Annotated in this window: 48 protein-coding genes and 1 tRNA gene (2 of these 49 cut by a window edge); 26 read left to right on the top strand and 23 right to left on the bottom strand. The window is 43.1% G+C overall.

Annotation, left to right across the window (positions count from 1 at the left end; all coding sequences use genetic code 11):
- Together ACTXGF_RS14115 and rnr are read left to right on the top strand one after the other, a co-directional pair.
- Positions 1-853: the 3' portion of a toxic anion resistance protein gene (locus ACTXGF_RS14115; RefSeq protein ID WP_443532968.1), read on the top strand. Its footprint begins 392 nt before the window's first position; the window shows 853 of its 1,245 coding nt (coding positions 393-1,245); its start codon lies off the left edge, out of view; its stop codon occupies positions 851-853.
- A 139-nt stretch (positions 854-992) separates the two neighbouring features.
- A complete protein-coding gene (gene rnr / locus ACTXGF_RS14110) occupies positions 993-3,269 on the top strand; it encodes a ribonuclease R (RefSeq protein ID WP_443532969.1) in 2,277 nt (758 codons plus the stop codon).
- Between the two features lie 123 nt (positions 3,270-3,392).
- Here rnr and ACTXGF_RS14105 read toward each other — a convergent pair whose 3' ends face one another.
- The 3 genes from ACTXGF_RS14105 to hisA all read right to left on the bottom strand — a co-directional run bounded on the left by ACTXGF_RS14105 (position 3,393) and on the right by hisA (position 6,236).
- The gene (locus ACTXGF_RS14105; protein ID WP_443532971.1) at positions 3,393-3,674 is read right to left on the bottom strand and encodes a hypothetical protein; all 282 of its coding nucleotides are present in this window, start codon (positions 3,672-3,674) and stop codon (positions 3,393-3,395) included.
- 81 nt (positions 3,675-3,755) lie between these two features.
- The gene (locus tag ACTXGF_RS14100) at positions 3,756-5,429 is read right to left on the bottom strand and encodes a mechanosensitive ion channel domain-containing protein (RefSeq protein WP_443532973.1); all 1,674 of its coding nucleotides are present in this window, start codon (positions 5,427-5,429) and stop codon (positions 3,756-3,758) included.
- 69 nt (positions 5,430-5,498) lie between these two features.
- Positions 5,499-6,236: a 1-(5-phosphoribosyl)-5-[(5-phosphoribosylamino)methylideneamino]imidazole-4-carboxamide isomerase gene (hisA, locus tag ACTXGF_RS14095; RefSeq protein WP_102094878.1), complete on the bottom strand. Its 738-nt coding sequence runs from the start codon at positions 6,234-6,236 to the stop codon at positions 5,499-5,501.
- 1,095 nt (positions 6,237-7,331) lie between these two features.
- Between hisA and ACTXGF_RS14090 the strand changes: the two genes are divergently transcribed.
- The 13 genes from ACTXGF_RS14090 (at position 7,332) to ACTXGF_RS14030 (ending at position 22,326) form a co-directional block, all read left to right on the top strand.
- Positions 7,332-8,684 carry a Na(+)-translocating NADH-quinone reductase subunit A gene (locus ACTXGF_RS14090; RefSeq protein WP_443532976.1) on the top strand — a complete coding sequence of 451 codons (1,353 nt, stop codon included), beginning with the start codon at positions 7,332-7,334 and terminating at the stop codon, positions 8,682-8,684.
- Between the two features lie 5 nt (positions 8,685-8,689).
- Positions 8,690-9,925: an NADH:ubiquinone reductase (Na(+)-transporting) subunit B gene (locus ACTXGF_RS14085; protein ID WP_057762164.1), complete on the top strand. Its 1,236-nt coding sequence runs from the start codon at positions 8,690-8,692 to the stop codon at positions 9,923-9,925.
- Positions 9,906-10,808 carry a Na(+)-translocating NADH-quinone reductase subunit C gene (locus tag ACTXGF_RS14080; RefSeq protein WP_165598635.1) on the top strand — a complete coding sequence of 301 codons (903 nt, stop codon included), beginning with the start codon at positions 9,906-9,908 and terminating at the stop codon, positions 10,806-10,808. Before ACTXGF_RS14085 ends, ACTXGF_RS14080 begins: the two co-directional genes overlap by 20 nt.
- 1 nt (position 10,809) lies before the next feature.
- Positions 10,810-11,481: an NADH:ubiquinone reductase (Na(+)-transporting) subunit D gene (locus tag ACTXGF_RS14075; protein ID WP_101204727.1), complete on the top strand. Its 672-nt coding sequence runs from the start codon at positions 10,810-10,812 to the stop codon at positions 11,479-11,481.
- Entirely contained in the window at positions 11,481-12,089 is a 609-nt protein-coding gene (gene nqrE / locus ACTXGF_RS14070; protein WP_011281361.1) for an NADH:ubiquinone reductase (Na(+)-transporting) subunit E, read from the top strand. Before ACTXGF_RS14075 ends, nqrE begins: the two co-directional genes overlap by 1 nt.
- 122 nt (positions 12,090-12,211) lie before the next feature.
- A complete protein-coding gene (nqrF, locus tag ACTXGF_RS14065) occupies positions 12,212-13,447 on the top strand; it encodes an NADH:ubiquinone reductase (Na(+)-transporting) subunit F (protein WP_102078341.1) in 1,236 nt (411 codons plus the stop codon).
- Positions 13,448-13,622: 175 nt separating this feature from the next.
- Positions 13,623-14,423 (top strand): SDR family oxidoreductase, encoded by an 801-nt coding sequence (locus tag ACTXGF_RS14060; RefSeq protein ID WP_443532979.1) that lies wholly within the window; start codon positions 13,623-13,625, stop codon positions 14,421-14,423.
- 123 nt (positions 14,424-14,546) lie between these two features.
- Complete coding sequence (locus tag ACTXGF_RS14055) at positions 14,547-15,701, top strand: FAD:protein FMN transferase (RefSeq protein ID WP_443532980.1); 1,155 nt, start codon at positions 14,547-14,549, stop codon at positions 15,699-15,701.
- Positions 15,702-15,901: 200 nt separating this feature from the next.
- Complete coding sequence (gene nqrM / locus ACTXGF_RS14050) at positions 15,902-16,147, top strand: (Na+)-NQR maturation NqrM (protein WP_057762175.1); 246 nt, start codon at positions 15,902-15,904, stop codon at positions 16,145-16,147.
- 395 nt (positions 16,148-16,542) lie between these two features.
- A complete protein-coding gene (locus tag ACTXGF_RS14045) occupies positions 16,543-17,775 on the top strand; it encodes an MFS transporter (protein ID WP_443532982.1) in 1,233 nt (410 codons plus the stop codon).
- 311 nt (positions 17,776-18,086) lie between these two features.
- On the top strand, positions 18,087-18,932 hold the full coding sequence (locus ACTXGF_RS14040; RefSeq protein WP_443532984.1) for an arylesterase: 846 nt from the start codon (positions 18,087-18,089) through the stop codon (positions 18,930-18,932).
- 12 nt (positions 18,933-18,944) lie between these two features.
- Positions 18,945-19,664 (top strand): ABC transporter ATP-binding protein, encoded by a 720-nt coding sequence (locus tag ACTXGF_RS14035; RefSeq protein ID WP_443532986.1) that lies wholly within the window; start codon positions 18,945-18,947, stop codon positions 19,662-19,664.
- 19 nt (positions 19,665-19,683) lie between these two features.
- Positions 19,684-22,326: an ABC transporter permease gene (locus ACTXGF_RS14030; RefSeq protein WP_443532988.1), complete on the top strand. Its 2,643-nt coding sequence runs from the start codon at positions 19,684-19,686 to the stop codon at positions 22,324-22,326.
- 159 nt (positions 22,327-22,485) lie between these two features.
- Here the strand turns inward: ACTXGF_RS14030 and ACTXGF_RS14025 are convergent, their stop codons facing one another.
- Positions 22,486-23,934 (bottom strand): protein kinase domain-containing protein, encoded by a 1,449-nt coding sequence (locus ACTXGF_RS14025; RefSeq protein ID WP_443532990.1) that lies wholly within the window; start codon positions 23,932-23,934, stop codon positions 22,486-22,488.
- A gap of 397 nt (positions 23,935-24,331) precedes the next feature.
- Here ACTXGF_RS14025 and ACTXGF_RS14020 point away from each other — a divergent pair, with 397 nt between their 5' ends.
- Together ACTXGF_RS14020 and ACTXGF_RS14015 are read left to right on the top strand one after the other, a co-directional pair.
- Positions 24,332-25,654 (top strand): valine--pyruvate transaminase, encoded by a 1,323-nt coding sequence (locus ACTXGF_RS14020; RefSeq protein WP_443532992.1) that lies wholly within the window; start codon positions 24,332-24,334, stop codon positions 25,652-25,654.
- Positions 25,655-25,686: 32 nt separating this feature from the next.
- Positions 25,687-26,154, top strand: a complete 468-nt coding sequence (locus tag ACTXGF_RS14015) for a hypothetical protein (protein ID WP_443532994.1) — start codon at positions 25,687-25,689, stop codon at positions 26,152-26,154.
- Positions 26,155-26,176: 22 nt separating this feature from the next.
- On the opposite strand, the gene ACTXGF_RS14010 is transcribed toward ACTXGF_RS14015, so the two are convergent.
- From ACTXGF_RS14010 to hisB, 3 genes are all read right to left on the bottom strand, one after another.
- Positions 26,177-26,545 (bottom strand): hypothetical protein, encoded by a 369-nt coding sequence (locus ACTXGF_RS14010; protein WP_347162803.1) that lies wholly within the window; start codon positions 26,543-26,545, stop codon positions 26,177-26,179.
- A 204-nt stretch (positions 26,546-26,749) separates the two neighbouring features.
- Positions 26,750-27,394 carry an imidazole glycerol phosphate synthase subunit HisH gene (gene hisH / locus ACTXGF_RS14005; RefSeq protein ID WP_443532996.1) on the bottom strand — a complete coding sequence of 215 codons (645 nt, stop codon included), beginning with the start codon at positions 27,392-27,394 and terminating at the stop codon, positions 26,750-26,752.
- Positions 27,394-28,059, bottom strand: a complete 666-nt coding sequence (gene hisB, locus ACTXGF_RS14000) for an imidazoleglycerol-phosphate dehydratase HisB (RefSeq protein ID WP_443532998.1) — start codon at positions 28,057-28,059, stop codon at positions 27,394-27,396. The genes hisH and hisB overlap by 1 nt, the downstream gene beginning before the upstream one ends.
- A 387-nt stretch (positions 28,060-28,446) precedes the next feature.
- On the opposite strand from hisB, the gene ACTXGF_RS13995 reads away from it, so the two are divergent.
- Both ACTXGF_RS13995 and ACTXGF_RS13990 read left to right on the top strand, forming a co-directional pair.
- Positions 28,447-28,869, top strand: coding sequence for a hypothetical protein (locus tag ACTXGF_RS13995; RefSeq protein WP_102091078.1), 423 nt, complete (start codon positions 28,447-28,449; stop codon positions 28,867-28,869).
- A 123-nt stretch (positions 28,870-28,992) separates the two neighbouring features.
- Positions 28,993-29,068 (top strand) — tRNA-Phe (locus tag ACTXGF_RS13990).
- Positions 29,069-29,191: 123 nt separating this feature from the next.
- Here ACTXGF_RS13990 and ACTXGF_RS13985 read toward each other — a convergent pair.
- Positions 29,192-29,632 carry a hypothetical protein gene (locus tag ACTXGF_RS13985; protein WP_443532999.1) on the bottom strand — a complete coding sequence of 147 codons (441 nt, stop codon included), beginning with the start codon at positions 29,630-29,632 and terminating at the stop codon, positions 29,192-29,194.
- Positions 29,633-29,754: 122 nt separating this feature from the next.
- On the opposite strand from ACTXGF_RS13985, the gene ACTXGF_RS13980 reads away from it, so the two are divergent.
- On the top strand, positions 29,755-30,255 hold the full coding sequence (locus ACTXGF_RS13980) for a DUF4385 domain-containing protein (protein ID WP_443533001.1): 501 nt from the start codon (positions 29,755-29,757) through the stop codon (positions 30,253-30,255).
- Between the two features lie 117 nt (positions 30,256-30,372).
- Positions 30,373-31,056, top strand: a complete 684-nt coding sequence (locus tag ACTXGF_RS13975) for a phosphoglycolate phosphatase (protein ID WP_443533002.1) — start codon at positions 30,373-30,375, stop codon at positions 31,054-31,056.
- A 50-nt stretch (positions 31,057-31,106) separates the two neighbouring features.
- On the opposite strand, the gene ACTXGF_RS13970 is transcribed toward ACTXGF_RS13975, so the two are convergent.
- Positions 31,107-32,690 (bottom strand): YifB family Mg chelatase-like AAA ATPase, encoded by a 1,584-nt coding sequence (locus tag ACTXGF_RS13970; protein WP_443533004.1) that lies wholly within the window; start codon positions 32,688-32,690, stop codon positions 31,107-31,109.
- Between the two features lie 431 nt (positions 32,691-33,121).
- Here ACTXGF_RS13970 and hemN point away from each other — a divergent pair, with 431 nt between their 5' ends.
- Positions 33,122-34,615 carry an oxygen-independent coproporphyrinogen III oxidase gene (hemN, locus tag ACTXGF_RS13965; RefSeq protein ID WP_443533593.1) on the top strand — a complete coding sequence of 498 codons (1,494 nt, stop codon included), beginning with the start codon at positions 33,122-33,124 and terminating at the stop codon, positions 34,613-34,615.
- Between the two features lie 77 nt (positions 34,616-34,692).
- Here hemN and ACTXGF_RS13960 read toward each other — a convergent pair whose 3' ends face one another.
- The 3 genes from ACTXGF_RS13960 to ACTXGF_RS13950 form a co-directional block, all read right to left on the bottom strand.
- A complete protein-coding gene (locus ACTXGF_RS13960; RefSeq protein WP_057762202.1) occupies positions 34,693-35,553 on the bottom strand; it encodes an SPFH domain-containing protein in 861 nt (286 codons plus the stop codon).
- Between the two features lie 16 nt (positions 35,554-35,569).
- A complete protein-coding gene (locus tag ACTXGF_RS13955) occupies positions 35,570-36,049 on the bottom strand; it encodes an NfeD family protein (RefSeq protein ID WP_057762204.1) in 480 nt (159 codons plus the stop codon).
- A 230-nt stretch (positions 36,050-36,279) separates the two neighbouring features.
- Positions 36,280-36,819, bottom strand: coding sequence for a porin family protein (locus ACTXGF_RS13950; RefSeq protein ID WP_201547565.1), 540 nt, complete (start codon positions 36,817-36,819; stop codon positions 36,280-36,282).
- A gap of 300 nt (positions 36,820-37,119) precedes the next feature.
- On the opposite strand from ACTXGF_RS13950, the gene ACTXGF_RS13945 reads away from it, so the two are divergent.
- Together ACTXGF_RS13945 and ACTXGF_RS13940 are read left to right on the top strand one after the other, a co-directional pair.
- Positions 37,120-38,352, top strand: a complete 1,233-nt coding sequence (locus ACTXGF_RS13945; RefSeq protein ID WP_443533009.1) for an 8-amino-7-oxononanoate synthase — start codon at positions 37,120-37,122, stop codon at positions 38,350-38,352.
- A gap of 71 nt (positions 38,353-38,423) precedes the next feature.
- Positions 38,424-39,233, top strand: a complete 810-nt coding sequence (locus ACTXGF_RS13940) for a methyltransferase domain-containing protein (protein WP_443533011.1) — start codon at positions 38,424-38,426, stop codon at positions 39,231-39,233.
- Positions 39,234-39,477: 244 nt separating this feature from the next.
- Here the strand turns inward: ACTXGF_RS13940 and dnaK are convergent, their stop codons facing one another.
- Together dnaK and grpE are read right to left on the bottom strand one after the other, a co-directional pair.
- On the bottom strand, positions 39,478-41,418 hold the full coding sequence (gene dnaK / locus ACTXGF_RS13935) for a molecular chaperone DnaK (protein WP_057762214.1): 1,941 nt from the start codon (positions 41,416-41,418) through the stop codon (positions 39,478-39,480).
- A 183-nt stretch (positions 41,419-41,601) separates the two neighbouring features.
- Positions 41,602-42,201 (bottom strand): nucleotide exchange factor GrpE, encoded by a 600-nt coding sequence (gene grpE / locus ACTXGF_RS13930; RefSeq protein ID WP_057762215.1) that lies wholly within the window; start codon positions 42,199-42,201, stop codon positions 41,602-41,604.
- A gap of 433 nt (positions 42,202-42,634) precedes the next feature.
- Here grpE and ACTXGF_RS13925 point away from each other — a divergent pair, with 433 nt between their 5' ends.
- On the top strand, positions 42,635-44,047 hold the full coding sequence (locus ACTXGF_RS13925) for an alpha/beta hydrolase (protein WP_443533014.1): 1,413 nt from the start codon (positions 42,635-42,637) through the stop codon (positions 44,045-44,047).
- Positions 44,048-44,083: 36 nt separating this feature from the next.
- Here the strand turns inward: ACTXGF_RS13925 and ACTXGF_RS13920 are convergent, their stop codons facing one another.
- From ACTXGF_RS13920 to fmt, 8 genes are all read right to left on the bottom strand, one after another.
- A complete protein-coding gene (locus ACTXGF_RS13920; RefSeq protein ID WP_443533015.1) occupies positions 44,084-45,217 on the bottom strand; it encodes a metallophosphoesterase in 1,134 nt (377 codons plus the stop codon).
- Between the two features lie 86 nt (positions 45,218-45,303).
- Positions 45,304-46,314: a TIGR01777 family oxidoreductase gene (locus ACTXGF_RS13915; RefSeq protein WP_443533017.1), complete on the bottom strand. Its 1,011-nt coding sequence runs from the start codon at positions 46,312-46,314 to the stop codon at positions 45,304-45,306.
- Between the two features lie 290 nt (positions 46,315-46,604).
- Complete coding sequence (locus tag ACTXGF_RS13910; protein ID WP_443533019.1) at positions 46,605-47,234, bottom strand: L-threonylcarbamoyladenylate synthase; 630 nt, start codon at positions 47,232-47,234, stop codon at positions 46,605-46,607.
- A 117-nt stretch (positions 47,235-47,351) separates the two neighbouring features.
- Positions 47,352-48,602, bottom strand: coding sequence for a DNA-processing protein DprA (dprA, locus tag ACTXGF_RS13905; protein WP_443533595.1), 1,251 nt, complete (start codon positions 48,600-48,602; stop codon positions 47,352-47,354).
- Positions 48,603-48,677: 75 nt separating this feature from the next.
- Entirely contained in the window at positions 48,678-49,775 is a 1,098-nt protein-coding gene (locus ACTXGF_RS13900) for a LysM peptidoglycan-binding domain-containing protein (RefSeq protein WP_416383470.1), read from the bottom strand.
- A 326-nt stretch (positions 49,776-50,101) separates the two neighbouring features.
- On the bottom strand, positions 50,102-51,523 hold the full coding sequence (gene thrC / locus ACTXGF_RS13895; RefSeq protein ID WP_443533021.1) for a threonine synthase: 1,422 nt from the start codon (positions 51,521-51,523) through the stop codon (positions 50,102-50,104).
- Positions 51,524-51,569: 46 nt separating this feature from the next.
- Positions 51,570-53,147, bottom strand: coding sequence for a transcription antitermination factor NusB (locus ACTXGF_RS13890; protein WP_443533023.1), 1,578 nt, complete (start codon positions 53,145-53,147; stop codon positions 51,570-51,572).
- A gap of 75 nt (positions 53,148-53,222) precedes the next feature.
- Positions 53,223-54,293 carry a methionyl-tRNA formyltransferase gene (gene fmt / locus ACTXGF_RS13885; protein WP_443533024.1) on the bottom strand — a complete coding sequence of 357 codons (1,071 nt, stop codon included), beginning with the start codon at positions 54,291-54,293 and terminating at the stop codon, positions 53,223-53,225.
- A gap of 327 nt (positions 54,294-54,620) precedes the next feature.
- Between fmt and ACTXGF_RS13880 the strand changes: the two genes are divergently transcribed.
- Positions 54,621-57,386, top strand: a complete 2,766-nt coding sequence (locus ACTXGF_RS13880; protein ID WP_443533026.1) for a response regulator — start codon at positions 54,621-54,623, stop codon at positions 57,384-57,386.
- A 105-nt stretch (positions 57,387-57,491) separates the two neighbouring features.
- Here ACTXGF_RS13880 and ACTXGF_RS13875 read toward each other — a convergent pair whose 3' ends face one another.
- Positions 57,492-57,671: the 3' portion of a riboflavin synthase gene (locus tag ACTXGF_RS13875; RefSeq protein WP_379543430.1), read on the bottom strand. Its footprint extends 495 nt past the window's final position; 180 of the gene's 675 nt are visible here — the last part of the coding sequence; the start codon falls outside the window, past its right edge; it ends in the stop codon at positions 57,492-57,494.

Genomic DNA, 57,671 nt, shown 5'->3' with positions numbered 1-57,671 from the left:
CAGCTCGCGCAAGTTGTTCGGTCTCATTCCGTTCGGCAACAAAGTACAAGATTATTTTCGCCAATATGAATCAGCGCAATCACATATCAATGCGGTCGTTACCAGTCTCTATAATGGTAAAGATGAATTGCTCAAAGACAATGCGATGATTGAGCAAGAAAAAGTCAATATGTGGGAGCTGATGCAGTCTATTCGTCAATATGTCTACGTTGGCAAAAAGATTGATGAGCAACTTGAGCAAAAGGTCTATGCGATAGAAGCAACAGATCCAGAAAAAGTCCGCATCATTAAAGAAGAGATGTTGTTTTATGTCCGTCAAAAAAACACTGATTTTTTAACTCAGTTAGCAGTGAATGTACAAGGCTATTTGGCGCTTGATACTATTCGCCGTAATAACTTAGAGCTGATCAAAGGGGTCGATCGCGCAACCACGACTACTGTGTCTGCATTACGCACGGCTGTTGTCGTCGCACAAGCAATGACCAATCAAAAATTGGTACTAGATCAAATCACTGCATTGAATAAAACCACCAGCAGTTTGATTGAATCAACGTCAGCGATGCTTAAACGTCAGTCAGGTGAGATTCATGAGCAGGCGACTAGCAGTAGCATTGAGCTTGATAAACTGCAAAATGCCTTCAATAATGTCTATGACACTATGGATATGATTAGTAATTACAAAATTGAAGCGCTAGAGAATATGAAGCAAACGGTCAATACACTGACCACTGAAGTAGATAAAGCACAAAAATACTTGGATAAATCAAATCAGACTACGGTATTAGAAGTCTCAAAAGAGTTGGATAGTAAAAAAATCACTAACCAATCTAGCAATGTCGATATTGATATTTGATTTATCCCTATAGCGGTCGCTAGAAAACTGACCGCTTCCTGCTACCGAATACACATAAGACAATTGACGCAAGATATTGCGACGTCGTTCGTGTTAAGATAGCCACTATTAATAATTTTAAAAATAGATACGGTAATTTATGAGTTGGAATGATCCAAACGCCTCAAGTGAGGCAAAAAAATATGACAACCCGATTCCTAGTCGTGAGCTGATACTCAGCACGATTAACGAGCATGGGGAAGTCACGCATCAACAATTGGCAAAAGCCTTTAACATTGATGACCCTGATCAGTTTGATGCTTTGGGCAATCGCCTAAAAGCAATGGCGCGTGATGGCCAAGTAAATCGTGATGGTCGTCCTTATCGCTATCGCACAGTGACCAAGCAAGATATCGTCTCAGGTACAGTTTCTGCACATCCAAAAGGTTTTGGATTTGTGGTGCTAAGTGATATGCCAGATTTGTTTTTGCATGAAAAACAAATGCGCTGGGTATTCAATGGCGATACGGTAGCAGCCGTCGGCACTTCGACAGACAATCGTGGACGTACCGAAGGGCGTATCGTCGATGTTGTCGAACGTCGTCAAAACAACTTTATCGGTACACTTGCTCGTGATGAAGACGGCTATTGTGTTGAGCTTGGTAGCCCAAACAATCATCAACCGATTACGGTTACTGATGACAATGTTCAGTCGCTAAATATCAAACAAGGCGCTCCTGTTAAAGTCGATATCATTGACTGGCCAAACCAGCATGAATTTGCCACTGGTAAAATCACTGAAGTTCTGTCTGACGATAATGATCGTGAATTGATTATTGAGACTACCCTGCTCAACTATGATATTCCATCAGATTTTAGCGAAGCTGCGCTTAAACAAGCTGATGACTATCAAGAGCCAACTGAGAAAGACATAAAAGGTCGCACAGACTTACGTCATCTACCGCTTGTCACTATCGATGGTGAAGATGCTCGTGACTTTGATGATGCTGTATTTGCTGAAAAGCGCTCTGGTGGTAACTACCGTGTTGTGGTTGCGATTGCGGATGTCAGCTATTATGTGACACCGAATTCACCACTTGACCAAGATGCCTATGAGCGTGGTACTTCAGTATACTTCCCGCATCGCGTGATTCCGATGTTGCCTGAAGTGTTATCTAACGGTCTGTGTTCACTGAACCCTAATCTAGATCGCTTATGTATGGTTGCTGATATCAAGATATCACGCGCTGGTAAAGTGACTGGATATGAGTTCTATCCATCAGTGATGCACTCACAAGCCCGTCTCACCTATAATCAAGTAAATGATTATCTTGTGAACCCGAATGATAAGAGATTACCTAAATCATTAACAGGTAATAAAGACGTTAAAAAATCTGTTGATACGTTACATCAATTGTATGAGCTACTGCTTAAAAAGCGTGAAGAACGTCATGCAATGGAGTTTGAAACGGTTGAGACGTATATCAAGTTCAATGAGAAAGGCGGAATCGAAGCGATTTTACCACGCACTCGTGGCGACTCTCAGAAGCTAATCGAAGAATGTATGTTGCTTGCCAATACTTGTGCGGCAAACTTTGCGCTTAAGCATGAGTTACCAGTTTTATATCGTAACCATGATAAGCCTGATAATGAGAAGTCGATGCGTATTCATGAATATGCGAAAAACTTTGGCTTACCATTCCCAGAAGAGAATCCAACGCAAGCGGATTATCAACGCATTATCGAAGCGACTAAAGATAGACCAGATGCCATCAGTATTCATAGCATGCTGCTGCGTTCAATGATGCAAGCAAACTATGCACCTGACAATATTGGTCACTTTGGCTTAGCATATGACGAATATAGCCACTTTACCTCGCCAATTCGCCGTTATCCAGATTTGATGCTGCATCGTGCGATTAAAGCGAAAGTCACTAACAGCCAACAACCTGTTATGGACTTTTCTCTTGAAGGTGCTGGTACACAAACATCAGATACAGAGCGCCGTGCAGAAAAAGCATCACGTTATGTAGAGTCTTGGCTCAAGTGTCATTATATGACCGATCATGTCGGTGAAGAGTTCGAAGGCGTTGTGACTACAGTTACTAGCTTTGGTCTATTCGTCACATTAACTGACTTATATATCGATGGTTTGGTTCATATCTCAAACGTTGGTGATGACTTCTTTGTCTACGATGAGCAGCAACAGCAGCTTATCGGTAAAGATAAAGGCACGCTATTTGGGCTGGGCGATTCAGTTAAAGTGAAGGTTGCAGGTGTCAACATGGATCTGCTACAAATTGATTTTGATTTGAAGGCTAAATTGCAATCTAGTGCAATGAACCAAAGCAAAAAAGGTCAACCGAAGAAAGAGCAGCCTAAGAAAACTCCAGCAAAAAGAAGCAGCAACCGCAGAGGCGCTGCCAAAAAAAGCTAAGCTTAGACTGATACTTGGATACTAATGTTGTAATACAATAAAAAAGGCTAACGTAATCGTTAGCCTTTTTTATGCTGTGTACTTTTCAATCATCAATGATATAGCTATTTATTGTGATTGTGCCTATTGCGCATCGTCCAATTGCTCTATACGGTCTTGCTCGGCTTGCTGTGCTTGGTCAATTTTACTGGTAGCACTATCTACGATAGCTTTCGGCTGTTGACTAAGTGGCTGGCTAGTAATATCTGTATCAGAGGTAGCTACTGTAGAATCAGGCTGTTCATCCGCTACACTACTGGTTGCAATCTCTCTATTTTGTTCACGACTATTGCCATTGATAATGTTAAAGCCAAGCAATGCCACAATACCAATTACTGCAAAGATAATAACGTGTTTCATTTCCATAAAAAGCCCCGTATTTGAATAACCACCAAATATAGATTCTGTTGCACTTTTTATGCCTAAACCTTATTTAACGCCTAATACCTATTCTTGCGGGCTATTATTATTCAATAAATCAGTCTCATCTGAGCTTTGAGCAATCTCTTGCTCAACCTTTTCCATCAGCTTGTCGTCAGGACGGGCGTCGAGAACCTCATTAGCACTGCGACCTTGCAAAATGGTTTTGGCTCGAGCCTTGGCTTGTTTTTTATCTTGGTCATCCGTATGGCTCTCGCTGACCTGATTTGTTTCAGCAGGTTCAGGGATAGTCGGCGTAATCGTTATATCAGATTGAACATTATTAGCATTGTTGGCACTGCTTTGCATGTGTTCAAAGGCTTTTTCTAACTTGTTGTTAAAGCGCAGACGATAGATAGGCTCAGGTAAGCTAAAGCCTTTGTCTTCTAGTGCGTGCTTGGTCTCACGAATGGCGATACTGCGTGCTTTGGCAAAGTCAGTCTCTGATTGATCTACCCAAACCTGAAATTCCAAAACAATATTAGAATCACCCACATTGGTAATGACCGCAATTGCCTTTGGTTCATTCAAGACAAACGCCAGCGTATGTATCGCATCTAACCCGACTTTGATTGCTGCTAAAGGATCATCATTGGCATCAACGCCTAGCTCAAAGGTGAATCGGCGCTCAGGATTTTTGGTGTAATTTAGAATGGTACCTTTAAAGACCTCAGCATTAGGAATGCGCAGCTGATTACCATCCAGTGTCATCAGTATCGTCGCGCGCGAGGTCAAACGAACCACGATGCCCTCTTGTCCATTAATTACGATATGGTCACGGGCCCGAAAAGGTTGGCGAATGCTCAGCATTAGTGAAGCGATATAATTTTCAATGGTATCTTTGACTGCGAAACCAACCGCAATACCAATGACACCTGCACCACCAAGCAATGTACCTAAAATAGTCTCTGCACCTATCAGACTTAGTCCTAGAATCAGACCAAAGATAATAAAGATGACTTTGACCGTTTGTGACAGCAGCTCAGCGACAAATGGATTGGGCGTTAGACGTTGCCACATCTTTTTGCGATTAGATAACCAACTGCCAAACCATGCTACCAAGGCAAATATAACGATGCCGACCAATAGTAGTGGTAGCGCCTTCACAAGATTCGTCACCTGCGCTTTTAAACCTTGATAGACCGTTGAGACATTCTCTTGAACATCTAGCGTGCGGTTAATTCTGTCTTCTACAGTGACGACATCTGTTAGACGATTGGTTAAATTAATCGCTTGCTGTGCTTTTTTTTCGTTGGCTGTTTCTCCCGTTAGGGTAACGACCCCTTGGGTGACACTAACATTGACGGCTTGTAAGCCTTCGATTTCAGAGAAAATACCGCTGATACGTTGACGAATGTCGTTGTCTTTTTGCGGTGTTGGTGTGGTCTCGATTTGAGCATTATTAGTGCTTTCGCCACTGATTACTGGCGGTGGAGCAGGCGTTGGCAATGAGCTGTCAAGTTCTGTGGTTTCAACTTTTGATGTCTCATTTTCTGATGTGGCAGAATTATCGTTAGATACGCTTTCCTCTATCGTCTCTACACCTTCAGTTGTCTCTATACCTAGTGCTGCTGAGATACCAGAAATTTCTTCACTGGCAGCATGCGCTGAAAACGCAAAAAGGATGCTTAGTAGCAACACTATTTGACCCCACGCTTTTATAGAACTGCGTATTATTGGACGGTCAATGTAAGTGGCCATAAGCATCCTTTATTTTTTATGGATTTTTCTCGCTTAGCTGATTGCTGACAATTAGCTGCCTAGCTTTATTTAGCTATCCAAATAAAGCTGCGCTTCGCTCAAATTCAACGTGCCTTCATAGATAGCACGACCGGTAATAATACCTTCGATACAATCACCATACGGCTTTAACAGCTCGATATCTTTCATATCGGTAACGCCACCTGATGCAATCACAGGTAGTCCGCCTTCACGCGCCAAATTAACGGTTTGTTCAACGTTAACGCCTTGCATCATGCCATCGCGGGCGATATCAGTATAAACGATTGATGACACGCCGACATCTGCAAAGCGCTTAGCAAGTTCGGTCGCTTTAGTATCTGTCACGTTTGCCCAGCCATGAGTGGCTACCATACCGTCTTTAGCATCGATACCGACGATGATATGCCCTGCAAATTCGCGGCAAGCTTCAGCGACAAAATTAGGATCTTCAACGGCTTTTGTACCGATAATGATATACGTCAAGCCTGCGGTAATATACTGCTCGATGGTATTCATGTTGCGTACACCGCCACCCAATTGAATAGGCAAGTTAGGGTAGGCTTTAGTGATATCATTGACCACTTGTCTATGTACTGGCACGCCATCAAAAGCACCATTCAAATCAACCAAATGTAAGCGACGAGCGCCTTCATCTACCCAACGCGCTGCCATGGCAACTGGGTCATCAGAGAACACCGTATCATCTTCCATACGGCCTTGTTTTAAACGTACACACTTACCATCTTTTAAATCAATAGCCGGGATAATGACGGGCACAGCACACATATAGCATTCCTTATAAAGCACAAGATTGGCAATAAATTTAGTAAATTAAAATTTTGAGAATGAAACGTTATCGAAGCATCAAATAACGAGAGAAAACGCTGCTTAAAAGTAGCATAAATTATGGACAGATCGAAAACTAAGACATCGCTAAGTTAGCAATCTGTTTGAATACAAATAAGAAAGACAGAAACTAGAAAATCATAACCATAAGTTTTAGTACGTAGAATCACTACCAACAATCGTTAAATTCTATTACTGGCTGGCAATTTTAGGTCAATTTAGCGTATAATCCTAGGTAAATTTTTATTTGTTTCTATGTGATAGTAACCATGTGTTACGCTTTTTGTGGAGTTGTTACGACTCACTAATACAGCATGGTGATCAGGATGGATCGAGCAATCGCTCAATACGCCAATAAAATATTGGCCAAGAAATTGCTAAAAAGGACTATCTGAAAAATCTCAACCAATAGTCTCTAAACCATCGATTCTGCGGTATTTAACCTTAATTAGATGTCTTGCAAGTCCCTATCACTAGCTAACTATATTAGAACCGTTACGATTAAAACTATAGCATCTTATAATAAGTGAGGTTTGCTTATCAGTTGCTTAGCTAGTTTGTCTTTTAACCAGTATATCATCTACCTTAATAGATCGTTATTTGGCCACACTCTTATTCTATCGAATATCTGTAAACGGTATTCGTAAACGAGAGATGGTCAAACATACTGGTGTTACAAGTTTTAAATTTCAATGAAACGTGTGATAAAGCCATTTGTATTTAAACCAGTCTCTTTTAGCCATGTGCTGTAGCGATTGGTTTCGATGAAACGGTTTTAGCATACACCTTGGTAGCCAGTCGCCACTTTGGTAATTCGAATAAGACATTAACGTGTTGTTAAGGAGTCTAAGGTCAGCGTTAATACTCTTACTAGTAGTTATGATCATGTATTGTCTTCACAGAGCTTTCATCCCTATTTCACTATAAAGGAAATAGACGATTGAAGGCTTTGTTGAGTGATACAAACGTTCATGCTACCGATATACCAAACAGGACGTCTGGTATCGTTTTAGACTATGGACTAAGTTTTCGCTTATGATTACCATCAAAAAAGGTTTGGATTTGCCCATCACTGGTGAACCCTCCCGCGAGATATCTGAGCACCAACCGACACATGTAGCACTTGTTGGCTATGATTATGTGGGCATGAAGCCCACTATGAATGTCAAAGAAGGTGACATTGTAGCCAAAGGTCAGCCCGTTTATGAAGACAAAAAACGTGTTGGCGTGATCTACACTGCCCCTGCTGCCGGTAAGGTCGTCGCTGTTAAACGTGGCGAACGTCGAGTGTTTGAGAGTCTTGTGATTGCGGTCGACCCCAATGGTGAAGAAGTAGACTTTGAGCGCTATGACTCACAGCAGCTTGCTGACCTAGACTCTGAAGTCGTTGAAACCCAACTGATTGCCTCTGGCGAATGGACGGCGTTCCGTACGCGTCCTTATAGCCGCGCACCCGAAATCGGCGCTCGTCCACATGCTATCTTTGTCACAGCAATGGATACCAATCCACTTGCATTTGACCCGATGCTTGTGATCAATGAGCAGCTACAAGCGTTCAATGATGGACTTGCTGTATTATCTACGCTTAGTCCAAAGACCTTTGTCTGCCATCATGGCGATACCCAACTGACGCCAGTTGCAAAAACTGCAGCAAATAATGTCACTGAGTATCATGGTTTTGCTGGTAGGCATCCAGCTGGTCTTGCTGGTACGCATATTCATTTCTTGCACCCTATCAGCCGCGGTGTGACCGTATGGACGATTGGTTATCAAGACGTGATTGCCATCGGTAAATTGTTTACGACAGGCCGTCTATATACGCGCCGCATGGTGAGCTTAGCAGGTCCTGCTGTCACTAACCCGCATCTGGTTATGACTGAACGTGGTGCTGATGTTACTGCATTAACCAAAGGTAAACTGGCTGCTGGCGAGAACCGTATCATTTCAGGTTCAGTATTGTCTGGTCGCAAAGTGTTTGAAAACATCGCCTATCTGGGTCGTTTTCACAATCAGATCAGTGTATTGACTGAAGGCCGTGAGCGTCCTGCGTTCCATTTCTTTACTCCAGGTAAAAACCGCTTCTCAAAACTGCCTATCTATATTTCGCAGTTTTTTGGTGGCAAAAAATACAACTTTACTACGACAAGTAACGGCTCACCACGAGCGATGGTACCAATCGGTGTCTATGAAGAAGTCATGCCACAAGATTACCTACCAACTCAATTACTACGTGCATTGATTGTCGAAGACATCATTAGCGCTGTAGATTTGGGCGTGCTTGAACTGGACGAAGAAGATTTGGCACTATGCACCTTTGTATCTCCTGGCAAATATGAATTCGGTGATATTTTGCGTGATAACTTAACGCGCATTGAGCTGGAGGGCTAACCACGATGAAATTTTTACACAATATGTTCGATCGTATGGAGCCATCTTTCACCAAAGGCGGCAAACACGAAAAGTACTACGCTATTTTTGAGATGTTTGATACGTTCTTACGTCAACCAAGCTCAACCACTTATGCGTCATCGCATGTACGTGACGGGATTGACCTAAAGCGTATTATGATTACCGTATGGCTATGTACCTTCCCAGCAATGTTTTGGGGTATGTACAACATTGGTCATCAAGCACTAACCGCTATCGCTCAGCTTGGCTTACAGCCTGAAGGCTGGCGTACTGTGATCACTAGCATGGCAGGCTATAACCCAGACAGTATCTGGGCCAGCTTTGTCTATGGTGCGATGCAGTTTTTACCTATTTATATTGTGACGTTTGCGGTAGGTATTCTCTGTGAGATTATCTTTGCTGTCGTCCGTGGACACGAAGTCAACGAAGGTTTCTTTGTGACTTCAGTTCTATTTGCATTATGTCTACCACCTGATATTCCCTTATGGCAAGTTGCCCTAGGTATTATCTTTGGTGTGGTCGTCGCAAAAGAAGTGTTCGGTGGTACTGGTAAGAACTTCCTTAACCCTGCCCTATCGGGTCGTGCATTCTTATACTTTGCTTATCCAGCCTATATGTCTGGTGACTCAGTATGGACAGCAGTAGATGGTTTCTCAGGTGCAACCCCTCTTGGCCTTGCAGCACTTGGTGTGGTTCCTCAGGACTTCGTCGACGTCTATGGTAATGCGATCACGTGGAGTGATGCATTCTTAGGTAATATGCAAGGTAGTATCGGTGAAGTATCGACGCTGGCTATCCTAATGGGTGCTGCAGTGTTGCTATGGACGCGTATCGCTTCTTGGCGCATTATGGCAGGTTGTGTGGTCGGTCTGATTGCTACGTCTCTTGTGTTCAACATGATTGGTTCTGAAGACAACATGATGATGAGCTTGCCGTTCTACTGGCACTTGGTTATCGGTGGCTTTGCTTTCGGTGCTGTATTTATGGCAACCGATCCAGTATCAGCTGCGCATACAAACAAAGGCCGCTGGGCTTACGGTATCTTGATTGGTTTTATGACCGTATTGATTCGCGTCATCAACCCTGCTTTCCCAGAAGGCATCATGCTGGCCATTCTATTCGCCAACTTATTTGCTCCATTGTTTGATTACTTTGTGACTCAAGCAAATATCAAACGCCAAACCGCTCGGAGGGTTCGCTATGTCCAAGCCCAAAAGTAATAACGCGAAAACCATCAGTGTGGCTTTGACGCTATGCTTGGTGTGTTCAGTGTTGGTCTCAGCAGTGGCTGTTGGTCTAAAGCCTGCGCAAGTTGAAAACGCACGTTTAGATCGCAACAAAAACATCTTAGTCGCGGCTGATATGTATGACGCTGAGTCTGATACAGCAGATGATGTCGCCGAACGTTTTAAAGACTTTGAAGTAAAAATCATTGATCTGAACGAAGGTACTTATCTCGATGACGATGCGCTAAAAACTGCTGGTATCCCTGATCGTAATGCTTATGACGCCAGTCAAGCGACGAAAAACCAAGCTCTAAGTGAAGACTTGGGTGACAACGATCCTGCTGGTATTGGTCGTAAGCCAAAATACGCCAAAGTCTATGTCAAAAATGATGACGCAGGTCAGCCAGAAACGGTTGTATTGCCAATTCAGGGCTACGGTCTATGGGGCACTATCTATGGTTTCTTAACGCTCGAAAGTGACATGAATACCATCAAAGGTATCAGTTTCTACGAGCATAAAGAAACTCCAGGTCTTGGCGCTCGTATCGAAGAGCCAGAGTGGCGTGCAAAGTGGAGCGGTATCGAGTCTTATGACGAGAATGGTAACGTTGCCACTGGTGTAACCAAAGCTGGTAACCCAAAAGAGAACTGGGTTGATGGCATCAGCGGTGCAACATTGACTAGCCGCGGCGTCAGCAACATGATTCAGTTTTGGTTAGGCGAGCAAGGTTATAAGCCTTATCTAGATACGCTACGCGAAAAGAGCGGCCAAACGGTTGAAGGTGCAGATACGCAAGCAAATCAATCAAAGCTGGCAGCTCAACCTAAAACCGAATTGGCAGCCAAGCTACCAGTAGCAAACGGCAAGGAGGCATAACATGGCTGACACTAAAAGCATTTTAACCACGCCTATCTTTGATAATAACCCTATTGCCTTACAGATCCTTGGTATCTGTTCGGCATTGGCTGTCACCACCAGCATGGCTAACGCTATGGTCATGTGTGTGGCATTGACCTTGGTAACGGCATTTTCAAGCTTCTTTATCTCGATTATCCGTAAGCAGATTCCATCAAGCATTCGTATCATCGTACAGATGACGATTATTGCTTCGTTGGTTATCTTGGTTGATCAGGTACTAAAAGCAGTGGCTTATGACGTCAGTAAAGGTTTGTCAGTTTTCGTTGGTCTGATTATCACGAACTGTATCGTTATGGGCCGTGCTGAAGCATTTGCTATGAGCAACCCACCAGTCCCAAGCTTTTTAGACGGTATTGGTAACGGTCTTGGTTACTCAGCAGTATTACTATTCGTCGCAACTATCCGTGAGCTATTGGGCGCTGGTACTTGGTTCGGTATTACGATTCTACAGCCAGTCACTGATGGCGGTTGGTACATACCAAACGGTCTATTACTGTTACCACCATCAGCGTTCTTTATCATTGGTTTGTTCATCGCTGTTGTCCGTATCTGGAAACCAGAACAAGTTGAAGAAGCTGAGTTTGTAATGAAGCCGCAGTCTAAAGGCATGGCACATGGAGGCGGTCACTAATGGGACATTATGTTAGTTTATTTATAACCTCAGTCTTTATTGAGAACATGGCGCTTGCCTACTTCTTAGGCATGTGTACTTTTTTGGCCGTATCCAAAAAAGTCTCTACAGCGATTGGTCTAGGTGTTGCGGTTGTTGTCGTAATGGCAATTACCGTTCCACTAAATAATTTACTATTCCAGTTCATCCTAAAAGATGGTGCGCTGGCATGGGCAGGTTTCCCTGATATCGACTTGAGCTTCTTAGGATTGCTAAGTTATATCGGTTTGATTGCAGCCACCGTACAGATCCTAGAGATGTTCTTGGACAAGTTTGTACCGAGTCTATATAACGCACTTGGGGTATTCTTACCACTAATCACCGTAAACTGTGCCATCTTGGGTGGTGTACTATTTATGGTTGAGCGTGACTATAACTTTGGTGAATCTGTTGTCTATGGTGTGGGTGCAGGCTTTGGTTGGGCACTTGCTATTACAGCATTGGCGGGTATCCGTGAAAAGCTAAAATACTCAGATATTCCAGCACCGCTGCGTGGTCTTGGTATTACTTTTATCACGGTTGGTCTTATGTCGCTCGGCTTTATGTCGTTCGGTGGTATGTCCATCTAAACCGCTAAGCTCAAAGCTTTCATTAGCTATTTGACTTATTTAATTCATTTATTCGGTAGAGGTTTGGGTACAGCATAGATTATGCCCCCACACCCCTACCCCATAGATTAAGGATACCTACCATGGATTACGCTACGGCGATTGGTGGCGTTGCTATGTTTACCTTGATCATCATGGGCCTCGTCGCTATTATTTTGGCGGCGCGCTCAAGACTGGTCAGTTCAGGCGATGTCACTATCCATATTAATGATAATCCCGATAATGATGTGGTGACACCAGCTGGCGGCAAACTACTACAAACGCTAGCGGGCGAAGGTATATTTTTATCTTCAGCTTGTGGTGGTGGTGGTACTTGTGCGCAGTGTCGTTGCCGCGTTATTGAAGGTGGTGGTTCTATTTTGCCCACCGAAGAAGGCTATTTTACTCAAGGTGAAATCCGCAATCACATGCGCTTAGCTTGTCAGGTAGCTGTTAAGCAAGACATGAAAATTGAGATTGACCCTGAGTTCTTTGATGTACAGAAATGGGAATGTGAAGTTATCTCTAACGATAACGTTGCCACTTTCATTAAAGAGCTGGTACTAAAAATTCCAGAAGGCGAAGAAGTAAACTTCCGCGCTGGTGGTTATGTACAGTTGGAAGCGCCACCGCACGAAGTGCACTACAAAGACTTTGTGGTTGATGAAGAATATAGAGAAGACTGGGAAAAATTCGGTATCTTCAACTATGTCTCAAAAGTTGATGAGCCTGTTATCCGTGCTTACTCAATGGCTAACTATCCTGAAGAGAAAGGCCTCATCAAATTTAACATCCGTATCGCAAGTCCACCGCCACGTGGTCCTGACGGTATTCCACCAGGCAAAATGTCTTCATGGGTATTTAGCTTAGTACCTGGTGACAAAGTGACGGTTTCAGGTCCTTATGGTGAGTTCTTTGCCAAGAAGACCGAAGCTGAAATGATCTTTGTCGGTGGTGGTGCTGGTATGGCTCCAATGCGCTCACATATCTTTGATCAGCTCAAACGCTTGAACACTGATCGTAAGATTAGCTTCTGGTATGGTGCTCGTTCTATTCGTGAGATGTTCTACGTTGAAGACTATGATCAGCTAGAAGAAGAATTCGATAACTTTGAGTGGCATGTTGCACTGTCTGACCCATTACCAGAAGATAACTGGGAAGGTCCAACAGGCTTTATCCATAACGTACTGCTCGAAAACTATCTGAAAGATCATCCAAACCCAGAAGACTGTGAATACTACATGTGTGGGCCACCGATGATGAACGCTGCCGTAATCGACATGCTACACAGCATGGGCGTGGAAGACGAAAACATCATGCTTGATGATTTCGGTGGTTAAGTTAGATACTTTATCTAACAGCACAAATCTAAGAATAAAAAAAGAGTCTCAATTGAGGCTCTTTTTTTGTGCGATTTTTACACATAGTCGTGGCTTTGTAGGCTACAAATCTAGCTAGTAGAGTCGCTTTATTATCCTATATTATGGACTATCTAAACACTAAGAAAGGACTCTTATGAAAACGAAATACAAAGATTTGACCATTTGGATTACTGGTGCTTCTAGCGGTATTGGACAAGCATTAGCCGTTGCCTTCGCCAAGCGCGGCGCTAGGATTATTCTAAGTGGACGTGACAGTGATAAGTTAGAGGCGGTCAAAAGCAGCTGCAAACGCGCTAACAAACATATCGTCGTTCCTTTTGATATCAGTGATGCCAATCAAGCCAAAGAAGCTTATGACACTGCTAAAGCTCGGGCGGGGAAAATCGACTGGCTCATCAATAATGCTGGTATCAGTCAGCGTTCGCTCATCATGGACACGGTTGAAGAAGTTGAACGCCAAATCATGGAAATAGATTATTTTGCTCAGACGCGCCTTACTAGATTGGCATTGCCTGACATGATTGCACAAGGTGGCGGCAAAATCGTGATGGTTTCAAGTGTGGCAGGCCTATTGGGTACACAATATCGCGGAGCTTATGGAGCAGCCAAGGCAGCGCTGCATATGTGGGCAAACAGTTTGCGAGCTGAGCTACATGACCAAGGTATCGAAGTAGCCACGATATTCCCCGGGTTTATTCAGACCAACATCTCTATCAATGCGTTGACTGGCGACGGTAGCGCACAGGGTACGATGGATGAAGCGACCAATAATGGTCTAACTGCGACTGAGTTTGCCAAACAAGTCGTGAAGGCGCTCACCAAGGGAGAAGAATATATCATCGTCGCTGGTCGTAAAGAAAAACTGGCCACACGGGTCAACCGCGTCTCTCCACCAAAACTCTATAAGCTCATACGTGAGTCACAAGTGAAATAATTCGCTCAACCGAACGAATTGTCGCTGAATGGTGCCTTCGTTGGTATTTTTGGGTTCAAGGGGTGTAAAATGAGCGTGGCTTGTTTTACACCCTACTCATTTCTACGCCATACCGAAAATATTATGAAAAACACTATATCCAGCTTATCTTCCAAAAAATCTCTACACCTTACCTTAGTAAGCGTCGTCAGCCTTGCTAGTACTTTAGGTCTCAGCGCTTGCCAGCAAACCCCAGACTATAACTATCTGATCGGTGAGACGATGGGAACGAGCTACCATATTAGCTATCAATTGCCTGATGATGCGGACGAAGCTGTCATACAAGCTGCGGTAGACGAGCGCCTGAAACAAATTAACGATAGTATGTCTACTTATCAAAACGACTCAACGATATCTACGTTCAATCGGTTGGGCAAAGACAAACCTATCACTATCGATGCTGATTTTAGTCGTGTGCTAGATGTGTCAAAAATTGTCTATCAGCAATCTGGCGGCGCTTTTGATCCTACTGTTATGCCACTCGTAAACACGTGGGGCTTTGGAAGTACCATGACAGTCGAGCGTCTACAAAGTCCGCCAACTGCCGTTGAGATTGCGCAAGCAAAAGCATTGGTCGATTTTGAGAGCATCATAAAGAAAGACGACACTATCTATAAAACCAAAGACGGCGTTGGCTTAGATTTTTCTGCTGTTGCCAAAGGTTATGGCGTCGATGTCATCGCTGACGTGTTGAGAGATGATTATCAAATTCGTAACTATATGGTTGAGATCGGCGGTGAAATTGCCACCTCTGGCGTGAACAACCAGCAGCAGCCATGGCAAATTGCGATTGATGCTCCTATCGAAGGCAGCACCGTCAGCGAACGCCAAACCATATCTGCTATTCGTCAACCCAAAAACACGGCTAGCCAAATGCATCTGGCGACCTCTGGCAACTATCGCAACTCCGTCATATTCGATGGCAAACGCTATAGCCATACTATCGATCCGACAACGGGCAACCCTATTGCAGGCGGTGCACCTTCAGTTACTGTCGCAGCTGATTCGGTTGCATTGGCGGATGCGTGGGCAACTGCTCTTACCGCGATGCCTTATCACAAAGCACTAGACCTCGCTAAAACACAAAATCTAGCAGCCATGTTTGTGGTACTAGCTGACGATGTAAAAGCAAAGAGTTCTGACGATGTGTCTAACGAAGCTGCTGATGATGATATCGATGACTGGCAGGTGGTACAGACACCAGCGATGAAAGCATTACGTGCTGATAAAAAACTCTAAACGCTCTCCAAACTCTAGATGGCACACTCTAAATACCACTGGTAAGTGATAGATGTGAAACAAGAGAATACGTTAACGCACAACGAGCCGCACTAAAATTTGCTATACTATTATACAGTTGTTATTAACGGTGCTTAGCTGTCATTGACTTAGGTAATACTATTAATAACTGCCCTATTTTTTAAAATGAGGTTTCCTCTATGCTTAGCCAACTGCTTCCTATGCTTGCCATTACTTTCACCGTATTTGTCCTATTTTTCATTTTTATGGGCGTCGGTTATATGGTCAAAAAAAAGCCGCTTAGAGGGTCTTGTGGCGGTGTTGCCAAATTGATGGGTGATGAAAATTGCTCGTTTTGTGGTAATGATCCCAATAAGTGCGATTCACTAATCGCTGAACAGCAAGAGAATGCATTGAGAGCTGCTCAATTGGGTAAATCGGTTTAATAGCCTATTGGTTACCATACGCTGGTAGCATTTACCTGACATATGTTCTTATAATAGCGTCAAGTCATTCAGAAGTGACTTGGCGCTATTTTTATTGTGCGATAAGACTGCTTATTTAAGATTTGTCATTACCGCCATCTCTTATTATCACTGTTCTATAGCCGTAACTCGAAGTAACTACCCATACATTTTGACTAAGCTGCCTGCCAATTTAGCAAAGTCAGTTCAGCGAATGTATGTCTTACGCGCTACATATATTTTTCGGTCTAATTTACGATATCGATTACCGTCTAGGTACGTATCTGAGTAAATGCTTTCTGGTGTTATTTTATAAGCGGCAATTTCTTGACGCTGTTTAATAACGTGTTCTTTTTCGCTGTCATCGTTGTGCTGCTATGTCTACCTCGTCTAATCTATCTACTTCATCCAGCCTGCCCTCCTCACGCTTTACCTTTTGGTTGGTTCTGTGTGCCATGATTCTGCTAGCAACCAATATGCGTGCACCTATCGTCGCGCTAGGTTCTATCGCCCCAGTGGTAAAAGACGCGCTTGATATCTCTGAGTTTCAGATAGGCTGGCTAGGAGCAGTGCCTATGTTGAGCTTTGCCGTTGGTGCACTGATTTCCCCAACCATTGGTAAGCGATTCGGGCTAGAGAATACACTGATTGCCATGATTGGGCTATTGACGGTAGGGATGATTATCCGTACTGCTATCCCGACATGGAGTGGGTTTTTAATTGGTACTTTGTTGCTTACCCTCGCTATCGGCTTTGCTAATACTTTGGCAGCACCTGTTATTAAACAGCGTACCCCGCAACATATTCCGTTGATTACTGGTCTGTTTAGTCTAACGATGACCACAGCAGCAGGTATCGTTGCAGGCGTCGTATTACCGTTATCTGAGCAAGTTGGTTGGCAGTGGGCATTGGGTGGTTGGACGATACTAGGTGTATTTGCTTTCGTGATTTGGCTATTCTTACGTGTACGTTTGGGCTCATCTAACCATCAAGCGGTTATCCCTGCGGCCTTAGGTTCTTCTGATATCTCTATGTGGCGCACCACCTTTGCGTGGCAGATTGCTATTTTTATGGGATTACAGTCATTATTGTTTTACACCGTCGCCAGTTTTTTACCGTCGATTTGGGTCAGTAAAGGTTTATCTGCCGTTAGTGCTGGACAAATGGGCTCTGTATTTCAGTTTATGGCACCAGTCTCTATATTAAGTTTAACTTGGCTGGTCAATCGCGGTCGCCCTATTCAAGCGCTAGCAGTGTTCGCCGCTGTGCTAAACGTCGTTGGTATATTGGGCGTCAGTTACCTATCGACTGACTTGGCATGGTTATGGTCAGGCATGATGGGCATGGGCTGTTCAGCGATTTTTACCTTAAGCATGATGCTGTTCTCTATGCGTACTTATACGACCAATCAGGCAAGTGAGCTGTCTGGTATGGCTCAAGCAGTTGGTTATATCATTGCGTTTTTTGGACCATTGGGTACAGGCTGGCTGCATGAAATAACTGGTAGCTGGAGTATGCCGCTTTTTATTATGCTGATACTGATGATTGTCAACGTCGTGATTGCTTGGCTTGTTAGTCGTCCAGTGATGGTCGATGGCAAATATATTTGATTGCTATCAGCTTTCATTTCTATCAGTTTTTGTGGTCTACAAGGCTATGATTGCTAACGCGCAATAAAGCCGCCTTAAATTAACCTTAGGGCAATATAGGTCACTGTCTTATTTTGCTATAGTCAATTCAATATAATTTCAATACTTAATATAAGCTGGATACTCAATATAATCCGGATAAAAGGACGGCGTGTGAAAGTACTACCAATAGTAGACTGAGCGCGCCTGATGATTTATCTGACTGATACTGTATCTGGTTTAGATAGGATTTGACTAGACACTGGTTTGATTGCATATAGGACATAACACCCATGATGAAATTTCCCTCTCGTTTTGCTCAGCACTTGCCTGCTATTGCTATGCTCGCAGCTGTAATGGCTATCAGTGGCTGTCAAAAAGAAGCTGAAACGACACCTGCTGATGATACGCAGAGTACCAGTACCGAAGCGACCAACAGTCAAGCCAGCACTGCTCCAGTAGCAACTGAAACCGCAGCCTCAACTGAACAACAGGTCAAATCTTCATCACTTACTATTTTGGCGCTTGGTGACTCACTGACAGAAGGTCTGGGAGTGGACAAAGACGACAACTATCCTGCTCAGTTAGAAGATCGTCTGCAAGAGATGGGCTACGCTAACGCCAAAGTTATCAACTCAGGTCTAAGCGGTGAAACCAGTACGGGATTGGTCAATCGATTGGATTGGGTATCGCAGACCAAACCTGACATCACCATATTGACCATCGGTGCTAACGACGCCATACGTGGTATCGATGTGGCCACAATTGAAGCCAATATCCGTACTGCGGTTAAACATCTACAGGACAATGGCAGTGTCGTCATCTTGGGCGGTATGTCGATCTATGACAATCTAGGTAGTGAATACGTCGCGGCATTCTCAGACATTTATCCTCGTATTGCGAAAGACATGAACCTGACGCTTATTCCATTTTTCTTAGAAGGCGTCGGCGGTAACCGAGAGCTCAACCAAGCAGATGCGATTCATCCGACTAAAGAAGGCTACGAGATTATCGTTAATAATAATATCTTGCCTATTCTAGAGCCTAAGTTAAAAGAGTTAGAAACAGCTAATACCGATAACACAGCTGCAACTGCTCAAGACAATACGACAAAAAATAAGACAAACGAGACTACTTAACGAGATACTGTAATGACATCATCACCTTCGACTGCCACAGCAACGCCACAAGCAGACGCTAAGACACAAGCACTACTGACCGCCTCACAGTTAAATAAAACCGTGCAAGTCGGTGAGCAAAAACTGTCCATCATTAAAGACGTAGATATATATGTCAACGCTGGCGAGTTTGTGGTCATCATGGGCAAATCAGGCTCAGGCAAATCTACTTTGTTAGGGTTACTCGCAGCATTGGACTATCCAGATAGTGGTACGGTATCGCTGGCAGGTCAAATGCTTAGCAGCCTCGACGAAGATGCGCTGGCGGTGATACGCCAACAGGATATGGGCTTTGTCTTTCAGTCATTTCATCTACTGCCCACACTGACCGTCGCTGAAAATATCGCCTTTCCACTAGATATTGCCAGACGTCCAAACCCAACACGGGTAGACGAGCTGATAGATGCAGTCGACTTAGGTCATAGACGTAACAGCTTACCCAATCAGTTGTCAGGTGGTGAACAGCAGCGTACAGCGGTGGCGCGAGCACTGGTATCGCATCCAAAGATTGTCTTTGCTGATGAGCCAACGGGTAACTTAGATGAGCAAAATGCCGATCAAGTCATGCAGCTGCTATTGGATTTACGCCAACAGGTTGGCTCGGCATTGGTGGTTGTGACTCATGATCCTGCGCTGGCCGAGATGGCAGATCGCGTCATCACCATGCATGACGGCCACATTGTACCTACATGAATAACTGGATTGTATCTTAATGAATAGTAAGCCCACAGACAACAAATCGCCTGATACAAAAAAGACTGATACCAGTATGCATCAAGAGTCCAGTTATCCTAGCGGCATCCTTAGTCAACTATTTACTCGTACCCTAGGTTTTCAAACACTAGGCTCACAAGCACTCAGCCGTAGTTGGTGGCAACGCTGGGTGTATCCACTGCTATTCTTGCTGACATTGACCCTATCACTTGCAACCTACCTGACCCTCGACTCTGTGCAGCAGTCTGTCGATAGCTACATCAATGACAATCAGCGCGCGCTCGTTGGTGGGGATCTAATCCTAAACAGTAAGCAAGACTGGCCAAGCGAAGTACTAACGCAAGTAGAAACTGTCGCTGATACCCAGACGGTATATGACTATCAGTTTAGCGCCATGCTGGTCAATGATGAGCAAACCTTGCTTGCCAGCGTTAAAGCCGTCTCGCCGTCTTATCCCTTATACGGTACAGCGGAGCTTGCCTCAGGACAGCCGCTGTGGGATCAGCTAACATCTGACAGTGTGATCGTCGCGCCAGAAGTGCTCAGTAGTCTACAGGCCGATGTCGGCGACCGTATCACCATTGGCGATGCGCAATTTACGATCAGTGATGTACTGACCAAAGAACCTGACCGTCCGCTGACCACCTTTGGTTTTGGTGGACGGGTGTTGATGAAACAAGATGCACTCCCGTCGACCAACCTGTTGGGACAACGTAGCCGTATAAACTATCGTATCGAGATGGCAGGCGACCCAGAGCTGATAACCACGCAGCGTGACAAGCTCACAGATATCCTGACCAATTATCCTGATATCGAGCTATCTGACGCTGAGTCCGCAGACACTTCTGTCTCGCGTATCTCTGATAATGTGCTGATGTTTTTAAAACTGCTCGTCATCGCGGTGTTACTACTATCTGCGGTCGCCATGTACGGCGTCATTAGTGCGTTTGTCAGTAAGCAGCAGTCCAATAACGCCATTCGCTTGGCGCTTGGCGAGCCACTTGGCTCACTCAAACGTAGCTACTATCAGTTGCTTATCGTCACGACTGTCATTGCTTGTATCGCAGCGGTTGCCCTTAGTCTGGGCTTGCTTAAAATCGGTCAGCCGTATCTGGTGGCTATCTTGCCAGCCGACGTTGGTCTAGCCATTAATCCAATCAGCGCCATCAAAACTATTGTGATTGCCTTAGCCCTGACGTTGCTGATTGCGCAGCGTGGTTTGAGCGCGCTTAGCACGACCAAACCCGCTACCCTACTCAATCAAGGGGCGAGCACGCAGACGCAAAACTTGCCTTGGTATCGACGCGTACCGTTACTATGGTATGGCTTGGTGCTGGCAGGGCTGTATGCCTTCTTTGCTTATGAAGTTGGCTCACTGTCATTAGGCGCACAGTTATTGGGCGGCTTGATTGGCTTTGTGGCGATATTTTGGCTATTGGCGCGTGGGTGGCTGTGGCTGCTTAACAAGTTGGCAAGTAATACCAAGGTCAGTTGGATGCAGCGTATCGCCATCCATAACCTTGCGCGTAAAGGCAACCAATCAGCGTTATTCTTTGTTACCTTATCGCTATCGGTAGCAGTGCTGACGCTTATCACCACGCTCAATCACAGTATCAATGCTCAGTTTATTAATGCCTATCCTGAAGACGCGCCTAACTTATTCTTGCTTGATGTGCAGAGCGATCAACATGACGATATTGATGCGATCATTGAGGCGCCCGTTACTTATTATCCCGTCATTCGTGCGCGTGTAGAGACGGCAAATGATGTACCGGCAAAAGATATCGAGCCTGCTGATGGGTTTGATGATCCCACGCGTGTCTTTAACTTGAGCTATGCAGATACGGTCATGGACACCGAATACATCACTGAATCGCTCACAGACGATGCGCTATATACCCCTATCGATGCGACAAATGAACAAATCAAGCCCTTGTCCATCTTGGACACTGCCGCAGGTATGCTCAATGTCGGTATGGGCGATCAGGTGCGTTTTAACATTCAAGGTATCGAAATCATCGGGCAGATTACCAGTATTCGCACGCGCTATGAGCGTGGCCCAAGTCCGTATTTCTATTTCTTATTTGAGCCGTCTGTACTGTCTGCTGCCCCGCAGATTCAGTTTGCTACTGCGCACGTTTCAGAGAATGACATTCCAGAACTACAAGGCAAACTGGTACGCGAGTTCCCTGCGGTCACTACGATCGATGGTACGGCTATTGCCAAGCAAATCCAAGAGCTGGTGGTACAAATGAGCCGCTTGGTCTATGTGTTCACCTTGCTTGCCCTGCTCACTGGGGTCATGGTGCTGATCAGCTCGCTACTGTCTACTTCGCAAGATCGCATGAAAGACAGCGCGTCATTTAGACTGCTCGGTATGCAAAAGCGCGACCTGTATATGCTCAATATCTTGGAGCTGGGCGTGCTTGGTATTAGCGCGGCGACCTTTGCCGTCGTTATCGCTAGCGTTGGCGCATGGGCAGCTATCACGCAATGGTTTAATCTACAATTTAGTGTGCCGTGGACAAGCTTGGCGATTGGCGGTGCAGCGTTAGTCGTATTGCTGTTTGCCATTGCCATTATTTATGTGAGATTGGTAATTGGTCGCGGGATTATGGCAAGGGTAAGGGCAATGATTTAGGGTGAAAAGCGTTAAAAAATTGTACTATAATTTTAGCTTTGCAATAAAAAATCCCCTAACGGGGATTTTTTGATTTGCTACTGTCAGGGCTAAGTTACACCTTTAGTCAATAACTATTAAGACACTCAAAAATTTTCTTAAATAAGAAAGCATTTTGTTCTATGTAGTAGCAAGGTACTCTGCATGACTTAAAGCACCCTTTGTTATGTAATTTCTAAACTCATCTTCTGACATTTTATTATGTCTTCCGTCATAGGTATCTGATACACGATTATAAATTGAACGTGTACTAAATATAACAAACGATCCTTTAACATATCTACATATTAAGTTAGCGAACTCTGGTAAATACTCTCCATTATATTCATTTTCATCCCAATAACATCTTTGGATGTAAGAGCTTGGTTCAATTTCGACAATTTCTTCATACGAACAATTAGACGGGAAAATCTCGTATACTCCCGTATAATTTGAAGGTTCTATCTCCAGTCTAAAGTAATTCCATTGAGTATCGACACCGAATGACTCATAAGTAAGCTTTTTAGGTTTTAGAATATAGTGTAGCTTCTGGGAAATTTCTAAAGCTATAAAATCTTTTTCGTTAGCTAGCTTCGCGCTAATAAATGTATTACCTCCTCCATCAGGTAAGAACATATGATTTAAACTCGTAACTTTTGCAATCTGATTCAATATTATTAATATATTATTTTTATCTACCCAAGTTACAGATTTCGGTGTGCCAGCAGGGAATATATCATTTTGTAGATCAGACCATTCTGTTAGGTTTTGCGAATGAAAATCTCTATTTATTTCTATCCACTCCCTTAATCTATTAACAACCTCTTTCATTTTTGGACGCTTTTTTGGAGAATGTTCAGTACATTCTGTTAATAGTACATCGAGAGATTTAGAGTACAGACCTTTGCAATAATTATTGATATTAATAGTTGATAAAACATTATATTGTCCATCAAAACATTTAATATCACCAGTAATTGCTATCCAAACTGTCTTAGCGAATGAGTATACATCCGCTAATTCACCATCTGCTGTACTGGCATTACGTCTCATTTCTGGAGCCATAGTAAACTTTGGACCTAAATCGTTACCCTCTTCTGTAAAGTTATTACTCCTAGGGTATTTGACAAGACCAAAATCTGCTAAGTGTAATCTACCTTCTATAAATAGAATGTTCGCTGGTTTAATATCTCGATGATAGTAGCTCCGATCATGCAGATTTTTTAAAGTATCCCCTAAAACCAGCATTTCTTGGAGAACATATAAAACATCCTTATTTTCTCTCCACTCAGAAAAGGTTGTACCTACAGGCATAACATACCAAGGTAGGCTTTGCTGAATATCATTAGGTAAGTTATAGTCAAGAATCTTAATGACCCCTTCAATATCTTGGTTATTTACTATAGCGTTAACTTCACTTTTAAAACGTGTATATGTACTTTCTCTAATATACTTTAGGACTTTAATAGCCCCTATTTCATTATTTTTCTCCGCACACCATACTTCTGCGTTACCTCCAAAACCCAATCTTTTTCTAAAATCCCAGCCATCAACTCTTGTATTTTTTTTATACTTTGGCTTACGAGCCATATGGGTATCCTTATTTTCTCAATAAGTGAATTATATTTTGTTTAAAACCTTATTCAGTTCAATAATGAATCGTTGAGTAGGTTATACACAGCGTAATACGCTAAATTATATTTGAAATTATTGAGTATGATAGCAGAGTGTAACTAATCTAGTGGAATACGCATTGCCTTTATTTTCTATAAGGATTTATCAAGTCCTACTTCTGCACCAAGCCAAACTTTGGACGTATTCGTTCTTTTTTCAATTATCAATAGTCGCCTCGCAGAGCGGTTTAGCCTCCACAATAACGGGGTTTTTTTTATTATGCTTATACGCTTAGCCCTCATTTGCTATACTAGCCCAACTTTATCGGTTAGATACCAACTTATAACACTCTTCCAAACAGCATGGTAGTCTTATGAAATTCTCAAAGTTCGGTCAAAAATTTACCCAGCCCACTGGCATCTCACAATTAATGGATGATCTGGGTGATGCGCTAAAAAGCGATCAGCCAGTCAACATGCTGGGCGGTGGTAACCCTGCCAAAATTGATGCCGTGAATGAGTTGTTTTTGGAGACATATAAAGCACTAGGTGTTGATAATGATACAGGTGAGGCCAATAGTAGCGCGATTATCAGCATGGCGAATTACTCTAATCCACAAGGTGATGCCGCCTTTATTGATGCCTTGGTTGGCTTCTTTAACCGTCATTATGATTGGAACCTCACTTCAGAAAATATCGCCCTGACCAATGGCTCACAGAATGCATTTTTCTATCTGTTTAATCTGTTTGGCGGTGCGTTCGCTGATGAGAATAGCGAGTCTATTGACAAGTCTATTCTACTGCCATTGACCCCTGAGTATATCGGCTATAGCGATGTGCATGTGGAAGGTCAGCATTTCATCGCCGTATTACCACATATCGATGAAGTGACGCATGATGGTGAGGAAGGCTTCTTTAAATATCGTGTCGATTTTGACGCGTTAGAGAACTTGCCAGCACTAAAAGAAGGTCGTATCGGCGCGATTTGCTGTTCACGCCCGACCAACCCGACTGGCAACGTGCTGACCGATGAAGAAATGGCACATTTGGCCGAGATTGCCAAACGTTATGACATACCGCTGATTATCGATAACGCCTACGGTATGCCCTTCCCCAATATCATCTACTCTGACGCGCACCTGAATTGGGATAATAATACGATTCTGTGCTTTAGCCTATCGAAGATTGGTCTGCCTGGTATGCGTACTGGTATTATCGTTGCCGACGCCAAAGTAATCGAAGCGGTTAGCGCGATGAATGCCGTGGTCAATCTAGCACCAACACGCTTTGGTGCAGCGATTGCCACGCCATTGGTCGAAAACGACCGTATTAAGCAATTGTCAGATAACGACATCAAGCCGTTTTATCAAAAGCAGGCGACACTCGCGGTGAAGCTATTAAAAGAAGCCTTGGGTGACTATCCTCTGGTCATTCATAAGCCTGAAGGCGCGATATTCTTGTGGTTATGGTTTAAAGACTTGCCGATTAGCACGCTAGAGCTATACGAGCGTCTAAAAGAAAAAGGCACGCTTATTGTGCCAAGTGAGTACTTCTTCCCTGGTGTCGATGTTAGCGATTATCAGCATGCGCACGAGTGCATCCGCATGAGTATCGCCGCGGATGAGCAGACACTGACTGATGGTATCAAAGCGATTGGTGAAGTCGTACGTGAGCTGTATGATGAGGCTAATAGCTAATAAATATAGCTAACATATAAACCTAGAGTCTGATGGCTATGTACCCAATATTTTTACTCTATGGCATATTTATATTTTCAGCTATTTTTTTGGTGTGGATCTTAATAGCGATCATAACTGACTTTATATTTTTATCTTTTCCAAAAGTAGATTCAAAGGTTTTAAGCAAAAGAGTAGTGATTACTTCTGCCAAATTCTCTTATCTGGATGATGTGCATGAGCTTTTTATTAAGTATCAATATGAGTTCGAAGGTGTCATCTATACCAGCACATTACTGAATGCTTTTGGAGGGGTGCGTAGTTTTGGTGAAAACGGAGTTAGAAAGGCAGTAGCGAACTCGATAACTGCAGAAGACAGAATAGCTGTCTATGTCTGCCCTTTTTACCCGAAACTGGCTTATGCTTTGCCGTTTGGATGGAGTAAATTTTTGGTGTTGCCGATAATTGCTGTGATATTAGCTTTGTTCCTCTCCTCAAGCAATAAACTAAATATTTTTTGAGGTACAACAGAAAACGGACTAATTAATAGTCCGTTTTTTTATGGCGTTTGGTCAGTGAAGTCGATTTATTGGTTGGTCGAAATATAGTCGTCCACTTATTCAGCGCAAAGAGCACATACGGCAGCATACAGGTATTAATCAAATCACGGATACTCGCGAGTATTTGATCACGGCTCAAGCTTGCCAAGCCAAGCGATTCAATCGTATCTCGATTGTCCAGATACTCACCCAACAGCGCAATGCAAGTTACGACGATCAAAGCGATAAATGATCGAATACCTTGGCTTTTGATAATAGGACGCAGCGCAACCAGACACAGCAGATAAACACCGACACCGACATAGATATGTAAGGCATCTTTGGCAAGGCCAGTTGTTTCCACAACATTCATTTTAAAGGCAGTAAAATCCACTGAAATATTCCAAATATAAGCGAGTAGAAAATAACTGAGCGTATCACTAAACCATAATGGCTAAACTATAATAGCTACAGAATAGTAGCTACAAAGTGATGGCTGAGCATAAAAAAGGCAGATTATACAATTGATAATCTACCTTCTACTAAATTAAATATTCACTTCACGTTTATCGCCTACTTACACATTCCACTCTACAAAATTCTTGAGCAGTTGTAAGCCAGCAGTATGGCTCTTTTCTGGATGGAACTGGGTGGCAAATAGATTGTCTTGGATCACACTGGCACAGAACGGTTGACCATAGTCACATACCGCCGCCACTTGTGAGCTATCGGTAGGCTCACAGTAATAGCTATGCACAAAGTAAAAATGCGCGTTGTCTTCGATACCGTGCCATAGCGGATGGTCAAAATCCATACCGCTAATGGTATTCCAGCCCATATGCGGTACTTTTATCGTTGCGCCCTGTTTATCTTTCCACGTAGGGTCAAACGCTTCTACAGTGCCGTTTAAGATGCCCAAACAGTCCGTGCCACCATTTTCAGCTGACTGCTCAAACAACGCCTGCATGCCCACACAGATGGCCATAACGGGCTTATTAAATACTGCATACCGTATCACTTCATCAATGCCTGCCTCGTGCATACCAGCGATACAGTCGCGCATGGCACCGACACCTGGGAAGACGATCTTGTCTGCCGCAGCGACAACTTTGGGATCATTGGTGATAGAGACTTCTGCCCCGACTACTGATAGGGCTTTGCTAGCAGAATGCAGGTTGCCCATACCATAATCTAGTAGTGCTACTTTAGTCACTTTAGCCATTAAAAAGCCTCTTTGGTCGATGGCAAGGTGTTCAATGCACGCTCATCGTACTCACAGGCCATACGTAATGCACGAGCAAAGGCTTTAAAGGTTGATTCGATCTGATGATGGCTGTTTTTACCTTTTAGATTATCTAAGTGCACAGTCATCCATGAATGATTGACGAACCCGTAAAAGAACTCACTAAATAAATCAACATCAAAACGGCCGACGTGCGAACGCGTAAATGGGATATCCATATGCAAACCAGGACGCCCTGACAGATCGACAACGGCACGGGTCAGTGACTCATCTAGCGGCGCATAAAAGTGCCCATAACGACGAATGCCTTTTTTGTCACCCAATGCTTTGTTAAAGGCTTGGCCAAGGGTAATGCCTGTGTCTTCGACGCTATGATGGTCATCAATAAACGTATCACCCGTACATTTGATATCTAAGTCAAACAAACCGTGACGCTTAATTTGATCAATCATATGATCCAAAAATGGCACACCAGTGTCTACCGTGCCTTGACCAGTACCATCTAAATTAACGGTACAGGTAATTTGCGTCTCGGCAGTATTGCGCTCAACGGTCGCGATACGTTCAGGGCGACCATATAGATTTACGTTTTTTGACTCAGTTTGCTCAGGTGTGGCAGCAGTCGTCGTTGCATTGGCTGTCATGGCTACTCTCTATCAGTTTTTTATCAGTGAAAAGCGGTCAATAAATAAGGCAAAAACCTGCCCAAAATATTTTACTAGTGTCTGGGTCAGACCTTAGCAAAAACTATATTAGAAAATGATATATACAAAAGATATCAATATATTAGGGTTTATACATACTAAATATTATATAGCCTCATCATAGCAAACCCTAACATTTACTGCCACGACCAAGCGGTAAACCACGCACAAAATCACGTCATTCTGCTAAAATAGTGTGTTCAGTATTATCAATCATGACTCGCACCAACTTTGAAGACCCTTATTTACGGCACTACACGCTATGACATTGTGCTGTCTCATACTGCTAATTTATACTATAGAAACCCTCTATTTATAGGAACTGCTATGCCTTTAGAAGCGATCGCCATTAATAGTTTGGATGCGCCACTTATCAAAAAACCTGCTCGCGACAATGAGCTAGCAGAGCGCTTGCAAGCGTTGTACGATAGTGATGATGCACAGCCTGATGGTCTCGAGGTATTAAATATCGTTGAGCAAGGGTTTAAACGTGGACAGTATCTCTATGTCGGGATGTTCAATGATAAGCCTATCGCTGCGGTCGCCTGCTTTGATGACGGGCAGACCAATGCCAAGCGCCTGCAATATCTCACCGTGCATCCAGAGAACCGTAAACGTGCTATCGATGCCAAGTTTATTAAATTGGTCTATGATTGCGAAGTTAGAAAAGGCGTACGTGAATTTGTCCCTGCTGACGCTGATATTCACCGCATCATGAGCGAGTACGAACTATTACGTGTAAAAGACTAAATTGAGCACTAAAACGGTGAATTTTGCCAATATCTGATTATTTATCGTCTTTTATCAGATATAATGCAAAAACAGCTTGACAGAAGCGCGTATATTTAGTTTAATAGCGACCTCAACGAAGACGGCTCGATAGCTCAGTAGGTAGAGCAACGGATTGAAAATCCGTGTGTCGGCAGTTCGATCCTGCCTCGAGCCACCATTCGTTAATAGAATTCTAAAAGCCCTGAACAGCAATGTTCGGGGCTTTTTTTATGTTTAAATTTTACCGTATTCTTTAGCGCTCATTCTATTCATGCGTCGCTCTTATTCGTAGAGCCGACCACTATTCGTACAACCGACCACGCAGTAGTAAATTACAGCGCTCACGCGAATCCAAGTCGTATATAGTTGCGCGGTAATCAATACCGTGACGTCCCTCAAAAAATATCACTCGGTCGCCTACTGCCAAAAAACAAGACGTACGCGCATCATAGATAAAGCCATCTATCACGAATGCCAAATCGCGATCTATCTCGCGTACCGTATACGTTTCACCTTGCGGAATCAAACGTTCAAACCACGCGCTATGGGCAGTCGTAGTAGCTAGTATGCTTGTCGTTAGCAATAGCCACGCTACCAGTATATTTTTGGGCAATAGCAAACGGCTTAGCTCATTTACACTTATCTTATTTCTCAACATAGTATCTCTCGTGGCATTGCATTCATCATACTCATAGCCTTCATACGTCTCACAGCTGACTTTACCATAACCATTTTCACTCATCGCTTTTGATGCTAAATACCTACTGTCACGGTTGCATAACATTTTTGTGCTTTTTTCTAAACAGCTTGGCTAAGTATACTCAATAACCATATACGAGTAGATAAAAATAATAGGTTATAGATATGAGAGAGTTTGATTACGACTTGGATTATAAGAGTTTGGATTTGCGCGCTCAGCCTGAGTTGTACCGTGTCGGTCGCGGTGAGCAAGGCGTATTACTGGTAGAGCCTTATAAGTCTGAGATTTTACCCCATTGGCGCTTTGCGACTCCCGATATCGCCCGCGAGAGTAGTGAAGCTATCTATCAGATGTTTTTAGATTACTTGGCTGATGATGACTTCGTCGGTGCAGATATGGCGCGTAAGTTTATACAAATGGGCTATACCCGCGCTCGTCGCTATGCCAATCATAAAGGTGGTAAAAAATATAAAGGCGCGGTACCTGATGATAAAAAAGGTCAAAGCGGCGCCCATGGCCGCGAAGAATTGCCACGACAAGAGGAAGACCCAGTCAAAGCAGAATCCGCACGCATCTTTAAAGTTAAATGGGATGAGTGCCGAGAGAACGAAGATTATTTAAAAATGAAAAAAGAGCATCGTGAACGCTATAAAGATGTCGAATAGTTACTAATGCTCAAGACATTAAGCACAACAAGTAACTAAATTGACTGGTCTCAAAACACCACTGTGCTAAGGTATGGCCAATATAATAAATATAACGATTTCCAATAGTGAGGAACAATGAATAAGCAGCTTTTGATTTTTGATTTTGATGGAACGCTCATTGATAGCGTACCTGATTTGGCCGACGCAACCAACGCCATGCTAACCACATTGGGTAAAGACACCTACCCTATCGAGACGATACGCAATTGGATAGGAAATGGTTCGCGGTTGCTCGTAGAGCGCGCTTTGGTTGGCAAGGTAGAAGTAGCAGAAGGTGAGCTAACGGTTGAGGAAGCCGATCACGCAGAGCAAATATTTTTTGAAGCTTATCAAAACCTCAGTGGTAGTAAAACGGTTGCCTATCCAGATGTCGATAGCGGACTCAAAAAGTTGCACGCAGCAGGCTATACACTTGCTTTAGTCACCAACAAGCCCATTCGATTTGTACCGAAGATATTGCAGTCGTTTGGCTGGCAAGATTTATTTAGTGAAGTGATGGGCGGCGACAGCTTATCTGTTAAAAAACCAGACCCAGCGCCCCTACTGCATGTCTGTGAGACTCTCAACTTTAGTGTCGATCAGGCAATGATGATTGGGGACTCTAGAAACGATATGTTGGCTGGACAGAACGCCAATATGGACACGCTCGGCCTGTCTTATGGCTATAACTATGGGCAAGATATTCGCGAATTAAATCCGACTGAGGCATTTGATCACTTTGCTGACTTGGTTGCTTCGATTATGAAAGATAGATTTTAGTCTATAAAGAACCTATCAAATCATCATAATGTAACTTGCTCGAACAGAGATTACGCTTTGCTGCGATAGCTCAGCGCCTCAGATACGTGGGCGCTGTTGATATCCGTACTGTTAGCCAAATCCGCGATTGTACGCGCTACTCTTAGCACTCGATGATAACCACGAGCGGACAGATTCAAGCGCTGCTGAGCAAGTTGCAATAACTGCTTTTCATTGTCGCCTAGCTGGATGTATTCATCGATTTCGCTAGGGCTAAGCTCATTATTAACCTTTTGCTGGCGCTGCATTTGATGCTGATGCGCGACTACCACGCGAGACCGTACTTGCTTAGAGGTTTCACCTACCTGACTATTTTGCAAATCGGCAATCGGTAACGCAGGCACGGTGATATGCAAATCAATACGATCTAAGAGAGGACCAGATAACTTATCTTGATAGCGTTTGATCTGCTCAGGTCGACAGCGACAACGTCCTGATGTATCGCCATCATAGCCACATGGGCAAGGATTCATCGCGGCAACCAGTTGAAAATTCGCCGGAAAGGTCATCTGAGAGTTAGCGCGGCTAATAGTGATTTGCTTGGCTTCTAACGGCTGGCGCAATACCTCAAGCACACTGCGATCAAACTCTGGTAACTCATCTAAAAACAACACGCCTTTATTAGCTAGCGTAATCTCACCTGGTTTGGGACGTGAACCACCACCGACCAACGCCACAGCTGATATCGTATGGTGTACTTGTCTAAATGGCCGCGTCCCATAGTCATAATCGCTGTCTGCCACCGAATAGGTACTGGCAACCTCTAGCGCATCCTCATCACTTAAGTCTGGCAATATCGTTGGCAATCGTGATGCCATAAGCGTCTTGCCAGAACCTGGTGGCCCTGTAAATAACAGTGAATGACCACCAGCGGCGGCAATCTCTAACGCGCGCCGAGCATGGTGCTGTCCTTTGACATCAGCTAAATCCACTTGATAGCCGACATGCTGCTGTACAGGACTTGGCTGTACCACTGCTAAACTCTCATAGTTTGCACTTGGGTTAACGAGTGACTGTAGATGGTCACAAACTGCTTTTAGACTCTGAGCAGCTAGTATCGTTACGCCTTCAACGCGGCTGGCTTCACGACCATTATCAATCGGTACGATCAGTTGTGGTGTCATCGGTGGCGAGGTATCTAAATTATTTTGTCCTTGGTCACTCGCTGCTACTAACTTCGACAATCCTAATGCCAACTTCTCAGCTTTGATTGCTCGTGCGACTGCCAAACTACCAGTTACTTGTCGCAACTGGCCATTGAGCGCTAACTCGCCAATAAACTCAAATCCTGATAGTACCTCTGGCTCAAGCTGTCCACTTGCTGCCAGTATGCCGATAGCAATTGGTAAGTCTAAACGCGCACCATCTTTAGGTAAATCAGCAGGGGCTAAATTGATCGTGAGACGACGATTGGGAAACTGGAAACCTGAATTAAGAATAGCGGAGCGTACCCTGTCTTTACTCTCACGCACGGCGGCCTCAGGTAGGCCAACGATGGTCAATGCAGGCAGTCCTTGCGATAGATGCACCTCAATGATGACCTTAGGTGCATGTAGACCAACCACCGAACGGGTATAGACTTGTGCAAACGACATCAGCATCTTCCTAATACAGAGTGTCATTGATAATAAAGTATTATTTATCAACGCGCAAACGTCGTGTTTTATTGCTGGTATAGAGAGAATCACCACAACCTCAGCGTCGTTCTGGGGTTTTTTATGTGTAAATGATAGCTCTATTTTAATATTTAAGAATACTCACCGACCACCCCACTGCTAACAAGGATTTGTTATACTATCTACTATACATTTAGCGATACATACTGCTGCCGATGACGTATTCAAAATTTATTATCAATCAGTCATAAAATTGAAAAATAAATACCAAATCCGAAATCATAGATCATACAGAAACCAGCAGTATCTAGAGTGAAAACGAGGAATATCGCATGACAGACTATTCAGAACAGAACACTCAGCAACCCTACAACCGTGCGGACGAGCCGCCCACGACTGTGCGCCCTGTTATGCAACCTGACAATCCTTATGCCAGTACACGCGGCAGCATTACGAGTAAGCAGCTACCAGCATTCGATGAAGCAATCATCAATAAGTACAATCGCTCAGGGCCACGTTACACCTCTTATCCGACTGCTCTAGAGTTCGCGCCCATACCAGATAGCTTTGAAACAAACAGCTTTGAAGCTGTTGGTCTTGAGACAAAAATCCTGCAAAATCGTGAAGCGCGCGCTCCCTTATCGCTATATTTTCATATTCCATTCTGCCGTCACCTTTGCTACTACTGTGCTTGCAATAAGATTATTACCAAAAAAAATAGCGATTCTGGTGATTACTTGCAGTATTTAATCGCTGAAATTACGCATAAGCGCCGCCTGTTATCTACGCCAGAAGACAGCGACAAACCATTGGTCAAACAGCTACATTTGGGCGGTGGTACACCAACTTTTTTGCGTGACGAAGAGATGGTGCAGTTGTGGGAGTTTTTACAAACTCAGTTTGAGTTTTTGCCAGAAGATGAAGGTGATTATTCTATCGAAATTGACCCTCGCGAGCTGAGTGAAAACACCCTAAAGATATTGCGTAATCTCTGTTTCAACCGTATCAGCTTAGGTGTGCAAGATTTAGACGAAACGGTACAAATCGCCGTTAATCGTGTGCATTCAGCAGAGCTTATTGAAAGCGTGATAACAGAAGCACGTGAGCTTGGTTTTCGCTCTATCAATATTGATTTGATTTATGGTTTACCGCATCAAAAACCTGATACTTTGGACAAAACTGTAAATCGTATCATCGAGATGACGCCAGATCGCCTGTCAGTCTTTAACTATGCGCATTTGCCTGAACGATTTAAGGCCCAGCGTCAGATAAAAGATGAAGACTTGCCCAGCCCAGCTGCCAAACTGACGATGCTCGGCAGTACTGTTAACACATTGACTGAAGCTGGCTATCAATATATCGGTATCGATCATTTTGCCAAACCTGATGATGAATTGGCTATCGCCCAGCGTGAAGGCAAATTACATCGTAATTTTCAGGGTTACACCATTATGGGTGACTGTGACTTATTAGGCTTTGGTGTCTCATCAATCAGTCAGATTTCTAATGCCAATACGCGCTATATTTTGCAAAACGATACTGATCTACAGAGCTATCAAGCCAAGATTGATATGGCGAAAATTAATCCGACTGTCATGCCTGCGGTAAAGTACATAAAAACCTCTATCAAAGACCGCTTGCGTGAATATGTCATCATGAACCTACTGTGTCATGACTATCTCGATTTTAAAGATGTGAATCAAAAGTTTGGTATCGATGCCATCACCTATTTTATTAATGAGATTCAGCAGTTGGGCGCTATGCAAGACGATAGATTGATTGATATGGATGCAGCAGGTATTCGCGTCTTACCCAGAGGTCGCTTGCTTGGTCGTAACGTCGCCATGGTATTTGATGAATACTTGGAAAAGAAACACCAAAACCGCTTTTCGAAAGTTATTTAAGCTAGCGAAACTTTAGTCCAATTATTAGACATAAAAAAGACCTCAAGCAAGGTCTTTTTTAATATTGCTATGTTTTTTTACACTTTTAATTTATCACCCACCATACCTTTTACGGTACTTAAAATATCAGCAGGTAACACCACCATTTTGGAGTTGTCAGATTCAGCCAGCTCTCGTATCGCTTTGATATATTGCTCACCAAGCAAGTATACAATCGGCATCTCTTCTTCACCCATCGCACTAGTAATCAAACGAATCGACTCTTCAGAACCTCTGGCTAGTACCACCTGCGCTTCAGCATCACGGCGTGAAGCCTCCAAGCGACCATCTGCTTCTAAGATAGCAGCTTGCTTTTGACCATCAGCACGGGTCACGGTTGCACGGCGTAAACGCTCTGCCGCTGCTTGCTCTTCCATAGACGCTTGCATGGTCTGCGAAGGATTAATATCTTGAATTTCCACTGTCTTAAGGGTAATACCCCAATCCGCGATATCTTCTGAAATCGCATGTTTGAGCTTGGTTTTGATCTCGTCGCGACTAGACAATGCACTATCAAGATCCATTTCACCAATAATCGAACGTAGCGATGTTTGCACCAGATTACGGATACCGTATTCATAATCTTCAATACCATAGACCGCTTTGTCAGGACGCACGATATTAATATAAGCGACAGCGTTTGCAATGATAACGACGTTGTCACGAGTAATGACTTCTTGTGACGGAATATCAAGTACGATGTCCTTGGTCGTTACTTTATAAGCCACATCATCTACATAAGGGATGATGAGGTTAAGCCCAGGCTCTAGCGTTTGGCTATATTTGCCCAGTCGCTGCACAACCCATTTATAACCTTGCGGTACAATACGTACACCTTTAAACACGGTGAATACCACCAGTGCAATCAATACCACCATGACAATACTAAAGCTTTCCATAACTCATCCCTTATTATTATACCTGCATACTTTTATGCATCGCTGCCTGCGCTTTTGTACTGCTCACAATCAGCTCATTACCAACAATATCAGTCACTACTACCCTATCGCCGATTGCCACTTGCTCCCCTCTCGTACGGCACATCCATTCAGCCGCACCAACGATAGGAACACTAAACCTAACTGTGCCAGCTTTATCTAGCTGCGGTGACACGATAATCATGCCGACTTCACCAACTATGACACTACCGCCTAGCCCAGCTTTGGTACGATCTACTGACAACGGTTTAATAAACTTGAACCAAGCCAGCAAAAACACAGCAGAGAGCACTAACCAGACGATAATCTGAACAGAGACAGAAATAGGTAGCAGCCATGATAGCGCTGCAACGATGATGGCAGCGGCACCAAACCACAGACTGGCAAACGTCGGTACAAACATCTCAACGATTAGTAATAAGAAGCCCAATACTAACCAATGCCAAGGTTCAATCATCCAAAGTATCTCCATCCTTGCCACCATTCCTATCTTTATCATTCCAGTTTTTAATGTAGCACATTTTTAAGGATAACAACGCTTTAACGGTAATGATATATTATTTATTAGGTGCTTATATATTACTAACTTAAAGGCCTCATTATAAATTTTAAGCAAAAAAAAACGACCACTTAAAGTGATCGTTTCTTTATTATAGCTGTTTAGCTAAAAGCTTATTTTCTAAATAATTAGAATTTTAGCTGTGCGCCAACAGTCATAAGGTCTGCATCGCTACCTAGCATGTCATATTCAGCTTCAACGCTGAAGTCAGAGTTTACTGCGTAACCAAGACCTACACCACCAGCGATGTTAGTATCGTCGTCTGAGAAATCAGAAGCGCCAGCAAAGTTAGTATTGTTAGCTTCTACTTCAGTTTTTGCAACACCTAGCTTACCTTTTGCGTATAAGCCACTATTTGGGAATGCATAACGGTAAGTACCATAAGCGCCGTATGTCTTAGCATCGATGTCGCCGCCTCTATAGTCAGCATCATCTGAACCTACGTATTCCGCTTCGATACCGAAGTTAGGATCAAAGTTATAACCAGCAGTTACACCGTATGCAGTTGGGTCATCAGCGCCATCAACATCTAGATCGAACTGACCAACTTTAGCAGCAACATATGGCTGACCTGTATAGCCGTTGCCATAGTTAACAGCAGCTTGTGCACCTACAGAAAGTAAAGAACCAGTTGCTAGTGCAAGTATTGTTTTTTGTAGAGTTTTCATTATTAGCTCCTTGAAAGAAATTTGGACAAACAAGTTATTTATATTGGCCTTGTGGCCCTATCGCCTTGTCTGCTAACGATGAATACATAGTAACAAACTATTTCAGACACTCTGTCAGTGTTTAATGGTATGAGAGTTAAGAATTGAAAGCGTTTATCAGTGTGTGGGTTACAAAGGCTTAGATATGAAACCTTTTGTTACATCCACCTAGTTTATGCAATAATCTGTACTCATTTCACAGTTTTCTTGCTAGACAAATCAGCCAAACATGGCTGATACAACAATAATTAGAGAGAAAAAATGCAAAATTCTATCACTGAGCGTTTGCAAAGCACACTTGCAGACTTGAAAGCAAAGCAGCAGTATCGTCAATTACCAAACCTAAAGCATGACGGGCGACATGTGATTAGCGATGGTAAGGCTTTACTTAATATTGCGAGTAATGATTATTTGGGTTTAGGCGGTGACACTGAGCTGCAAGCTGAATTTCTAGCTCAAGTGGGACAGCTATCTACTACGCACACTCCTAAAATGAGTGCCACTTCCTCACGCCTACTGACAGGCAACGATATACAGTTAGAAGCTCTAGAAGAAGAACTGCAAAACTGGTATCACAGTGCCATAGAGAAACAGAGTTTAACCAATTCAAAGTCGGTGCTGGTGTTGAACAGTGGCTATCACGCCAACCTAGGTATCTTGCCAGCATTGACAGCTATGCCAGTCAAGACACTCATTTTGGCTGACAAACTAGTACATGCCAGCATTATCGATGGGATGCGCTTGAGCCAAAGTAAACTTGTCACCTATCGTCGTTACCGTCATAACGATTACGAACATTTGGCCAAGTTTATTGAACAAGCAGACGAGACGGTTGAACGCATCATTATTGTCACCGAGAGTATATTTAGTATGGATGGTGACCGTGCTGACTTGCCTCAACTAGTACAATTAAAATCCAAAGATGCTCGTATTGAGCTGTATGTCGATGAAGCACATGCTGTTGGAGTGCTTGGCGATACAGGTCTAGGATTGGCGGAAGAAACGCATACCTTGGCGGATATTGACTACTTGGTGGGTACCTTTGGTAAAGCATTTGCTTCAGTTGGTGCTTATATAATGTGTGATGAGGTCGTCAAACAATGGCTGATCAATGCCATGCGCCCACTGATTTTTAGTACCGCACTCCCTCCGATAAACCATGCATGGACAAGATTTATCTTAGCAAAAATGCCGACCTTAACTGACCAACGTGCGCATCTAGCACAGCTATCTACCACGCTTAGTCAAGCCATTGACCCACGGCACCGTGTATCGCCAACTGTAGAAGATATAGATTATCAGTCTCCTATCGTTCCTTATATATTAGGCGATAATGCGAGTACCCTTGCCAAAGCACAACAGTTACAAGCCGCTGGATTTTACGCGCTGCCTATCAGGCCACCTACTGTGCCTGCAAACACTGCTCGCATTCGTTTAGTTATGAATGCCAAACTGACTAACGAAGACTGCGAGCGACTAATACAGCAGTTGTAACCTTATCGTTTGACACAAACTTTATTTCTACTATTGATAGATAACTGGCGCACTTGGATATAATGAAGCCTATGACAACATTCGACACAGCTGACGACCTCAGTGTTAGAAAACAAACCATCGCTCGCCACTTTGCCAATGCAAGCGACTATGACCAACATGCCAGTATTCAGCAGCAGGTCTGTCAGCACTTAATCGCCAATATTGCTCAAACCAAACAAAGCAGTGTATTAGAAGTCGGTGCAGGTACAGGTCAAATGACACGACTGCTCGCTGAGCATATACAGAGCGAGCACTGGGTCATTAATGAGTTATGTACTGAGCAGACTGCTACATTGCAATCAATATTGCCAACTGCTGAAATCATTATTGGTGATGCTGAAACGATAAATTTAGCAGAAAATCATAGCTTGATAGTTAGTGCCAATGCCGTGCAATGGTTTGATAATCCGTTGAGTTTCGTCACGCAATCAGCGCAGCGTCTACAATATGGAGGACAACTGGTCTTTAGTACTTTTACGCCAAATAACTTTTTGCAAATCAAAACTCTCACGGGCCAAGGACTTTACTATCCAGATATTGATGAATGGCAATTGGCATTAGATAGTGCTGGCTTTAAGAGTATCGAACTCTCAATTCAACGCTTTGAGTTACCATTTTCTACCCCCTACGCTATCTTAAAGCATATGAAACTCACCGGCGTATCGACTAATCAAACTCAGGTTAAATCAGACGATACTCAAACCTTTATATGGACAAAATCCCGTCTACAGCAATTTGAGTCAGACTATTGGCAGCAATTCTCAGAAAAGAATGACATAGGACAGCTCGTGGTTAATTTAACCTATGAAGTGTTCATAGTAAGCGCGTTTAAACCATAAGTATGCATTTTATTAAGAAAAATAATAGCTAGCAGGAATGATGGCAAGTAGGCACGACAATAGTTAAAAATGGCAGCCATAAAAAAACGCACCCCGAAGGATGCGTTTTTTAATTTAACTACTTATCGATTTGCATCGACTATACCATTTTCAAAAACTTGAGTAGCAAGAAAAACGAGCGTAAGTACTACATTGAATAGACTAAGCGAGTTTGACGCAGCTAATCGCGTTTTTGGATTTGGTATTATTTTTTGTCTTCGTCTACTTCAGTGAACTCAGCATCAACAACGTCGTCATCAGCTTTGTTGCTACCAGCATCGTCAGCACCTTGTTGGAATTGGCTTGGATCCATACCTTCTGCACCAGCGCCGCTATCAGCGTAGATTTTTTGGCTAATTGGCAAGAATGCATTGTCTAATGCTTCAAGCTTGGCTTTGATTTCGTCATGATCATCTTCTTTCGCTGCGGCTTCAAGCTCAGTGATAGCAGATTCTACTGTTGATTTTTCTTCATCAGTGACTTTATCTTCTGCTTCTTTTAGCGCTTTTTGTACGGCATGAATACGACCATCTGCTTCGTTACGAACTTGCGCTAAATTAGCGAACTTCTCATCTTCAGCAGCATTGGCTTCTGCGTCGCGAACCATTTGTTCGACTTCTTCGTCCGACAAACCAGAATCCGCTTTGATTTGGATACTTTGTGCTTTACCAGTACCTTTATCGGTTGCAGAGATGTTCATGATACCATCAGCATTGATGTCAAAAGACACTTCGATTTGCGGTAGGCCACGTGGTGCTGGTGGAATATCCGTCAAGTCAAAACGACCAAGCATTTTGTTTTGGTTAGCGATTTTACGCTCACCTTGATATACCTGAATCGTTACAGCTGGCTGATTGTCTTCAGCCGTTGAGAATACCTGTGATTTCTTAGTAGGAATCATGGTGTTTTTCTCGATAACTGGCGTCATAACACCGCCCATCGTTTCGATACCTAGGGTCAATGGCGTTACATCAAGTAGCAATACGTCAGTTTTGTCACCAGACAATACGGCACCTTGAATCGCTGCACCAGCTGCAACTGCTTCATCAGGGTTCACGTCTTTACGTGGTTCTTGACCGAAGAAATCTTGTACTTTTTGTTGTACTAGTGGCATACGAGTCTGACCACCGACCAAGATTACATCGTTGATGTCGCCAATTTTTAGGCCAGCATCTTCAAGTGCAGTCTTACAAGGACCCATTGTACGTTGTACTAATTCTTCAGTTAGGCTCTCTAGTTTAGAGCGGCTGATAGTTACAACCAAATGCTTAGGACCGCTGCTATCAGCAGTGATGTATGGCAAGTTTACTTCAGTGCTTTGTGCACTTGATAGCTCAATCTTCGCTTTTTCAGCTGCTTCTTTTAGACGCTGCATCGCAAGAGAGTCACCTTTTAGGTTCACGTCTTGCTCTTTTTTGAATTCAGCCACTAAGAAGTCAATCAATGCTGAGTCAAAGTCTTCACCACCTAGGAAAGTATCACCATTGGTCGCTAGTACTTCGAACTGTTGTTCGCCGTCTACGTCTGCGATTTCGATGATTGAGATATCGAAAGTACCACCGCCCAAGTCATATACAGCAACAGTGCTATCGCCCTGCTTCTTGTCCATACCATAAGCAAGTGCAGCAGCGGTTGGCTCATTGATGATACGTTTTACATCAAGACCAGCGATTTTGCCCGCATCTTTAGTTGCTTGACGCTGTGAGTCATTGAAGTAAGCAGGTACAGTTACAACTGCTTCAGTCACGCTTTCACCAAGATAGTCTTCTGCTGTTTTTTTCATTTTTTTCAAGATTTCAGCAGAAACCTGTGGTGGCGCAAGCTTTTTACCGTTGATTTCTACCCACGCATCGCCGTTGTCTGCTTTAGCGATTTTGTAAGGAACCATGCCGATATCTTTTTGCACGACTTTGTCATCAAAACGACGACCGATCAAACGCTTAATCGCAAACAAAGTGTTGCTTGGATTAGTTACTGCTTGACGCTTAGCTGACTGACCAACAAGCGTTTCGTCATCTTTATAGGCGACGATCGATGGTGTTGTACGCGTACCTTCAGCATTTTCGATGACTTTAACTTTGTCACCTTCCATTACTGCTACACACGAGTTAGTAGTACCTAAATCAATACCAATTACTTTACCCATAATCAATTGCTCCTAATTTGTTTTTAACTATAAATACTTATTTATCCAGACCGTAGTCGGTCACTTGTTGCTATATATCGGTTTACCCGTCGTATTTTTCAAGGCAATAATCACGCAAAAACTATGTTTCATGTCATTTTTTGTGAAAAGCCTTCATATTAGTAGGGTTTAGCCCTAAAAATATTACTGACCAACACGAACCATGGCCGGACGCAATAGACGACCGTTTAGGCTATAGCCTTTTTGTAAGACCGTACCAACTGTATCTGCCGCTGCTTCTGGGTCAATACCCACTGCTTCATGGAAGTCAGCGTTGAATTTTTCGCCTTGTGGATCGACCACTTCTACGCCGTTTTTGGTCAATACTGCAACCAATGCTTTGTGCGTTAATTGCACACCCTCAGCGACTGGATCATTGGCATCGGCATTTTCGATAGCGCGCTCTAAGTTGTCAACGATGTCTAACAATTCTTTAGCAAATTTCTGTAGTGCAAATTTTTTGCTCTTATCCGCTTCTTGCTCCATGCGTTTTTGCGCATTATAAGCTTCAGCATTAGCACGTGCAGTACCTTCTTTGGCTTGTTTTACTTCGCCTTCTAGCTCAGCAATACGCGCTTTGAAAGTATCAAGGTTGATTTCGTTTTCGATAGTCGTTTCTTCACCTGAATTATTCTGTGGATCAAACTCTTTCATGGTTTCTTCTAAGATACTGTCATTGTGATCAATATTCTCATGTGCCACATTTTGGTCAAGATTTTCGTGGTTCGGGTTTTGCTCGCTCATGATAGCTCCTTGGAATTTCAATAATGAAGATTAAGAGACGGCACAGTAGACCGAATAATTACTGGTCCTACTATGCCATTATTAAATGCTCGATGTTTCTGAATCATTGTTTTTTTAATACGCTTCAATAGCTGCTTGATAAAGGTGATAAGGACAAATTTCAAGCCTAGAGCAAAGGAATTTTTACCATTTATGACAAATATTCGTGAAGTGTCATTAATACGATGCGTCAAACATTTTTGTTCCATGTCAATAAATCTCAATATTTACTCACAAAAAGAACAAAAAACCGCTATTTATTCCCATTGCTTTACGCTTATTAATCAAGCTATTACCAAACGATACGCTATTACTCTGCTGTCTATTTTATCATTGCTATAAATATTATCGCCCACACTCAAATGCACGCTAAAAATCATTTATGAGAGCTGTTATGTCTAATTCAAAAAATTTATCTATCAATACTTTGCTTAATAAAGCATTGATGACATTGCACTTAGCGTCAAAAGAAAATCCAGTGTCAAAAGAATCATCAAATCAAGATGCGAAAGCGTATGACTCATTAGAAAAACGTTTGAGCGTTAAAGAGAAAATACTCGCTTATAACCCTGTGGCAAACTATCAGCCGCATACATTGCATTACGCAATGAAAAGTCTCGGCTACTTACCAGACCCTATTTTAGAAGGGGTGATTGGTTACCTAAAAGGTCCTAATTCAAAACAATATTTGCATGCAAACGCTCATCTGCGTCTCATCCTTGCAGTAAATAGTTACCTTAAAACACCGTTAGAACTAACCCCGATGCCGGAATTGCGTGAGAGATTTACTGCTGATGCAGTAGCCATGCAATCACCTAGAGTATGGCAGCAAGCCAGTACTACTATGCTAAGCAATATAAAGCCCTTCACTAAAAAAAATGATTCACCTGTTAGTTGGAAAGATGAAACGATTGCCAATGCTGATGATGGCGACATGACTGTCCGTTGCTATAAAGCAGGCGGCAAAAAATCTGGTTTTAGAAGAAAACGTATCCATAATCCTGATGAAACAGTCATGCTGTTTTTTCATGGTGGCGGGTTCTGCATTGGTGATGTCGATACACATCATGAGTTCTGTCATGCGGTATGTGAGCAGACTGGCTGGTCTGTGGTTAGTGTCGATTATCGCTTAGCGCCTGAATGTCCTGCTCCAGCAGCATTAAAAGACTGTATTACTGCGTACGATTGGTTGGTTGAACACTGTCAAACATTGGGCGCATTACCCTCTCGTATCGTCTTGGCTGGTGATAGCGCAGGCGGTGGTCTATCAACTTTAATTGCGCAGCAGCTGACCGCACCAAGCAAAAGTGCATGGGCAGACCTAGGGATAGAGGGACAGAAAATGTTTAATCTATTAGAAAAACTACCCGAACCTCTAGCGCAGATGCCTTTGTATCCAGTTACTGATATTGAAACAGACTATCCAAGTTGGGAGCTATATGGTGAGGGTCTACTATTAGATCATGCTGATGTAGCAGTATTTGATGCTGCTTGTTTGGAAAATAGCCCACTGCCTCGCTTGCATATACTGAATTCACCTATGCTGGGTGATAATAGTAAAGTTTGCCCAACTTATATTGTAGCTTCTGAGCTCGACGTATTACGTGATGAGGCGTTTGCTTATGCAAAGCAGCTGAAAGGTTACGGCGTTGCTGTAGAGACCTATACTGTGCTTGGTGCACCGCATGGCTTTATTCACTTTATGAGTGTTCATCAAGGTCTTGGACAAGAGACAAACAATATTATTCATGGCTTTAGCAGCTTTGTACGTGAGATCATCAGTACACAATCCCAATTAGCGGCATAGACCATTTGCCACCTAATTAATGATTTGTATAACTGATTAATTGGTATTGCCAGATAACGTAATTAACCAAATTTCTGAGCGCGATCCCAATCGAAAGGGAATGCCCCAAAAACCATAACCAGAGGACACGACGAAGTGTCCTTTACCAATCTGCTCATAGCCATAACCTACTCGATTAATAGCATTTACGATGAAATTAGCGGGGAATACTTGACCGTTGTGAGTATGTCCCGAGACTTGTAAGTCTATAGGTAATTGACTGTGATTGTCTATATCACTCGGTCTATGATCTAGCAATATCACTGGCTGCGACGTATCTACTTGCGCAAGCAGGTCGGTAGTCGCTACACGTTGACGTTTGTGATTATCAAAACGTCCAACTAACCATACTGGTTGACCCTCGTGCTCGATACAGAGCACCTCATCGTTCAACAGTTGTATACCTGCATTTTGCAGCGCTTCGCTAATAGGTCGCTCATGACCATACAAATCATGATTACCCAATGTCGCATAGACACCACGTGGCAGACTACGGCACAATTCTGCTAAGTTTCGCTCCATATGATATTCATTAAAGGCATCTGTATTATCATCCATAATATCCCCTGGCATCAGCAGCATATCTGCACCAGAGCGAATCATAAGTTGTTGCAACCTATCTATGGCTTTTACACCAAATAATCGCCCTATGTGCAAGTCACTAGCGACTGCAATGCGTAGCGGCTTGGTTAAAGGTTTATCTATCTTAATAGACAGCTTGCGTATAACAGGGGCATAGGCACTATATAACGAATAAATAAATAGTCCGATAAATAGGAATAGTGCTAGTACTCTTAGCCCTATAGCCATCTCATTCGATTGGTGCAACGTACTGCCGGATAAAGCAACTACCAGCAGATACCCTCCGTAGAGTAGACTCACTGCCAACGCCGTCAGTATCATAAAGTGCATGATTAACATCCACCCACTAATCCAACGATAACTGTTAGCAAATGCTCTTTTTACGCTCAATACTAATAGGCCATTAGTAATAATAAATACACTGGCCCATATCATTATCTGTAATGTTGGCGTTATCCAAGGCTGGAGCCACCACTGTATGCTCAATATTGTACCTAAGCCAAACAACTGTAATAGCAAAAAGATGGTAAAGAAGAATGCGTAACGCATGGACTGCCCTCAGACATGGATATAGTTAGATAAGCAATTATCAGAAGATATTTTGTGATGTTTCACATGAAACAACTGCTATATAACTATTTTTGGTTTTCTAATGCTTGCTGGAGTGTCGAGTGTTTGAACGAATAACCTGCATCCGATAGCGCTTGTGGAAGCACCTTTTGACCATCGATAAGTAAGGTCGACATTTCACCAAACATTAGCTTGAGCAAAAACTCTGGTAAAGTAAAAAACGTGGGGCGATGTAGCCATGAGCCAAGTGCTTTGGTAAAAGTGTGATTGGTCACAGGATTCGGAGCAGTAAGGTTATATACGACTGCATTTGTATCATTTGCGGTACCGCTTGCAGTCTTTATAGTGCTGTCACTAATAGGTGTATTATCTTGGGCTAAGCTTTCAATGTGATTAACGTCTGATTCTTTAGTAAGTTTAAGTTGCTGCTCGATAATAAAGATGACCGCACTAACCCAATCTTCACGGCTAATCCAGCTCATGATTTGTTGTCCATCACCCAACTGTCCACCGACACCAAATTTGAATGGTAGCAACAGTTTAGCCACCATTCCGCCCTCAGGATGAATAACCACACCTGTTCTGACGATAGCCACAGGAACATCGTGTTCGGTCGCTTTAAGCGCTAATTGCTCCCATTCATCACATAGTGTATGAGCAAAATCTGTCTCATAATCGCTGTTTTCAGTCAGTGGCTTATCGCCTTGCGTACCATACCAACCGATTGCTGATCCGCTCACCAGTAACTTAGGCTTTGTGCTAGCACGTGCGATAAAACCCAGTATCGACTGAGTAGGTTTGATACGGCTCGCCATTAACTGTTCTTTGCGCTCATCGCTCCAACGAGAGTCGGCAATCCCCGCACCTGCTAAATTCAGTATGACATCAAAGCTCATATCAGACATCGCAAGCTCGTCATAAGTCATCATATTGATATCATCGGGATGTGGTTGACCGCTATTACGAGTTAGCCAAGTAATCGTTACGTCTTTATTTTGCGCGCGAGACCGTGCTATTAGCTCTCGACTAAAAGCACTTCCCAAAAACCCTGAACCGCCACTGATCAAAATATTCATACCCTACTCCCTATATGCTTCAAATATCGCCACTATGACTTATCGTTAAGTTGCTTATTGTTGAAGTACTTATCGTTCAATAAAAACCAGACCGTTATAACCATCGTCTGCTTTTTTGCAGTTTTTATCAAAACGACTTTTACATGCTTTTGGTAAAGGAAGGTGAGCAAATAGGCAAGCTAGCAAATGGTTAATCTATGAATGCTGAAGTAAATAAGGTACAGCGACACCCATCACTTTGCATTGCAAGCAATCGCATCTGAGAAGTTTAAGAGTTTTTATAGAGAGCGCTATCGAACGACGAAACCTGTCTTTGCGTCACGAATTTGGCTAGGTAAGGTATAACCCAATGTATCGCCCTGCAAGTAACCAATTTGCTCATCAAAATAAGCATAGGCGGCTTCAAAAGTGCTAGCAGGTATTTGACCTGATGGGTTGCAGCTTGTAGAAACCAATAGACCAAATGGATTCTGCTCACCGACCATCTGCTGGCAAAGCTGGCGAACTGTAGGGTGCGAGATGACGCGAACAGCAATAGTCTGATGCTGACCGGTAATCCAAGTAGGTATAGTGCTCGCAAGCGGCTGAGGAATCGGTAATAACCAAGTATGTGCTTGACGATTGTGCTGTTCATCTCTGCTATCGTCTGTCTGCCAGCTATCAATAACTTGCTGGCGCTGAACATCATCTAAAGAGGCTAGCAAAGGTGCTAAGCGAGAGACACTATCAGTGACGACTATCATGCCTTTGGCTTGTGGACGTTGTTTGATATCCAAAATACGCTGAACAGCTGCTTGGTCATAAGGGTCGCAACCAATACCCCAAACGCTTTCTGTAGGATACGCGAGCAGTTGTCCGTCTTTTAGCCACTTAGCAGCTTGGATGGCAGAATTAGTAATAAGAGGTGTAGGTTCGCTCATGACTTAAATGGTTCATAGAAGTAAATTCTAATAATACCACAAGAAAGATATTGTCTAGGAGAGTCTATAATTAAGTGCTATCTATGCCAGTGTCCAATAAGGAATATTTACGTTACTTTAAACGCGCAAATATCGTCCACCTTGTTCGCTGATAAGACCCATTAACTCAAGCTCCATTAGCTGTCCAATCAACTGCGGCGGTGCAAGCTTGGTTGCACTAATAAGCGCATCTAAATCTTGCCCATGCCAGTCAAGCTGCTCATAGATTGCAGCTAAATGCTCAGGCACAACGACTGTGCTACGCGCAGGCTTTATCTCAGAGGATGGTTGCTGGCTAGTAGATTTGATTGATTTTTTCTCTATCTCAAACGCATCGGAAGTCTGAGTGATATTCGAGTGATTACTATTGAAATTAGTAGCGTTCGCTGTTCTATAAGCGCCCTTATTGTAATCAAGCTGACCATTGACGTCCTCTAGTACTTGCTGAGGATGATAAACCAAGGTCGCACCTTCACGTATTAAATGATGGCAACCCTCTGCATTACTGTTATCAATATGACTAGGAATAGCAAAGACCTGTTTACCTTGCTCAGACGTGAGACGTGCTGTGATAAGAGAGCCGCTCTTGATTGTCGCTTCCGTCACGATGGTCGCAAGACTCAGCCCAGCCACCAAACGATTGCGACGCGGAAAAGTATGTTTATGCGGCTGAGTGTGTGGTAATAGCTCACTGATGATGCAGCCACCTTGCTCAACAATTTGAGTAAATAATTGATCCCGATGATTAGGATAGTTCACATCGATCCCCGTACCCATTACACCAACCGTCCGTCCCTGATAGTCAGGGTCTGCCTGCGCTAATGCACCTAAATGTGCGCGTTTATCTACACCCATAGCCAGACCGCTAGTAACGATATAACCTGCTTGCGCTAAGTACTGCGCCATATCAAACGTGATTTTTTGCGCATGCGCGGTGGGTTTGCGGCTACCTACTATAGCGATTTGTGCTTGATGCAGGCGTGCGCTATTCCCACGATAAAATAATAATGGCGGCGGGTCGTAGATTTGTGAGAGTTGGGCAGGATAATCGGCGTCATCAGCGAATAGTAAACCATAATGCCCATCTATCAATGCTTGCTGAATCTTATCGATATTGTCGAGTGTTTGCTCTGGCTGTTCATGACGTTTGAGATGGGTATGATGAATACCTAGCTGCTTCCATGCCTCTACTTTGGCTTGCCAAGCAAGCTGCGGATAACCAAAAGAAGTGATCAATTTGTGATAAGCAGATAAAGACGCATTCACCTCGTACCACAGCGCTAAGATAGCGCGCTGATCGTCGGATAAAGAAGAGGTGACTGCCGTCATTGTCATCTGTCTCGTATAGGCAAGCTTAGATTAGTATTTAGTTTAATATATTGCTTAATAAAACCTTATAGCTATTTATAAATAAGGAGGTGGTAATAACTGATCGCCAATATTAAGTGGCAGCTCAGAATCAAGTACATAAGCATAGCTGATGTGGTCAAAGGTATTAAAAACCATCACCATACCGCTAGGCTCGTTTGGTAGACGGACTGGTGTGTCATTGTCCTTAGTATCACGTACCAAAGGCCCTTTTTGATAAACCGTCAGCACATCACCTGGCTTAGCACCTTGCAAGCTACCCAAGTTAATGGCGACCACACTACCCTTCGCAGCCGAGCTGATAGAGTCCATGACACGCACGATCATACCGCCGCGACTGACACTTGCAGGCGTTGGATAAAAAACAGGAGGAATAGCGTTGTCTAACTCTACAAAGACGCGATCCCCTTCACGCACTTCTTTGCCATAGCTATCGATAAGCTGCAAGCTAGTCACACCATTACTTTCTGTAGAAGTAACGAGACCCGTCGCTACCTGCGTAACTTCTAAGCCTATCACTTCTTGCGTTTTAGGATCTACATATAGCTCACCCTCACGGTAGACGCCGTAACGCTGGCCTACGATAAGCGGTACGCCTTTAGCATAAACTTTATCACCGCGCGCAGTAATTAAGTTACGGTTTTTAGAAGCTAAAATATAAGGCGTGGTATTAAAGTCTTGGGGATTTACGATAAGCGTTTTATCAAGCCAATGCTGAATAGCTGACCACGGAATAGGAGGAATACTATTGGCCGTCGAGGTAATCGCGACCGTGCTCGTACTTACATTTCCAGTAAGCTGCTTTTCAACGCCGGCACAACCTTCACCAGTATCAACGCCAATCAGCGTTTTACCTTGAATCACACAAAGGATAAGAACGTCATTGGGGTAGATAAGGTTTGGATTTTTGATTTGCTTATTGGTTGCCCAAATTTCTTTCCAGCGCCATGGGCTATCTAGATAGCGACCTGAGATGTCCCATAAAGTATCGCCTTTTTTGACGATATAACGATTGGGCGCATCAGCTTTGATAGTTGGCGGCGGATTGTTAGCTTGAGCCGTGCTCATCAACATGGCACTACTAAACGTCGTAATTAACAGTGCTTTTGCTATCTTTTTTAAGCTCATCTTCATCGTTATATCCACAATATATACCACTGTGTTCGACACAAAGAGCTGTACTTAACTTATCACTGCAAAAAACCTCTAAAATTAATAAAAGTTTAATTATGTCAGCAACTTATCAGTAAAATTCTCATGTCGATTATAGGGTAACTGTTCAGTGTAATTGGCTAGAATAATTCCTAAAAAAGCGCCTAGCACGATGATGACTTGCTGACGCTGTTTCTAATATTACAATTATATCTACCATAACACAATCATAAACACTTTATTACAATGGTGTAACTTTTACACGGATACTTTTCTTACTTAAAGATAAGACTAAAGACCGTAATTACCTAAGCAGGATTCGGTGCGACATGTTGGCGGATTTGTTCAGCAACCAGTTCAGCCTTGTTTTCCAGTACCACTACGTGCTGCGGTAAATCTTCTAAACCTTCAGTATGCGCTGGACGAGCGATATCTATGTGACCGATAGCCTCAACGATAGTATCTGCAAATTTAACGGGTAATGCCGTCTCTGCACAAACGATAATTTCGCCATCCAGCTGTAGCTCTTTAGCGACTTTAATGCCGTCTGCAGTATGTGGATCAACCAATTCACTATGCTGTTCATAGAGCGCTTTGATAGTCTGCAAGCGATCGTTGTGAGTAGATTTACCAGCAGCAAAACCATAGCGCGTATTAACTGATTCCATCAACTCAGATAAGTCAAAGCCTCGACCTGATTTTACGCCGTCAAATAACTCATGAACGCGCGCACTGTCTTTTTCTAATAGTAAATAAACAAAACGCTCAAAGTTAGAGGCTTTTGAAATATCCATCGATGGACTAGAGGTAACATAAGTTTTTTCGGTCGGTCGCGGCTGATAAGCGCCTTGATTAAAGAAGTCATTCAACACGTCGTTTTCATTGGTTGCGACAATCAAACGGTCAATTGGCAGTCCCATTTCGCGAGCGATGTGACCAGCACAAATATTACCGAAGTTACCTGATGGTACGCTAAAGCTGACTTTTTCATCGTTGCTCGTCGTGACCGCAAAGTAAGCTTTAAAATAGTAAACAATCTGCGCTAGGATACGACCCCAGTTGATAGAGTTTACCGTGCCTAGGTTATAAGCGGCTTTAAACTCAGCATCTTGCTGTAGCGCTTTAACGATGTCCTGACAATCATCAAACATACCATCAATAGCGATATTATGAATATTAGCATCGGTCAAACTATACATCTGCGCACGCTGAAATTCACTCATTTTGCCATGTGGAGATAGCATAAAGACTTCGATATTTTCTTTGCCGCGCAATGCATACTCTGCTGCACTACCGGTGTCACCACTGGTCGCACCAATGATCGTAATACGTGCGTCTTTTTTCTTAAGCACATATTCAAAGGCATTGCCCAAAAACTGCATGGCAACATCTTTAAATGCCAATGTCGGACCGTTTGATAATCCTAGAATATATAAATTGTCTTCGAGCTTGCGGACAGGAACAATCTCGTCAGAGCCAAACACATCAGCAGTGTAAGTACGCTCAATGATATCTTGCAAATCAGCCACAGGAATATCTGTCGCAAAACGCTGCATAATCGCCATCGCAAGCTGTGGATAGCTGAGCGTACGCCATTCATCAAGCGTTGCGCTACCGATGCTTGGATAATGCTCAGGCAACATCAAACCACCGTCTGGGGCAAGACCCATCAAAAGCACATCACTAAAATCCATTGGTGCTATCTGACCACGGGTACTGATATATTTCATTAGATTGTCCTGTCTACAATAATGTTATTCAATAGTTAAAAACGGTTTATTCAGCAGTTTTTTGTAGCAACGCATAATAAAAACCATCGCCGCTTGCGCTATCAATTGGCAAGCACTGACGACCGATTGCTTGTTCGATACCCCAGTTGCAATCTTCGGTAAACTCAATCACTACTGCATCATTATGATGAGTGATAAAGTCCTGCATTTGCTCGACGTTTTCTTGTTTTAAGATGGAACATGTCACGTACAGCAAATAACCACCAGCTTTGAGTTGTGGCCATAAGTTATGCAAGATATCTGCTTGCAACAGTGCCGTTTGCTCGATATCTTCTTCAGTACGTAAGATACTGATATCTGGATGACGACGTATCACGCCAGTCGCAGTACAAGGAGAATCTAATAATATCGCATCAAATACCGGCTCATTGGTCGCCGCTTTTTTATTTTTGCCATGCTGCCATCTGGTCGCATCTGCACAGACGATATTCAGTGCGATGCTGTTATTTGCTTGCTGCAAATCATGCTGACTTAGGTTTAAACGCTGTAAATTCTCACGAATACGCTCTATACGGGGTGCTTCATTATCAATAGCTGTTACCTTGATATCAGTAATCGCAGGTGACGTTTCAGATGACATCTCATTATTGTCTTGTTTCACGTGAAACAACGATGATTCGTCGTTAGCGCTTATGAGCTCTAACCAATGAGCAAGCTTGCCACCAGGTGCCGCACAAGCATCTAGAATATGTATCTTATTATTCGTATCAGATTTTTCATTACTAAGCTTAGCCATCAACGCTTGATTAATAATCGGTGCAGCGAGCTGGGCATGCATATCTTGAACGCTAGCCGTTCCTAAAGCGAAATCAGGCAAAGCGTTAACGGCAGTGCTTTGATGTAGTCTAAGACCTTTGGTTGATAGCGTGGTAGAAGTGGCAGACTCTGATGAGTTTGCTACCTTAAATCCAGTCGTTAGCTCAACAATATCTGCATCAATTTCTGCGCCATCCAATGCATGCTGATAGTCCTCTACCGACGCAACCGCAGAGTTCACTCGTAAAAACATCGGGGCTGGTTGGCGCAAACCTTGTGTCAGCTCATCATACTGTTCGCTCCAATCTTGCTTAAGCTGGTAAGCAAGCCAATTCGGTAGACTATGCTTTTTATCGCATTTCTTACGAAATTTGCTTGGATTCTTGGCGACTTTACGCAAAATAGCATTTACTAAACCAGTCGAATGAGCGAACTCAATTTCTTTGGCAGCTTCAACGGTTTCATGAATTGCAGCATGGTCAGCCACTTCTAAGTAAAGCAACTGTACTAAGCCGACTTGAATAGTGGTACGCACTTCAACTTCGTCGATAGGATTGTCTGCTAAGCTATCGAGCAAACGTGCCAGCGCATGCCACTGGCGCAATGTCGTGAGCAGTAGCGCATGAGCAAAACCTTTGTCACCATCGTGAAGACTGTTTAGCAATGGATCAAGAACGCTTGAGAGCGACTGACCATTTTGAATAGCCAATAAGGTACGAATCACACGCACGCGTACGCTGCCATTCATAATAAGATTGCTTGATGGTTTGAGCTTATTGTTTCTAGGCACAGTACTGTTTTGTCTCATTAAATTTCATTTCCTTGACGTATCATCGATAGCGTCTTGTGCAGATAGAATTAACTATCATTAAGTTAGGTTCAGTTATTTTGATTCTGTCGTAAATTGATCGCCGTCATTTAACTGGTTACCGTGGCAAACTTGTTCGGCAGTCATTGGCTTACCACCCGCAAACTGCAAGTGAGTAATGGCTAAAGTGGTGGCTGATGATTCAGCGTTACTCTCTTTACCACAAGCGACTAAGATCGCTTTTCGTCCGACACTGATAACCGTTCCAGCAGGCTCATTGGTTTGCTGCGATGTATTTACAGGTAAGCTAGCCAACACTTTGACGCGCTGCCCTGCTAGGAAAGTATAAGCACCTGGCCATGGTGTCAGCCCACGAATTTGGCGTTCAATAGCGGCAGCAGGCTGCGACCAATCAACTTCGCCTTCGGTTTTGACCAGTTTTTCAGCGTAGTTAGCTTGACTATCATTTTGAGCAATAGCTTGAGCTTGATAAGCAGCTAAGTCTTTTAGCACCGTACTAATGGCTGTCGCACCAAGCGCTGCCATCTTATCATGTAGGCTAGCAGCGGTATCATCAGAGGCAATACTTTCGCTAACTTTATAAAGCATGTCACCTGTATCAAGACCTTTGTCCATCTGCATAATGGTAATTCCTGTCTCATCGTCTCCGGCCAAGAGTGCACGATGGATAGGTGCAGCACCGCGCCAGCGTGGTAACAGTGAAGCGTGAATATTCAAGCAACCATGAGTAGGCGTCTCTAATACACCGATAGGTAAAATCAATCCATAAGCGGCGACAATCATCACATCTGGCTGATAGGTGCGCAGAGTCTGCCTAGCAGCTAGCCCTTCTATACTAGACTTTTTAAAAGTGACTGGCTGCTCTACAGCGATATCATTTGCCAATGCAACTTCTTTTACCGCAGAGGCTGACAGTTTTTGACCACGACCTGCTTTACGATCAGGCTGCGTGTAAACAGCGACTATTTCTATATTCAGCGCTTCTTGCTGCTTAATTAACGATTCAAGGCTGATAGCAGCGAATTCAGGTGTACCCGCAAATACTACCCTTAATCGGTTAGTAGTTGGGTTATCATGGTCAGTAAGCGAGTTAGATGTATCAAAGGTAGGAGCAGTTGTAGTCATAATCATGCATTATATAAGGTTTATTTGTTCATTATAGGTGAGTTTACGGCGCAGTGCCATGATTGTAACGACCTCACTTCATGATAACCAATGACATTATTTGCCTTTATAATATCAAGGACATCGAACGTTCTATTTATAGTTTTTACAAAACAATTTGGTGTTAATAGCTACTCTCTGTAAACAGTAAGCCGTTATTCTGCTATAAATAGAAGGTAACACTAGAAATGTTAGACAATTCAACTGTCGTATAATTCATCTACTGTATGTAGAAACTTCGTTTTTATTTCACTATATTCTTTCGTGTCGAGATAGGGCCACGCTTTCATGCAACAGTTTCAGTCCTTACAGCGCTTATTGATTTTTTATGCCTTGTCTCTCACGGTTATGTTACTGCTGTACTATGTCACAATGTTTGATGGGATGAAAAAACATAGTGAGCAACATAGCATAGATACTTTTTATGCCCTACAGCACAGTATCATTGAGCATGCAGTGCCTGTAGATAGTGAAATAAAAAAAATCTTAGAACAGCCTACTTTTGAGCATCTTAGTTATCAGCTGATTTTAATGACGCCTTCTGGGCAGACCTATATTCATCATAATACTCGTCCCAATGAATCTGCTTTTTCTACCGTTGCTTTCCCTACCATCGGCACTACCACTTTTAGCAGTAATGATCATAGCGCTTATACCGTCAATAGCAATGAACTAACAGGAATCATTACTCTAAAAAGCGGACATCAGATTTATATCGTATTACGCCACGAACCTTTTGTTGTTGACTGGATATCTTACCGTTACTGGCTCCCTTTGATGGTCGCCATCGTACTATTTTTCATGGCACTGCTCTATATGCTCAATCGTCGTACTAACTGGGAGCAGTTACTGGTTTATACGGATAATTTGAGTAGCCGCGCAAAAGAATCTTATACACCGCCGCCGTTTCTACAAAAGAAATCTACTACCGAGTTCATGCTGTTAGGTCATGCGCTAAGTCGCGTTAGCTACCAACTACATAATGACTATCGGCGTATAAAAACATTGACTCATCGGTTAGAACGTTTGGTTGATCAGGCACCCTTACCAATGTTGATGAGTATACGACATGGTCAAATTAGTTTCTATAATCAGCGCTTTGAGCAAGTATTTACCCCTCCTACCCAGAGGGAACAGAGCTATGAGCTGACTGATTTCGTTGAAGGGAAAGATGAGGCCACTCAAATACTGTTAAAAACCATCTCAAGTTTGCGCGTTACTCGCACACTGATAGTTTATGGCTTGGAGAACAAACAAGCCTACCAACTACACGTAACACCATGGTTCGGTGAACATGGGCAAGTTCACGGTTTTACTGTGATTTTTAATAATGTTGATGAAATTTTCCATCAATCTGAACAACTACAGCTGCACAACCAACAACTGCAATTACAAATTGATGAATCAAACGAATCCCAAGCATCTATAGGTCGTAAGTTAAGGTTACCACTAGAGAAGATAATTGATTCGTTGGAACCCATCGACCCTTCAACATTGACGGCTCAAGGCAAAAAAACTCTAAATACATTGATTGCAACCAGTCAAAGCATGTTGACTGTGCTCAATGAGACGCTAGCAACAGAGGAAGTTGAAGTCAGAAAAACACGTCTAAGTATCGAAACGGTTGATATTTATAAGGTCAGCAAAGAGGTTAGCAATTTAGTCACACAAGAAATAAGACAACAAGGGTTAGAATTGATTTATTTCTTTGCGCCAGACTGTCCTCGTTACATCGAAACTGATTACATTCGACTGCACCATATCCTATTAAACCTGTTGAAAAACGCTATTAGTTTTACAACATCAGGCTATGTCGCGCTCACTGTTGATCGTGTATCTAAAGATGAAGTAACGCGAATAAGTAATCAGCATTTAACTCCTAACAATGACATGACAATGCCTGCGCAGACATCTTATTGGATTCGGTTTAGCGTAAAAGACACTGGAGCAACTATTACTCCTGAGAGACAAAATCAATTAGTCAATATCTTGAATCAAAACAGTGAGCAAACCAATCATAACTTAGTCGAAGACAGTAATATTGGCTTGAGTGATGCCAATAGCTTTGCTCAGTTACTGGGCGGTTTTATCGAACTAAGTAATACGGTGGATAAAGAGACGATATTTAGCCTCTACCTTCCTTATCCTCATGCCACTTATCAATCGGTATATCATCGTTGTTCGCAGCTGCCCCATATCCACCTTATCGCTATCATAAATCAGCCCCTAGTTGCTGAACATTTACAACGTTTGTGCGAGTACTTAACGATATCCATGACTATCTACAGCACTTTAGATAGAGCCACTGTACAGCAGCTAAAGAACAAATTAAAACAGGATGAGCAAACCGTCATCCCTGTCTTGTTATTAGATTATGAATACAGCGAATCCATCACCTTAACAGCTCATGCGAGCAACAAGTATAGCGAGCAACAAGAAGCGTTAAACGACCTAGTCGCTACGCCTTCACTACCGAAGATATTACTTAGCATGAAGCTTGAAAGGCATATCCCTTCTACTTTACTAGGCCAATATGATGGATTTTTGACCAAACCCTTAGACGCAAGTTTATTACTTTCTGAACTGCTACGTTTAACCTTGTCTGCAAGGAAAACACTAAACATACTGGTCAAACATCAATATGACAGCAGTCTATCTTTTGTAGAAGATATACCTAAGAAAGAAATCTTGTCTCCACTGATTTTGGTCGTAGAAGACAGTCTTACTAACCAAAAGATAGCCTGTAAGATGTTAAGTAAACTTGGTTATCGTAGTATCGTTGCAGAAGATGGACAGCAAGCACTCGAGAAACTCAAAAGCCAACGTGAAGAGATTTCTTTGATTTTGATGGACTGCCGAATGCCCATTATGGATGGCTTACAAGCCACACAAGTGATTCGTTCACAAGGTGATAAAATACCGATTGTGGCGCTAACTGCAAATAATACAGAAGAAGATCGCGAGGCTTGTATGCAAGTAGGTATGGACGAGTTTTTATCCAAACCCATTAGCAAAAAAGACTTAGAATCTGTTTTGCAGAGTTTTATACAATAAATCTCTAGTTCAAATAAAAAACACCCTATCGATATCACTTAATCAAAATAATATCGATAGGGTCAAAAACTTGGTGCGAGGATGATATTTCGGTAAGCTTAGTTGTTATTTCATAAACCCATTATCGGCCAAAAATACTTCTGTGATTTGGCTTTGCTGGCTTGATGCGTTCATACCGCCAGATTGAGATTTATTTAATAGACGCTCTAGATAACGGGCAACGATATCTACTTCAATATTAACTTTATTACCTACTAACCAATGCTTAGCAATATTCGTCACTTG

Source organism: Psychrobacter sp. 1Y6, assembly GCF_052258385.2.
Classification (GTDB): domain Bacteria; phylum Pseudomonadota; class Gammaproteobacteria; order Pseudomonadales; family Moraxellaceae; genus Psychrobacter.
The sequence above is the reverse complement of the archived record's forward strand: the minus strand, read 5'-3'. Positions and strand labels throughout refer to the sequence as shown.

Coding starts and splice junctions, on each gene's coding strand:
- ACTXGF_RS13955 (WP_057762204.1), bottom strand. CDS start 36,049: ATGATTGAACCTTGGCATTGGTTAGTATTGGGCTTCTTATTACTAATC.
- ACTXGF_RS13960 (WP_057762202.1), bottom strand. CDS start 35,553: ATGGAAAGCTTTAGTATTGTCATGGTGGTATTGATTGCACTGGTGGTA.
- ACTXGF_RS14045 (WP_443532982.1), top strand. CDS start 16,543: ATGTCTACCTCGTCTAATCTATCTACTTCATCCAGCCTGCCCTCCTCA.
- ACTXGF_RS13950 (WP_201547565.1), bottom strand. CDS start 36,819: ATGAAAACTCTACAAAAAACAATACTTGCACTAGCAACTGGTTCTTTA.
- ACTXGF_RS14035 (WP_443532986.1), top strand. CDS start 18,945: ATGACATCATCACCTTCGACTGCCACAGCAACGCCACAAGCAGACGCT.
- ACTXGF_RS14090 (WP_443532976.1), top strand. CDS start 7,332: ATGATTACCATCAAAAAAGGTTTGGATTTGCCCATCACTGGTGAACCC.
- ACTXGF_RS14105 (WP_443532971.1), bottom strand. CDS start 3,674: ATGGAAATGAAACACGTTATTATCTTTGCAGTAATTGGTATTGTGGCA.
- hisH (WP_443532996.1), bottom strand. CDS start 27,394: ATGGCTAAAGTGACTAAAGTAGCACTACTAGATTATGGTATGGGCAAC.
- rnr (WP_443532969.1), top strand. CDS start 993: ATGAGTTGGAATGATCCAAACGCCTCAAGTGAGGCAAAAAAATATGAC.
- ACTXGF_RS14010 (WP_347162803.1), bottom strand. CDS start 26,545: ATGAATGTTGTGGAAACAACTGGCCTTGCCAAAGATGCCTTACATATC.
- ACTXGF_RS14015 (WP_443532994.1), top strand. CDS start 25,687: ATGGCTATGTACCCAATATTTTTACTCTATGGCATATTTATATTTTCA.
- ACTXGF_RS13880 (WP_443533026.1), top strand. CDS start 54,621: ATGCAACAGTTTCAGTCCTTACAGCGCTTATTGATTTTTTATGCCTTG.
- ACTXGF_RS14100 (WP_443532973.1), bottom strand. CDS start 5,429: ATGGCCACTTACATTGACCGTCCAATAATACGCAGTTCTATAAAAGCG.
- ACTXGF_RS13980 (WP_443533001.1), top strand. CDS start 29,755: ATGAGAGAGTTTGATTACGACTTGGATTATAAGAGTTTGGATTTGCGC.
- ACTXGF_RS14030 (WP_443532988.1), top strand. CDS start 19,684: ATGAATAGTAAGCCCACAGACAACAAATCGCCTGATACAAAAAAGACT.
- ACTXGF_RS13910 (WP_443533019.1), bottom strand. CDS start 47,234: ATGAGCGAACCTACACCTCTTATTACTAATTCTGCCATCCAAGCTGCT.
- ACTXGF_RS14020 (WP_443532992.1), top strand. CDS start 24,332: ATGAAATTCTCAAAGTTCGGTCAAAAATTTACCCAGCCCACTGGCATC.
- thrC (WP_443533021.1), bottom strand. CDS start 51,523: ATGAAATATATCAGTACCCGTGGTCAGATAGCACCAATGGATTTTAGT.
- nqrM (WP_057762175.1), top strand. CDS start 15,902: ATGCTTAGCCAACTGCTTCCTATGCTTGCCATTACTTTCACCGTATTT.
- nqrF (WP_102078341.1), top strand. CDS start 12,212: ATGGATTACGCTACGGCGATTGGTGGCGTTGCTATGTTTACCTTGATC.
- ACTXGF_RS13900 (WP_416383470.1), bottom strand. CDS start 49,775: ATGAAGATGAGCTTAAAAAAGATAGCAAAAGCACTGTTAATTACGACG.
- ACTXGF_RS14055 (WP_443532980.1), top strand. CDS start 14,547: ATGAAAAACACTATATCCAGCTTATCTTCCAAAAAATCTCTACACCTT.
- ACTXGF_RS13890 (WP_443533023.1), bottom strand. CDS start 53,147: ATGAGACAAAACAGTACTGTGCCTAGAAACAATAAGCTCAAACCATCA.
- hemN (WP_443533593.1), top strand. CDS start 33,122: ATGCAACCTGACAATCCTTATGCCAGTACACGCGGCAGCATTACGAGT.
- ACTXGF_RS13925 (WP_443533014.1), top strand. CDS start 42,635: ATGTCTAATTCAAAAAATTTATCTATCAATACTTTGCTTAATAAAGCA.
- ACTXGF_RS14085 (WP_057762164.1), top strand. CDS start 8,690: ATGAAATTTTTACACAATATGTTCGATCGTATGGAGCCATCTTTCACC.
- ACTXGF_RS13915 (WP_443533017.1), bottom strand. CDS start 46,314: ATGAATATTTTGATCAGTGGCGGTTCAGGGTTTTTGGGAAGTGCTTTT.
- dprA (WP_443533595.1), bottom strand. CDS start 48,602: ATGACGGCAGTCACCTCTTCTTTATCCGACGATCAGCGCGCTATCTTA.
- ACTXGF_RS13995 (WP_102091078.1), top strand. CDS start 28,447: ATGCCTTTAGAAGCGATCGCCATTAATAGTTTGGATGCGCCACTTATC.
- ACTXGF_RS13920 (WP_443533015.1), bottom strand. CDS start 45,217: ATGCGTTACGCATTCTTCTTTACCATCTTTTTGCTATTACAGTTGTTT.
- ACTXGF_RS14025 (WP_443532990.1), bottom strand. CDS start 23,934: ATGGCTCGTAAGCCAAAGTATAAAAAAAATACAAGAGTTGATGGCTGG.
- ACTXGF_RS14060 (WP_443532979.1), top strand. CDS start 13,623: ATGAAAACGAAATACAAAGATTTGACCATTTGGATTACTGGTGCTTCT.
- ACTXGF_RS14080 (WP_165598635.1), top strand. CDS start 9,906: ATGTCCAAGCCCAAAAGTAATAACGCGAAAACCATCAGTGTGGCTTTG.
- ACTXGF_RS13985 (WP_443532999.1), bottom strand. CDS start 29,632: ATGAGTGAAAATGGTTATGGTAAAGTCAGCTGTGAGACGTATGAAGGC.
- dnaK (WP_057762214.1), bottom strand. CDS start 41,418: ATGGGTAAAGTAATTGGTATTGATTTAGGTACTACTAACTCGTGTGTA.
- hisB (WP_443532998.1), bottom strand. CDS start 28,059: ATGACAGCCAATGCAACGACGACTGCTGCCACACCTGAGCAAACTGAG.
- ACTXGF_RS14040 (WP_443532984.1), top strand. CDS start 18,087: ATGATGAAATTTCCCTCTCGTTTTGCTCAGCACTTGCCTGCTATTGCT.
- ACTXGF_RS13940 (WP_443533011.1), top strand. CDS start 38,424: ATGACAACATTCGACACAGCTGACGACCTCAGTGTTAGAAAACAAACC.
- ACTXGF_RS13970 (WP_443533004.1), bottom strand. CDS start 32,690: ATGTCGTTTGCACAAGTCTATACCCGTTCGGTGGTTGGTCTACATGCA.
- ACTXGF_RS13975 (WP_443533002.1), top strand. CDS start 30,373: ATGAATAAGCAGCTTTTGATTTTTGATTTTGATGGAACGCTCATTGAT.
- ACTXGF_RS13945 (WP_443533009.1), top strand. CDS start 37,120: ATGCAAAATTCTATCACTGAGCGTTTGCAAAGCACACTTGCAGACTTG.
- ACTXGF_RS14075 (WP_101204727.1), top strand. CDS start 10,810: ATGGCTGACACTAAAAGCATTTTAACCACGCCTATCTTTGATAATAAC.
- hisA (WP_102094878.1), bottom strand. CDS start 6,236: ATGTGTGCTGTGCCCGTCATTATCCCGGCTATTGATTTAAAAGATGGT.
- nqrE (WP_011281361.1), top strand. CDS start 11,481: ATGGGACATTATGTTAGTTTATTTATAACCTCAGTCTTTATTGAGAAC.
- grpE (WP_057762215.1), bottom strand. CDS start 42,201: ATGAGCGAGCAAAACCCGAACCACGAAAATCTTGACCAAAATGTGGCA.
- fmt (WP_443533024.1), bottom strand. CDS start 54,293: ATGACTACAACTGCTCCTACCTTTGATACATCTAACTCGCTTACTGAC.